We start from the raw sequence: 43803 nt of genomic DNA on the forward strand, positions 1-43803 counted from the left end.
GGCGCAGAGCGGAGATCACGATGAAGATCATTCCAAGCGCGCTTTTTCTGTCCGCCGGCCTGTGCTCTGCCCTGCTCTGCCAGGCTGCTGAAACGGTGACCATCGCCACCGTGAACAACAGCGACATGATCCGCATGCAGCGACTGTCCAAAACTTTCGAACAGCTGCACCCCGACCTGAAGCTCAACTGGGTGGTGCTTGAAGAGAACGTGTTGCGTCAGCGCCTGACCACCGACATAGCCACTCAGGGCGGCCAGTTCGACGTGCTCACCATCGGCACTTACGAAACACCCTTGTGGGGCGCCAAGCATTGGCTGGAGCCAATAAAGGACCTGCCCGCCAGCTATGACCTCGAAGATATTTTCCCTGCGGTTCGCCAAGGGTTATCGGTCAACGACACGCTCTATGCCCTGCCGTTCTATGGCGAAAGCACCGTCACCTATTACCGAACCGACCTGTTCAAGAACGCCGGCCTGAGCATGCCCGAGCACCCGACCTGGACGCAGCTCGGCGAGTTCGCCGGCAAGCTGCACCGGCCGGATAAAGAACAGTATGGAATGTGCCTGCGCGGCAAGGCCGGTTGGGGTGAGAACATGGCGCTGCTGACGACCATGTCCAACGCCTTTGGCGCGCGCTGGTTCAATGAACAGTGGCAGCCGCAACTCACCGGGCCGCAATGGACTGCCGCCGCCAACTTCTACGTCAACACCCTCAAGCAGTACGGCCCACCGGGTGTGTCGAGCAATGGCTTCAATGAGACGCTCGCCCTGTTCAACAGTGGCAAATGCGCAATCTGGGTCGATGCCAGCGTCGCCGGCTCCTTCATCACCGACACAACGCAAAGCAAGGTGGCCAATGATGTTGGTTTCGTCGCCGCGCCAACAGAAGTCACCGACAAAGGCTCGTCCTGGCTCTATGCCTGGTCACTGGCCATCCCGGCGACATCCAAACACAAGGAAGCTGCCAAAGCCTTTGTGACCTGGGCCACCTCCAGGGAATACATCCAACTGGTTGCCGAGACGGATGGCATCAGCAACGTACCGCCGGGCACCCGCATGTCGACCTACAGCGACGCCTATTTGCAGGCGGCGCCCTTCGCCGGTGTCACGCTGAAAATGATGCAGAACGCCGACCCGGCTCACCCGTCAGTCCAGCCCGTGCCCTACGTCGGTATCCAATACGTGACCATTCCCGAATTCCAGGCGATTGGCACGTCGGTCGGCAAGCTGGTATCCGCGGCGCTCACCGGGCAGATGCCGGTGGAACAGGCCCTGGCCTCCGCGCAGCAAAGCACCGAACGCGAGATGAAGCGCGCCGGTTATCCCAAGTAGCAACGGCGTGACGCAATCACTGCGGGGTCTTCGCACGACCATTTTTAATGCCCTCAACGGGCGTCTCTTTAGCTCTAACGATTGGATGGAAACAATGAAACGTCTAGAAGGAAAAAGCGCCCTGATTACCGGTTCCGCCAGAGGAATAGGCAGGACGTTCGCGCAAGCCTATATCCGCGAAGGCGCTACGGTCGCGATTGCCGACATCAACCTAGAACGTGCCCAAGCCACGGCAACCGAGTTGGGACCCAATGCCTATGCAGTCGAGATGGACGTGACCGATCAGCAATCCATCGACGCAGCCATCGCCACGGTGATCGCCACCGCAGGCAAGCTCGACATCCTGATCAACAACGCGGCGCTGTTTGATCTCGCGCCGATCACGGAGATTTCTCGCGACAGCTACGAACGGCTGTTCTCGATCAACGTTTCCGGCACCCTGTTCACGTTGCAGGCCGCGGCCAAACAGATGATCCGCCAGGGCCACGGCGGCAAGATCATCAATATGGCCAGTCAGGCCGGGCGGCGCGGTGAAGCACTGGTCGCGGTGTATTGCGCGACCAAGGCGGCGGTGATCAGCCTCACGCAGTCGGCCGGTCTCAACCTCATTCCCCATCGAATCAACGTGAATGCCATCGCGCCGGGGGTGGTGGACGGTGAGCATTGGGACGGCGTCGACGCGTTGTTCGCCCGCTATGAAAACCGCCCGCTAGGGGAAAAGAAAAGGCTGGCGGGTGAGGAAGTCCCGTACGGGCGCATGGGCACGGCAGATGACCTTGTCGGCATGGCGATTTTCCTGGCATCGGCCGAGAGCGATTACATCGTGGCGCAGACTTATAACGTCGATGGCGGCAACTGGATGAGCTGACTGGCCCTGATGACAGGGCCAGCCGATGCCTCAAAGGCGAAACCGATCCACCGACTGCGAGAGCTGTCCGGCCAGGCTGGACAGCTCATCGGTGGTCGAGGCGGTCTGGTTGATCACCTTGCTGTTGCCTTCGGACATGCCGGCAATCATTTCCACCTGGTGCGCGATTTCGTTACTGGCCAGGCTCTGCTCGCCGATCGTGCGGCTGATGTCATTGACCAGCTCCGTGGTGTTGAGCGTGGCCTGGAGGATTTCGCGGATGGCGCGCTCGACGTCGGCGGTCACCGCCATGCCCTTGTCGACCTGTGCGACGCCTGCCTCCATGCTGCTGACCGCCTCGCGGGTGCTTTGCTGGATGCGCGCGACCATGGTGGCGATTTCCTGGGTGGAGGCGCTGGTACGACCTGCCAGGCTGCGCACCTCATCGGCGACGACGGCGAAACCACGGCCCTGCTCACCGGCGCGGGCGGCCTCGATGGCGGCGTTAAGCGCCAACAGGTTGGTTTGATCGGCAATGCCCTTGATCACCTGAATGATGCTGAAAATCCCCTCGGACTCCTTGTCCAGGGTGCGGATCACCTGGGCCGACTGCTGCGCCGAACGGGCAATCCCGTCCATGTCGCTGACCACTTGATGAATCACCCGACCGCCGTCCTTGGCCAGTTCCTCAGCCTGGTTGGCCATGTTCAGTGCACGCTCTGCATGCCGGGTGATTTCTTCGATGCTCGCAGTCATTTCGCTGGCCGCCGCGGCCATGGTGCTGGCGGCAACGCTTTGCTGCTGGCTGCTGCCCGCGACCTGATGGCAACCGCTGCTCAACTGCTGGCTCATGCCGCTTACGCCGTGGGCGTTGCTGCGAACCACTTCGATCATGCCGCGCAGGTCACGCTGCATGGTCGCCAGGCTGCGAATCAAGGTGCTGGCTTCGTCCTTGCGGGTGGGCTCGACGATAGGCTCGCTCAGGTTGCCATGGGCGATGCTGTCAGCAATCCGGCTGGCGATCTGCAACGGCCCCATGATGCTCAGGATGACCGAACGTCCCAGGGCGAGCAGCAGCAACAAGCTGGCAATGAGTACGGCACCGAGGGTGAAGTTGGCACTGCTGATGGTTTGCCGAGTGCCCGCGCTGGTCTGTTGGGTGTTGGTTTCGATCAGCTCACTGAGGGTGGCCATCTGGCTTTCCAGTTGGCTGAACGCGTTATTGAACGTGCCCAGTTGCTGTTGTGCGGAATCCGGATTATCCAGCGCCAGCCCGACAATGCGCTCGGCGGCACTGATGTACGTATCGAGGCTTGGCTTGATCTTGTCCAGCGCGGCCTTGAGGGTGTCGTTGACCGGCAGCTTGAGGTTGTCACCGAGCATCTCGCGAAAATGCGCGGCATGCTCATTGAGTGAGCTGCGCACCTCGGCCTTGCTGCTGGGGCTCTTGCCCAACCCTACCAGCATCGCCGACAGCACATCGGCGCGCAGTGCATCGTGCATCATGTCGGCTTCGAGGTGATTGCGCAGCGCGGTCATGCTGACCTCGTTGTCACTCACCGCTTCAGCCATCCGAGTGTTACCGACATAGCTGACCAGACTCACGATCAGGGCGGTGAGCAAGCCAGTGCCGATCAACAAGATCAAACGTAATTTTATGGACACTCGATGGTTCCCCTGTCGGCAGGTGCGTGGTCGGCTAATTGCCTACTGTTGGGGTTATCGACTGTTCCAAGCGGTTACTTAGACTTATTTCCACGCAAGCCGATTTTTGCGACCTACGGTATGCGCGGGCTCAATGCCCGCGAATGTAGTGCTCGAGTTGCCGTATCAAATCGGCCTGCTCGACGATGGCTTCCTTGACCAGATCGCCGATCGACAGCAGCCCGATCAGTTCCCCGCCCTCCAGCACCGGCAGATGACGCAAATGACTGTCGGTCATGACCTCCATGCAGCGCTCGATACTCTGCAAACTGTCGGCGGTCACCACCGGCGCGCTCATGATCTCGCGCACCGGCGTGCCGACCGAAGAACGCCCCTGTAAAACCACCTTGCGCGCATAGTCGCGCTCGCTGATGACGCCGACCACCTGCCCTTCTTCGATCACGGGCAGCGCGCCGACGTTCTTCTCGGCCATCATTTTCAGGGCGTCGAGGACCATCTGATCCGGTGCGATGCTGTGCACCTGCTGGTTTTGCACGACCTTCAGTTTCAGCAACTGTGCGGCTGTTTTCATCAACGTTCTCCGATACGGTTCAGGGCGACGGTCAAGCCGCCGCAACTTCCACGACGCCGGCGTTCAGACGCACCGGCCACACCCGCAGGCGCTGTTCGGGGTACTCCAGGCAGCTGCCGTCTTCAAGACGAAAGTGCTGCTTGTAGATCGGCGACGCCACCACCAGATCACCCTTGAGACTGCCGATCAGTCCGCGGCCAATCACGTTCGCGCCGGATTGCGGATCATGGTTGTCGATGGCATAGAGGGTGCGACCTTCGGCCTGCGGCAGGTAGAACAGCGCCACCTGGGCGCCGTCGAGCCAAACGACAACGCCGGAATTGCTGACCAGATCCTGCTGGCTGCACACCGCCTGCCAGGCCTGGGCATTGGCCGCGGTTGCAAGGGCATCGACACGCTGGGTAGTGGACTGGCTCATCAGGCATTCTCCTCGGTGACAGGGATAAGGTTGAGTTCGGCGGCCATGATCGGCCGGCGCTGACCGCGCTCCTGGACAAAATGAATGTCCGGGTCGGGGCGTTGATCGTTGACGAAGGTGCGGAAGCGCTTGAGTTTTTCCGGGTCTTTGAGGGCATTGGCCCATTCGCATTCGTAGCGGTTGACCACCAGTTGCATCTGCGATTCAAGTTCTGCGCCAAGCCCCAGGCTGTCGTTGATGATCACGTCCTTGAGGTAATCCAGGCCGCCCTCCAGGCTTTCGCGCCAGACCGAGGTGCGCTGCAATTTATCGGCGGTGCGGATGTAGAACATCAGGAAGCGGTCGATGTAACGGATCAGGGTTGCATCGTCCAGGTCGGTGGCGAACAGCTCGGCGTGGCGCGGGCGCATGCCGCCGTTGCCGGCTACATAGAGGTTCCAGCCGTTCTCGGTGGCGATCACGCCGACATCCTTGCTCTGCGCCTCGGCACATTCACGGGTGCAGCCAGAAACGGCGAACTTGAGCTTGTGCGGCGAGCGCAGGCCTTTGTAGCGATCTTCGAGGGTCAGGGCCATTTTCACGCTGTCCTGCACGCCGTAACGGCACCAGGTGCTGCCCACGCAAGACTTCACGGTACGGGTCGATTTGCCGTAGGCGTGCCCGGTTTCGAAACCGGCCTCGATCAGCTCGGACCAGATGTCCGGCAACTGATGCAACTGCGCGCCGAACAGGTCGATCCGCTGGCCGCCGGTGATCTTGGTGTAGAGGTCGTATTTCTTCGCCACTACGCCGATCGCGATCAGTTTGTCGGCAGTGATCTCACCGCCAGCAATGCGCGGCACTACCGAATAGGTGCCGTTTTTCTGCATGTTGGCCATGAAGGTATCGTTGGTGTCCTGCAACGGCACCAGCGAGGCGTCCATGATCGGCTGGTTCCAGCACGAGGCGAGGATCGAGCCCACTGCCGGTTTGCACACGTCGCAACCGGTGTGACCACGGCCGTGCTTGGCCAGCAGTTCTTCGAAAGTGATCACCCCTTCTACCCGCACCAGCGCATAAAGCTCCTGGCGGGTGTAGGCGAAGTGTTCGCACAGGCTCTTGTCGACGCTGACGCCACGGGCAATCAGTTCATGCTCGAACACTTGCTTGAGCAGCCCCGCGCAACCGCCGCAACCGGTGCCCGCCTTGGTCTGCGACTTGAGCAGGCCCAGGTCGGTGCAGCCGCCATCGATGGCCGAGCAGATCGAGCCCTTGGTGACGTTATGGCACGAGCACACCGTTGCCGACTCGGGCAACGCGCCCGGGCCCAAGGTTGGCGCACCGGCGGACGACGGCAGAATCAGGCTGGCCGGCTCCGACGGCAAGGCAATGCCGTTCTGCATGTATTGCAGCAAGGTGTCGTAATAGCTGTTGTCGCCGACCAACACTGCACCGAGCACACGCTTGCTGTCGGCATCCACCACCAGTCGGCGGTAGCTGGCCGTCGCTTCATCGATGAACTGATAACTGCGTGCACCCGGTGTCTGCGCATGGGCATCGCCGATGGAGCCGACATCGACGCCGAGCAGTTTGAGCTTGGTCGACATGTCGGCGCCCTGGAACGGCTCGGCGGCTTGATTGCACAGCAGCGACGCGACGCCACGGGCCATCTGGTAACCGGGAGCAACCAGGCCGAAGAGGCTGCCATTCCAGGCGGCGCACTCGCCGATGGCGTAGATGTTCGGGTCGCTGGTCAGGCACTGATCGTCAATCACCACGCCGCCGCGAGGACCAATGTCCAGCGCGCATTGGCGGGCCAATGCATCTTGCGCGCGGATGCCGGCGGAGAACACGATCAGGTCGGCTTCAAGAAATTCGTCGTTGGCAAAATTCATCCGATAACGGTACTGCTCACCGGCGCTGATCGACTGCGTGCCACGGGACAAGTGCACACCCACACCGAGCCGCTCGATTTGCGCCTTCAGCGCCAGGCCGCCCTGCTCGTCCAGTTGCACCGGCATCAGGCGCGGGGCGAATTCCACCACATGGGCTTCCAGGCCCAGGCTTTTCAGGGCATTGGCTGCTTCCAGGCCGAGCAGGCCACCGCCGACCACCACGCCACGCCGGGCATTGGCCGCAGCAGCACGAATCGCGTCGAGGTCTTCAAGGGTGCGATACACCAGGCGCGAGTCGCCTTCTGCGCCTTCGATAGGCGGCACGAAGGGATAAGACCCGGTGGCCAGAACCAATTTGTCGTAAGCGACGCAACCTTGCGCGGTAATCACCTGGCGCCGAGCACGGTCGATTTCCAGCACCGGCACACCCAGATGCAGGGTGACGCCCGGTGTCTGGTATAGGGAGGCTTCGCCCAGGGCCAGCGATTCGGCATCGCGACCGCCGAAATACTCGGACAGATGCACACGGTCATAGGCACGCATCGGTTCTTCACTGAAGACATGCAGCCGGTAGTGTTCGAGGGCGCCGCGCTCGATGAGCTGCTCGACACAATGATGTCCGACCATGCCATTGCCGATCACGATCAGCGTTTGCAGTTTGTTCAATGCGGCAACATTGGAATTCATAGTAAGCACCCAGCCAAAGCCAATCACGGATAAAAAAGCAAAAAAAAACGCCTGAAACCTCTCGGTTTCAGGCGTCTTTGCCTGTTCTCGCGGTGTTCGACCTGGCGCCTTCGCCTGATCCACCGATGTTGCCCACGACCTGCCCGGTCGGTCGATCTTCGTTGATCGAGTGGGCTGCCCCTCTTTTTCAGATGAGGCTGAAGGGGGAGAATGCAGCCTTTGTGCCAGTCCGCAGCGCATAACTTGCTCAGCTCTGGAAAACCGACTGCTGAACGATGGGGGAATGTGATGAAGACCGCGAACCAGGCGGGTTTCATCAGGCGTGAGTCAACGTTGCAGGCCCCCGCGAGTGGGTGGGCGGACGTTGGAGCTGAAGAAAGGAATAGCTCGGGGATCCGCTTCGCACTGGTGCACGTTGTCAGGCATGGCTCTTTAAAAGTGCATGCGAGCGGTCAAACGTTCTATCTGGGGCCGCTTCGCGCTGGAGCGCCAGCCCGGCCCAGCGGGAGCAAGCTCCCTCGCCACAGGTTTCTCGGCGCCATTCGAGGCCGCGACCTTTTGGCGCATGCCGGCAGGCCATCGATTAAGCGCCGCAGGGCAACAGTTTGTTAACATCCGTGCGCTTTTTTTCGTCTGATTGATCAGCCACTGTAGATTCCCCCGTCGCTACACAGGATGCTTTTGTTCATGAGTACGTTGTATACCCGTCGCACGGTCCTGCGCGGCATGAGCCTGCTGAGCCTCGGCCTGCTCGCTGGCTGCGATGACAGCAGCAAGCTGTCGTTCAAGTACGGCAAGGACCTCAGTGACAAGATCATGGGGCGTACCTTCAAACTCAAGGACGCCCAGGGCGAGTACCGGATGCTGGGCAGCTATCGGGGCCTGATGCCGATGATCTTCTTCGGCTTCACCCAATGTCCGGCGGTCTGCCCGACGACGCTGGCCCGTGCAGCACAGGCGAAAAAACTGATGGGCCGCGATGGCGAACGCCTGCAAGTGATCTTCATCACCCTGGACCCCGAGCGCGATACGCCGCAAATGCTCGACGCCTACGTCAAGGCCTTCGATCCGAGTTTCGAGGCGCTGTACGGTACGCTGGAAGAAACCGCCGCCACCGCCAAGGAGTTCGGCGTGTTCTATGAAAAGATCCCGAGCGGTTCGACCTATACCCTCTCCCACACCGCGACCAGCTTCGTTTTCGATTCCCGAGGCAATTTGCGCCTGGGGCTGTCCGCGTCCCTTACCGCTAAAGAGTGTGCAGAAGACCTGCTCACCGTCATGGAGGTCTGCTGATGACTTCGATTTGCGCACCACGTATTAAACAGCTGGGTATCAAACAACTGGTCCTGGGTCTTTCCCTGATTGGCATGGCCTGGCAGGTGTCCGCTCAAACCCTGGTGAACGACGCCTGGGTTCGCGCGACGGTGGCCGGTCAGCATTCGACCGGCGCCTTCATGACCGTGCAGGCCGACAGCGATAGCAAACTGCTCAGCGTGCAGTCGCCGGTAGCGAATACTGTGCAAATTCACCAATCCAGCATGAAAGACGATGTGATGAGCATGAGCCAGGTCGAGTCCGTCGCGCTGCCGGCCGGCAAACCGGTAAGCTTCGATCCCCATGGCTATCACATCATGTTGATGGATTTGACGGCCCAGGTTAAGGAAGGCGACAAAGTGCCCCTGACCCTGACCGTGGAAAACGCCAAGGGCGAAAAAGAGACGATCACCGTTGACGCCGAGACTCAGGCGCTCGGCATGCACGATCACAGCAAGATGCATTGAGAGGCTCAATCCTGGCCTGTCTGATCGCTGGTGTTCCGGTGGCGTATGCCTGCCCTCTCCTGATAGCCTGAACACCCTTGCCTGCATGTCTCTGATGGGTCATCGGCGCGCGAAGACGCCGCGATGATCACTTCACCCCCATTCAATCAAGACAACGGTGACTCTCTTGATCAGCAGCACCCCCACATTTGCCCGTGATATCGACGGCAAAGCCATTTCTGCCAAGGTCCTCGACGAGGTCCGGGAAGAAGTTCAGGCCCTCGCTGGCCAGCAGATCTACCCCGCCCTGGCGGTCGTGTTGGTCGGCGACGACCCGGCCAGCCATGTGTATGTGCACAATAAACTGCTGCGCGCCAAGGAAGTCGGTATCCGCTCCCTTGAATACCGCTTGCCGGAAACCGCCAGCCAGGCCCAGGTGCTGGAACTGATTGCACAACTCAATGCCGATCCCACGGTGAACGGCATCCTGGTGCAACTGCCCTTGCCCGCCTCTATCGATGAGCAAGCAGTGATTCATGCCATCGATCCGATCAAGGACGTGGATGGCTTTCATCGGGAAAACGTCGGCGGGCTGGTGCAAGGCATCGAGGTCCTGACCCCGTGCACGCCCAGCGGCTGCATGCGCCTGCTGCACGAAACCTGCGGTGATGACTTGAGCGGCTTGCACGCGGTGGTCATCGGCCGGTCGAACATTGTCGGCAAACCGATGGCGACCTTGCTGTTGCAGGCTAACTGCTCGGTCAGCGTGGTGCATTCGCGCAGCGTCGATGCCCCGGCGTTGTGCCGGTTGGCGGATATCGTGGTCGCGGCGGTGGGCCGGCCAGCGTTGATCGACGCCAGTTGGCTCAAGCCCGGAGCGGTGGTGATCGATGTTGGCATCAACCGCATCACCAGCGAGTTCGGCAACCGTCTGGTGGGCGATGTCGACTACGCCAGCGCCCGCACCGTCGCCCGCGCGATCACGCCGGTACCCGGTGGCGTCGGGCCGATGACCATTGCTTATCTGCTGAAGAACACCTTGATCGCCAGCCGGTTGCAACGCGCGGCACAGGCTCGCGGGCAGCAGCCCGAAGACGACCTGGCGTTGAACTGAGCACGACGCACACGGCCCACTTGAAAGTGGGCCGTGTCGGTAATGCGAAACCTGTGGGAGCGGGCCTCTGTGGCGAGGGGGCTTGCCCCCGTTCGGCTGCGAAGCAGACGCAAAGCTTTTGGGGCCGCTTCGCGACCCAACGGGGGCAAGCCCCCTCGCCACAGAAGCCCGCTCCTACATGGATTGTGAGCATTTGGACCGTGTCGATCAGGTCCGTTATTTCCCCGCGTGCAACACCTGCGTTTGCGGCATCGCCGAAGAGTGGTGGTTGAGAATCTTCCACTGACCACCCACCTGTTCATAAACAAAGGTGTAGCGCGCCTGCACCTGACGGGTCTTGCCATCGGCTTCGGTCAACGTAAAGGTGTAGACGCCGCTGTCCATGGCCACGTTGGCGCCCAATGGGCGGATCTCACGGAAGTTGATCTGGCCTACCGGCTTGAGCGCCATGAAGTGATCGAAGTAGTCCTTGATCTGTGCCGGCGTGGTGCGCACCTGATTGGAAACCGTCGGTTGCAGCACCGCGTTCGGCGCATACAGGTCGACCACGCTCTGAACATTGCCACTCTTCAATGCGCTGTTCCAATGGTCAAACAGGGCGGCAATTTCACGATCCTTCACGTTGGTCGGTTGCTGCGCCACGCTGCTGTAAACGTAAGGCACCGCTTCCAACGCCTGAGCCAACGGGGCGGTCAGGGCGAACAACAGGGCGATGGTTGAGGTCTTGAGTTTCATTGCGCTATTCCAATGATGGTCGATGGACACACTGTGCCGCCCTGAACGCGGCCCGCCATCGGCCAACCGGAGCCATTTGCCTATGCCATTCGGCAGATAGCGCCCTGCCCCGTTAACAAGGTTTAATGACGCCCCTGCCCGAACGGGCGTGCCCGTGCCGGAATCTGCCCATGCAAAACCCTGATCATGACCCCGGTAGCGCCCTGGCCATTCGCACTCAATATCGGCAGTCGCAAAGTCGCGCCGCGCGGTTGCGGCTGCTGGTGGATACCGGCCAGGAGCTGACCCAACTGGCTCCCGAGGCCATGCGTCAACGGGTGTTGCAACGGGCCTGCGCCTTCCTGGCGATGGACCATGCGCTACTGCTGGAATGGGACATGGATGCGCAGGTCCGGACCACCGCCAGTCACGGCAGCCGTGATCGTTTGCACAGCCTCGAGCACCTCGCCGACACCGCAATGTGCGCACCGCAATGGCAGGAACAGCCGAGCGCGGATCTGCCCAATGTGTTGCGGGTGCCTTTACGCGGTGGCGATGGTGCCGCCTTCGGTGCGTTGGTGCTGGCCAACAGCGTCAGCATCAGCGCACCGGACACCGAAGACCTCGAATCCCTGCAACTGCTCGCCACCCTGCTCGCCGCGCACCTGGAAAACCAGCGCTTGCTCGACGCATTGGTGACCCGCGAGCGCACCATGTCCGATCTGGTCCACCGACTGTTCCGGGCACAGGAAGACGAGCGCAAACGCATGGCCTACGACCTGCACGACGGCCTGGCACAAACCCTTGCCGGGTTGCATCAGCGCCTGCAAGGTTTTGCCGGTCGCTGCCCGCCATTGCCCGACGAACTCGGTGCAGACCTACAGACGATTCTTGCACTGGCCCAGCATTGCGTCGGTGAAGGCCGGCAATTGATTCGTGGCCTGCGCCCGACGGTGCTCGACGACTTTGGCTTGCTGAAGGCGGTCGACAAAGAGGCGGATCGCCTGCGCGAAGCGGGGATCAAAGTGAACTGGAATGTGCGTTGCGAAGCACGTTTACCCAGCCAGGTGGAAATCGCCCTGTTCAGGATCGCCCAGGAAGGCATCAACAACATTCTCAAACATGCGCAGGCCAGCCACGTCGTGCTGGCGCTGGAACTGCACGACGGACACGCCTCGCTGCGAGTGGACGATAACGGCCAGGGCTTTGCCATGGAACAACCCCTCGACACCTGCGGCGCCCGGCACCTGGGGCTTGCCGCGATGCAGGAACGCGCGAGCCTGCTGGGCGGCGAATTCACCTGCATCAGCCACGCGCACGGCGGAACGCAACTGCGCGCCACCGTCCCCTCTGGCCTGAATGGAACCCCTCAATGACTGACGCTATACGACTGGTGGTCGCGGACGATCATGAAGTCACGCGCACCGGCTTCGTCTCGTTGCTCGCCGGCCTGACGCAATTCGAAGTGGTCGGCCAAGCGTGCAACGGCCAGGAAGCACTGGATTTATGTGAACGTCTTTTGCCCGACATCGTCATCCTCGACATCCGCATGCCGGTGCTCAACGGGCTGGGCGCGGCACGCCTGCTTCAAGAGCGCCTGCCGAGCCTGAAAGTGATGATGTTCACCATGGACGACAGCCCCGATCACCTTGAAGCCGCCATGAACGCCGGCGCCGTGGGCTATCTGCTCAAGGACGCCAGCCGCCACGAAGTGATCGACGCCTTGCAACGTGTCGCCGCCGGCGAGCAAGCCCTCAACAGTTCAGTCAGCGCGCAGTTGCTGCGTCGTCTGACCGAGCGCAACGCCAGCGGCGCCGCCCCCGTCACCTTGACCCCACGGGAACGCCAGGTGCTGGGGTTGGTGGCCAGCGGCATGAGCAACCGTGAAATCGGCGAAAAACTCGGCATCACCACCGGCACGGCCAAAGCCCACGTGGAGCGGGTCATCGGCAAACTCGGCGCCGCTGACCGCACCCAAGCCGCTGTGCGTGGCATTGCGCTGGGCCTGGTGACCCAATCATGAACGCTTCAAACGCCCGCCGCTGGGCCGATCTGCCGTTACGCGGCAAAGCCCTCGTGGTGATTTCCCTGCCGCTGGTGATTCTGTTGCTCTCGCTGGTGCTGATCTACACCACCGAACGGCAGACCGCGCGCGCAGAAGAAGACGTGCGCCGCGTGCTGCTGGTGCAAGGCGATATTCAGGCGGTGCACACCCTGCTCGCCGAGGCCGCCGCCAGCGTGCGCGGCTATCTGCTGACCCATCGCGAGGATTTCCTGCCGGGTTACCGACAGGCCAAGCCCTTGATCGAATCGGCCCTGCAGCGGCTCGACCGCAACGTTCGCGATCAGCGGGTGCGCAAACACCTGGAGGCTATCACGCCGCTGATCGACACCAAGGTCGAAGGTCTGGTTGAACTGCTCGATGATCGCAACGCGACCCCAGAGTCGATCACCACGATCCTGATCAACAACAAACATGTCCTCGACGAATTACGCGAACGCATCAGCGCCATGCGCACGCTTGAGGACACCCTGCTGGCCGAGCGCACCGCAGCGGCGGCCTCCACTCGACAGCGCCTGTTGTTCTCCACCTTGCTGGCCGCCGTTTGCGGGCTGTTCGGTGCCATTGTCGCGGTGCTGTTTCTGTCCAAAGGCATCGTCGCCCGGGTGCAGCAAGTTCAGGGCAACGCCCAACGGCTGGCACTCGGTCAGCCGTTATTGCCGCAACCGCCGGAGAACGATGAGATAGGTCAATTGGGCACGCGCCTGGTCGAGGCCGGGCTGTTATTGGCCGAACGTGAACGGGCCTTGCGCGACAACGAAGAACGCTTGCGGCTGATCATCGACGGGGTGAAGGACTACGGTATTTTCGCCCTCGACACACGAGGCTTCGTCACCAGTTGGAATGCCGGCGCCGAACGGATCAAGGGCTACACCGAACAGGAGATCGTCGGCCAGCATTTCTCGGTGTTTTATCTCCCGCAAGAATGTCCGCAGCATCCCGACATGGCGCTGCGCGAGGCCACACGCAATGGTCACTACATGGAAGAGGCCTGGCGTTGCCGCAAGGATGGCAGCCGTTTCTGGGCCAGTGTGGTGATTACCGCGCAGTACGACAGCAGTGGCGCCCTGCGCGGGTTCTCCAAGATCACCCGCGACATCACCGATCGCCGTGCCGCAGAGATCGCGCTAAGTACCGCACGGGAAGAAGCGGAGCGCGCCAGCCGCGCCAAAAGCGAGTTTCTGTCGCGCATGAGCCACGAACTGCGTACTCCGCTCAACTCGATTCTCGGCTTCGCGCAACTGCTGGATATGGACTCGCCCAAAGGGCAGCGGGCGCAGATCGGTCACATCCTGCGGGCCGGGCAACACCTGCTGACCCTGATCAACGAAGTGCTGGACATCGCCAAGATCGAAGCTGGGCGGCTGCCACTCAACGTTGAAGCCGTGCCTTTGGCGGTGGTGCTGCAAGAAGCCCTGACGCTGGTGTCGCCCATGGCCTGCGACGCCGGCATTCAACTGGTCGAACTGCCGATGCTGGCCGCCGACAGCGGGATCGTCGCCGATCGGCAACGCCTGGTTCAAGTGCTGCTGAACCTGTTGTCCAACGCGATCAAATACAACCGGCCCCAGGGTCAGGTGCACATTGAGGTCAGGGTTCATCAACAACGAATTGCGGTATCGGTCTGCGATACCGGCAAGGGCATTGCAGCTGATCGGCAGGACCAACTGTTCAAGCCGTTCGAGCGCCTGGAGACCGACCCGAACGTGGAAGGCACGGGCCTCGGCCTGGCGTTGAGCAAGAGTCTGCTGGAAATGATGAACGGCAGCCTGACCGTCAAAAGCCAACCCGGCAACGGCTCCAGTTTCACCCTGGAGCTACCCTTCGAGCGATTGCCGTCAACCACTGAGCCACCTGCGGCACTGATCAGCCCGCCAACGGCAACGCCCGCCCTCGCCGCCCCCGATTACCAGGGCAAAGTGCTGTGCATTGAAGACAATTTGTCGAGTCTGGCCCTGATCGAAACCCTGCTGCAACGACGGCCGCACATCCAGTTGCTCTCAAGCATGCAGGGACAAATGGGCCTGGACCTGGCCCGGCAACATGCACCGCAGCTGATTTTGCTGGACGTGGCGCTGCCGGATCTTGATGGTTTCAACGTTCTGCAGCGCTTGCGTCTGTCCTCCAGCACCCGCGCCACGCCCGTGCTGATGATCACCGCCGATGCCAGCGACCTCACGCACCAGGCCTTGCTGGAAGCAGGAGCGACCGCGGTGCTGACCAAGCCGATTCACATTCCTTCATTCCTTGCCCATCTTGACCAGCACCTACCGGAGCCCGTGTGAACACCGACCTGCGTATTCTGATCATCGACGACCAACGACCCAACCTCGATTTGATGGAGCAGTTGCTGGTCCGCGAAGGGCTGACCAATGTACTGAGCAGCACCCAGCCGCTGCGAACCCTGGACCTGTTCAACAGCTTCGAGCCGGACCTGGTCATTCTCGACCTGCACATGCCGGAGTTCGACGGCTTTGCCGTACTCGAACAGCTCAACCGGCGCATTCCAGCCGGCGAATACCTGCCGATCCTCGTGCTCACCGCCGACGCCACCCGCGATACCCGGCTGCGCGCGCTGGCCCTGGGCGCCAAAGACTTCATCAGCAAGCCATTGGACGCCCTGGAAACCATGCTGCGAGTGTGGAACCTGCTAGAGACCCGCGCACTGTATAAAGCCCTGCGCACGCTGGTCCCTGCGGATCAAATCGAGTTGCTGCGTCAGTTAAGGCCGCAGCCAGTTAGCTGATTGCAGGGGCGGAATCACTGACGATTTGCCGCTGAAAGCCAAGTTGCGTGGCTGGCTCGGCGTCCTCACGGCTGGCGGCTGCAGAAAGCCCAGCAAGGCCCGCTGCGTGTCATGCCAGGCCGTGGGGTGTTCCATGTCGAGGAAATGCCCGGTGTTCTCGATGGTCTGAAACTGCGCCTTGCGGGTATGCGCCGCAAACAGACGGGCGTCTTCCACCGAGGTGTACTCGTCCCATTCACCGTTGATAAACAGCAGCGGGACTTCGATGGAATCAGCACAGGACACGTAGCAGTGGGTGTCCTGGGTCAGCACCTCATTGACGTGAAAATGCATCTGCCGGTATTCGTGTTCGTCCAGGCTGCTGACATGACGCTCATTGAATCGCTTGAACAGCGACGGCAGGTGCTTGCCGATCGTGCTGTTGATCAAACGCCCGACGTTGCGACGATCACACAGGTGGAGAAAGTGCCGGCCGCTCTCCAGATACTCACGCATCGGCGTGTTGATCCGCGCGGCGAATGAACTGATCACCGCCTTTTCGATCCGGCGGGGCCGCTGGGCCAGCGCTACCAAGGTCGCCGCACCGCCCCAGGAAAAGGACAGCACATGCTGGGCGCGAAAGTGCTCGATCAACTCCAGCAGTATTTCTGCCTCGTCTTCCTTGCGGATCGGTTGGTCATGCAGGTTGTGTTGTTTCGATTGACCGGCGTAGGGCTGATCGTAGAGGACCACATTGAAGCGTGGCCGCAGGTAACGCACCGTTTGCGCAAAGGATGCGGTCGTTGCCAGCGAGCCATTGACCAGAATGATCGTCTTGTCAGCAGCGGCGTTGAGATAGTGCTCGGTATAAACCTTGTACTTCTTACCAATCTCGACGATGGCAGTTTTCGGCATCATTTCATTCTATTCCTTGAACAAATTGGACCAGGCACACAGCGTGGTCGACTGTCCGGCTTCCTCCGGGCAAGCCTGACAGCACAAACCAGCGACAACGGTACAAGGGCGCTGAGATGAACGCCATGACCAATGAGTCACAACCCGACCAGCGGCTTCCAGTTAAGCAGGAATTTTCCCGTGTGCAAGCTCACAAGCTTGAAAGTAGCTGCCCAGACGCTTCGCCGGTATCAGCCTATGCTTGTTGATTGCCCCACCCTTTTCATCTGCCCAACAAGGAGTTGAAAAATGTCGCTAACGCTTTACTACCATCCGCTGTCGTCGTACTGCCACAAAGTGCTCATCGCGCTCTACGAAAACGGCATCGAGTTCGACAGAAGAATCATCGATCTCACGGACGCCGCCGACCGCGCAGAGCTTCAGGCATTGTGGCCCATCGGAAAATTCCCGGTACTTCGCGATCATGCTCGTCAACGTAATCTGCCGGAGTCCAGCGTCATCATCGAGTACCTGGATCGCCTGTATCCAGGTGAACAGCGCCTGGTTCCAGACGATTGGGAGACCGCGTTGGAGGTGCGCTTATGGGACCGGTTTTTCGACAATTATCTACAAACGCCGGTCCAACAGATTGTCAGTGATCGGATACACGCGACCAACGGTGATTTGACCAGGGAACGGGCCACGCTTGCGACGGCGTACAGCATGCTCGAGCGCCGGATGGCTTCCAGAATCTGGGTGGCCAGCCCGGACTTCAGCCTGGCCGATTGCGCCGCCGCCCCGGCGCTGTTCTATGCCTGCACACTGGTGCCGTTCCCCGACGACTACCAGCACTTGAGCGCCTATTTCGACCGGTTGATACAGCGACCGTCATTCCTGCGGGTGATCGACGAAGCCAGGCCCTGGTTTTCGTTCTATCCGTTTGCGGATCGCCTTGCACAACGGTTTCGGGAGGCGCCGGATAATGATCTGTAATTGAATGGACTCGCCCAAGCCGAGGCGTCTGTGCGCCACGGTGGCATTCTTATAGAAGCCAACGACAGCGAGGGCGAGACCATTCAATTACACGAAGTCAGAACCGCGGCTTGACCGTCTTCCACTCCGGCTTATAACGCTGCATCTGCTTCACGTCATCGCGCTGGCGAATGCCGCAAGTCAGGTATTGATCGTGCAGCCTGGCCAATTGATCGTGATCCAGCTCAAGGCCCAGACCAGGCGCACGGGTGATTTTCACGCAGCCATCGACGATCGGCAGCTTGCCACCCTTGATCACTTCTTCGTCCGGTTCCTGCCAGGGGTAATGCGTGTCGCAGGCATAATCGAGGTTGGGCACCGAAGCGGCGACATGCGCCATGGCCATCAGGCTGATGCCCAGGTGCGAATTGGAGTGCATGGACACGCCAAGGCCGAAGGTGTCGCACATTTTCGCCAGCGCCTGGGTGTCGCGCAGGCCGCCCCAGTAATGATGGTCGGCGAGCACGATCTGCACGCTGTTCAGCGCCACGCTGCGGCGGAACTCATCAAAATCTGTGACCACCATATTGGTCGCCAGCGGCAGACCGGTGCGTTTGTGCAGCTCGGCCATGCCGTCGAGACCTGGCGTCGGGTCTTCGTAATATTGCAGGTCGTCGCCCAGCAATTCCGCCATGCGGATCGAGGTTTCCAGCGACCAGTTGCCGTTCGGGTCGATGCGCAGCGGGTAACCGGGAAAGGCCTTTTTCAGCGCCTTGATGCACGACACTTCGTGCTCCGGCGGCAATGTACCGGCCTTGAGTTTGATGCTCTTGAAACCGTAGGCCTCGATCATGCGCCGGGCCTGGGCGACGATCTGTTCTTCGTTCAGCGCTTCGCCCCAGTTATCCGGTTTGTACGGTGAGTCGATGTGTTGCGCGTACTTGAAGAACAGATAGGCGCTGAACGGAATTTCATCGCGAATCGCCCCACCCAGCAGGTCCACCAACGGCACGTTCAAGGCGTGCGCCTGCAGATCGAGAAACGCCACTTCGAACGCCGAATAGGCGTTGCTCACCGCTTTGCTGGCATGGGAACCGGGGGCCAGTTCCGCGCCGGCGATGCTCTGGGTTTTGTTCGCCGCGACAGTGGCCTGCACGATGGCGCGCAACTGGTTGAGGTTGAACGGGTCGAGGCCGATCAACTGATCTTGCAGTTGCTGCTGGATCGCCAGTGCCGGTGCGTCGCCGTAGCTTTCGCCCAGGCCGATGTAGCCATTGTCGCTCTCGATCTCGATGATCGAGCGCAGCGCGAAGGGTTCGTGAATACCGCTGGCATTGAGCAACGGCGGGTCACGGAAGGCGATGGGGGTGACGGTGACTCGTTTGATTTTCAAGAGGCGGCTCCCTTTGGCTTGGCATTCAAGGCTTGATGACTGACAGAATTTTTTGCTGCTGCATTTTTCGCGGCCACGGCTTCGACCGTTTTACCGGTGAGCGAACGGTGCGTATCACCACGGGGTGCCGTGCGGGCAAAAAAGATCACCACGGCCGCCACCAGCGAGGTCGCCGCCAGGCCGTACAAACCGCCTTCGATGGAACCGGTGGTCTGCTCCAGGAAACCGAACGCGGTCGGTGCGACGAAACCACCGAGGTTGCCAATGGAGTTGATCAGGGCGATTACCGCCGCCGCGATACGCGCATCCAGATAGCCTTGGGGAATCGGCCAGAACAGCGCCGAAGCCGCCTTGAAACCGATGGCCGCGAAACAGATGGCGACAAAGGCGAAGATCGGCCCGCCGGTGGTGGACATGAACATGCCGAACGCGGCAATCACCAGCGTCACGGCCACCCAGGCTTGCTGGTATTTCCATTTGCTGGCCATGGCGGCGAAGCCGTACATCGCCAGGATGGAAATGATCCACGGAATCGAGTTGAACAGGCCGACCTGGAAGTCGCCCAGGTTGCCCATCTTCTTGATCATGCTCGGCAGCCAGAACGTGGCGCCATAAATGGTCAGGGCGATGGAGAAGTAGATGAAGCAAAACAGCGCGATTTGCTTGTCGGCGAGCAACTTGAACATCGACGGTTTGACCGTCTGCACGGCTTCGCGGGCCTGTTGTTCCAGGGTAATGGCGCTGACCAGTGCGTCCTTTTCTTCGGCGTTCAGCCAGTTCGCCTGACGCGGATGGGATTGCAGCCAGAACCAGACGAACCCACAGAGCACGATGGAAGCGAAGCCTTCAATCAGGAACATCCACTGCCAGCCATGCAGGCTCAGGCCGCTGACGTGCAACAGCGCGCCGGACACCGGGCCGGAAATAACCGAAGCAATGGCCGAGCCGCTGAGGAAGATCGCCATGGCTTTGCCCCGTTCGGACGACGGCAGCCATTGAGTGAAGTAATAAATGATGCCGGGGAAAAACCCCGCCTCGGCGGCGCCGAGAATGAAGCGCAGTACATAGAAACTGGTTTCGCCGCGCACAAAGGCCATGGCCATCGCCGCCGCGCCCCAGGTGAACATGATGCGCGTCAGCCAGGCACGGGCGCCGTAGCGTTGCAGCAGCATATTGGAAGGCACTTCGAAGATGGCGTAACCGATGAAGAACAGCCCGGCACCCAAGCCATAGGCCGCCGCGCCGATGCCCAGGTCGGTTTCCAGGTGGCTGCGCACGAAGCCGATGTTGACCCGGTCGATGTAGTTGACGATGAACATCACCACGAACAGCGGCAGCACATGGCGCTTGACCTTGGCCGCTGCTCGGGCAAGGACGGTGGGGTCCGGCGGACTCAGATGGTTATTCAAGGGGCGACTCCCGTTCATTGTTTTTTTAGGGGGAGAGCCGATCATGGACGCGCCTATTGATCCCGTCTAATCTAACTTGGCATTCGATTGATACCTGGATTAGATCAATGTTCGAACTGACGCAACTGCGCTGCTTCACCACCGTGGCCACCGAGCTCAACTTCCGCCGGGCCGCCGAACGGTTGAACATGACCCAGCCGCCCCTCAGTCGGCAGATTCAACTGCTGGAGCATCACCTGGGCGTCGAGTTGTTCACCCGCAGCACCCGCAGCGTCGCCCTGACCGCCGCTGGTCGCGCGTTCTTCATCGAAGCCCAGAACCTGCTGGAGCGCGCCCAGCAAGCGGCCATCACCGCCCGGCGCTTCGCCGAAGGCGATATCGGCTCGGTCAACATCAGCTTTGTCGGCAGCGCGGTGTACGAATTCCTGCCCAAGGTCATCGCGGAAGCACGACTCAAACAGCCTCAGGTCAAAATCGATCTGTCGGAAATGAACACCTACCAGCAGCACGAAGCCCTTCGCGCGCGCCGTATCGACCTGGGCATTGTCCGCGCGCCGTTGCTGGAACCGGGCTATGCCACTGAATGCCTGGTGCGCGAACCCTTTGTGCTGGCCGTGCCCAGCAACCATCGGCTGGCCAGCGCACAAGCCGTGTCCGTCAAAGACCTGGATGCACAACCGTTCCTCATGTACTCCCATGCCGCCTATCCGCCGTTCAACGAACTGCTGACCGGCATGCTCCGCTCGGCCCGCGTTGCTCCGGAATACGTTCAGTGGCTCGGCTCATCGCTGACGATCCTGGCGCTGGTCAACGCCGGCATGGGTCTGGCCTTGGTGCCGCGTTGCGCCACCAGCGTGGTGTTCAAGAACGTGGTGTTCCGCGATATCGATCTGGGGGAAGGTGTGCAAAGCGAGCTGCATTTGATCTGGCGCGAGAACAATGACAACCCGGCGTTTGCGATGTTGCTGGAGGGGATTCGCAAGGCTGTGCGGGAGGGATGGGGGTCGTAGGAACTGCTCCTGCGACCGGCCGATTACCGTTGCGCCAACTCATGCCGGATGCATTGCTCGTAATACGTTTGCTTGATGCCGGCAGGCTTGAGACGCGAAGGGCTGTTATAGGTTTGCTCAGTGATGCCCATGGCCGTCATGCGCATCCACGGTCGGGGAAACTTGCGCGATTGCAGCTTCTTGCGTGCTCCGTAAAGCGTAAGCCCGGAAAGTTTCGAGGCTTGCGCGCCCTCGGCTATTTCCGAGCCCCAGCTGCATACATAGCGAGAGTTCTTGCTCAGTTCCTTTGCCTGGGCTCCAAACGAAATAGCCACCAGGACAAACGTTGCAGTCATCCATACCAAAGTCCGCATATCGCCAATGCCTAACCTGCTGAAAAGAAAGCAAGTTTGACAACGAACCGAAGATCGGGGGGCCAGCAGTTTGCCTCATTTCATCATTGATTCTCTCTGCCGGGCCCGATGTAAAAGATCGATGACCTCTTCATCCGACGTCTGAGTGAAGTCCGTGTACCAATAGCCGATCGATACCAGCCAATCGGGGGTGAGCGGGCAAATCAGCTCGTCCACTTCATCACGCAGCGCCTCTGCCGTCTCCATGGGGGCCACCGGTACGGCAACGACGATGCGCGATGGTGCTTGCAGGCGCACGGCCTGTATCGCGGCCATCATCGTGGCCCCTGTCGCCAGGCCGTCGTCGATCAGAATCACCACTTGATCCTTGAGTGCCAAAGGCTCGCGGGATGCCCGGAATAGCTGCTCGCGACGCAACATTTCCTGCGTTTCCTTCGCCACCACAGCGTCGAGCGTACGCTGGTCGATGCCGTTAGCCCGCAGCGCATCGTCATTGACGATTTGAATGCCACCGCTGGCGATAGCGCCCATGGCGAATTCCTGGTGGGACGGCACGCCCAGCTTGCGGACCAGCATCAGGTCCAGGCGAACCTCCAGGGCCGTGGCCACTTCATAGGCGACCGGCACGCCGCCACGGGGCAAGGCCAGGACGATGACATCGGCTCTTTTCGCGTATTTAAGCAACGGTTCCACCAGGCTTCGGCCGGCATCAACCCGGTCATGCAAGATGGTTTGCAATGAAGGACTGTGATTCATCTGAAAACCTCCCTGGGGCGGGAACCCCAAAACGGGTAAATCGACTTCGCCAAGGATGCTCGCACTACACCGCCAGAATGCTGCAAGGCACCTGATACAGAATATGTTCGGTCGTGCTGCCGAGCAGTTTCTCCAGGCTGCCGTACTGTGTTCTGCCCATCACGATCACATCGATCTGGTGTTCGTGGGCGAACTCACTCAGCGCCGACACCGGATGCCCCGTGATGAAATGCCGACATTCAGCGGGCACGCCGAACCGGGCGGCCAACTTGAGGAATGAGGTTTCCAGGTCCTTGCGCAATTCCCGGGTAAGCTCCGATAGCGTCAGGCCACCCCCCAGATCCGCCAGAAAAGCGGCCGGAATGTCACACGCGTACAGCAGATGCAACTCGGCATTGCATTGCAGCGCAAGGGCAGACGCCTGCAGGATGATCCGGTCATTGAGTTCGCTGTTCGAAGGCTCGGTATCGCCAACATCAACCGCGGCCACCACCTTCTGCGGCAAGGCATGGCTTTGGGCACCCACCAGATAGACCGGCACCGGACAATGGCGCAACAAACGCCAGTCCAGCGGCGTAAAGAACGCGCGCTTGAGCACGGGTTCATGCTGGACTTGCTTGATCAACAGATCGGGTTGCATTTCCGTGACGTGATCAAGGATGTCCTGGCGCATGTTGTCGGCCCAGGCGACCTCGGTTGTCACCTCGATCCCCCTGCCCTGCATTTTTTCCGCCTGTTCCTTGAGCCAGTCGCGGTGTTCCTGCAGGTAGCTCGCCCGAGCCACTTTCCGGTCGCCCTCTTCAAGTAACGACAGAATGTCCAACGAGGGGATCAGCGCAGCAATATGCAAACTCGCCCCACTGGCCTTGGCCACGGCAGCGGCATGGTTGAGCGCAGGAGACTGGCGCAGGAGCGGGTTGATGATCAGTAATAACCGTTGATACTGGCTCATGATCTGACTCCAGACAGCGATAGCGTTTTCGCCAGGTCAAAAAAACCGGCTTCAGCCCAGACTCCCCCCTTAAAGTCTCTTGGGCCTTGATATATATCAATCCCCTGTGGGCGTCATTGAAGGTGCCCACTTGGGAAAGAATAGTTCACAACGGTGTTGTGGAAATGCCCACCGGATGGTCGATGGCCCGGGTTTGTTTGTGACTCAAGAATCGGTCTCCCAGTCCCAAGAACAAACAACTCCAACATGGCCTCGACAGCATGCACCCGCAAAGACTGAACCTGCACAATGAGTTGCACGCGCGCCCTTCGCTGTATTTCGACGAGCCCGCCCACGTGTTTCATCTGGCGTTTCTGGCTAATGACGGGCAATGCGACACCCTGCTGAGTCGCTGCTGCCCCGGCCCCGTCGACCCGGATGCGGCCCAGGGCATCACCAGGCTTGAGGGGCATGCCTTGAAGTGGGAGCGACACGCGGAGTTCCTGACGCTGACACTGGTGGTGCCTTCTTCCAGTCAGGAGCCAGACTGGAGCCAGCCCCCCAAGACCTTGATGGACCGCGTCGAACCCTTCATGCAGCACGTGATCAACGCCGTGCAGATTGTGGTGCGCAACGATGCGTCGTTTTCCGGCGATCTGTCGGCTTATGGATTCAAAGACCCTTGCGGCTCATGCATCGGCGGTGGCGATGCGACGGTCTGGAGCGATTTTCGCCTGAGCGAGGACGGCACTAACCGTTTCCTGTTCGTCAACAAGCGCCTGAATGCCTATCGCCAAGGCCGGATGATCCGCCGCCTGCTGGAAATCGAAACCTACCGCATGATGGCGTCGCTTTCCCTTACCACCGCGAAAACCTTGAGCGCTCAGCTCAACGTCTTCGACAAGACATTGGTCAACCTTTCGGAACGTAACGCCGGCCCTGATACCGGTAATGCGAAAGCGTTGTTGACTGATATCGCCAGTCTGTCGGCGCAAGTGGTCAGCAGCACCGCGAAAACCCGACACCGCTTCAGCGCCACCCAAGCGTATGCCCAGCTGGTTTTCGAGCGTTTGGGCGAACTCAGGGAAACTCACGTGGGCGATTGCCAGCGACTGGGTATCTTCATCGAAAGACGCTTCAAACCTACCGTCAGGTACTGTGACGTCACCGAACAACGCCTGGAGCAACTGGCCAAAAGCGTGGCCAACCTCGGGGATCTGCTGCAGGCGCGGGTGCAGGTTGAAATGGAAGAACAGAACTCGGAAATCCTGAGCAGCCTGAACGCTCGCGCCGATACCCAAATCAAAATCCAGCGTGCGGTCGAAGGCTTGTCGATTATCGCCATCACCTATTATTTGCTGAGCCTGTTCAAGCTGTTCTACTCGGGCCTGCACACCCTGGGCGCGGACATTTCCGCGCGGGACGCCATGCTGGCCATGACCCCGCTCGCGCTGTGCATCCTGCTGTTTATTTTGATCAGGATCAGAAAGGCCAAAGAACACTGATCAATCGGTTGGCGGCGTTCAAGGCTTGCGCAACAGGTAGGTATCCATGATCCACCCGTTGGCCAACCGCGCCGCCTTGCGCACCCGCTCAATTTCATCGGCCACGTCTTTGAGCTTGCCGCTGATCAGGATTTCATCCGGCGTCCCCAGATAGGCCCCCCAGTAAATGGCTGTCTCCTGATCAGCCACGTTATGGTAGGCATCTTGCGCATCCAGCATTACCACCAGGCTGTCGGCATCGCTTACCTGGCCGGCCGCCAGCCGTCGGCCGGTGGTGATTTCAACTGAGCGACCGATGCTGTTCAGCGGCACCTTATGTTGCGCCGCCAGCGCCTGCACGCTGGTGATGCCGGGGATCACCTCGAACTCGAACACACAACGACCTGACGCCAGAATCGCCTGCAAGATCCGAATGGTGCTGTCGTACAACGCCGGATCGCCCCACACCAGAAAACCGGCGCACTGGTCGTCGGTCATTTCCTCATCGATCAACCGCTCGAACGTCTGCTGCTTGGCACGGTTCAGGTCTTCGACGCTGGCGTTGTAGTCCACATCGCCGCGCTCACGCTCAGGGCTATTGGCTTCAACGAAGCGGTAGTCGCGATCGGTGATGTAGCGCTCGCAGATCTCGCGACGCAGGTCGATCAGTTTGTCTTTACTCTGGCCCTTGTCCATGAGGAAAAACACGTCGACCCGATTCAGCGCTTTCACCGCCTGCATCGTGATGTAGTCGGGGTTGCCGGCGCCGACACCGATGATCAAAAGTTTTTTCATCACAGCGCTCCTTCAGGGTCCATGCCCGTCAAGCGTAGCCGCCAGCGACCGTTGAACCGCAATTCGATGGCCGACAACGGTTCGACGTCGATCTGGTTGAACGCCGCGCCCTGCAACACCTGCATCAGCGCGGCGCGAATGACAAACGGATGGGTGATGGCAACGACATGCTCCGGTGTCGCCTCAAGGGTCTTCAGCCACGCGGTTACCCGCTCACCGAGCTGCGCCACCGATTCTCCCCCGTGGGGCGCCGACGTCGGGTCGCTGAGCCAGGTCTGAAGCGTCTCGGGTTCGGATGTTTGCAAGTCGTCGATCGACGTGCCCTTCCAGCGTCCGAAATCGCAATCCCCCAATGCCGTGACAATCTCCACGTTGTCGCCAAACAGCTCAGCGGTTTGGCGGGTCCGCAGTTCAGGGCCGCAGAGTAAACGGGGGGCTCGCTTGAACTGACGACAGCGCGAGCCCTTCGCCGATTGCCAATCCATTTCCACGGGTTCATTCGCAGGAAAACGCGCCAGTTTCTGTGCGACGGTTCGAGCGTGACAAATCAGGGTCAAGCGGGTTGCCTGCACGGAGGTTCTCTCTGTCGATGGGATAAAAGATGGCACGATGCCGCGAACGATCGGCTCATTGTGCCGCAAGAGGCGCACTCTGGGCGCCTTCCTTAGTAGCAGCCTCGCGGGCTCGGCAGCTGCTACGGCTTGGGCTCACAACGGCCATTTTATTCCTGAGCAGGGTTGATATCTCACACCTCTATGGGCGATGTCCTACAAAGCCTGTCGACATCCACTCAGCCCCGCACGCACGGGGGTTTCGCCCCATTTTAGTGCTTTTAAAATCCGCACAAAAATTAACTAGACATGTAGCGCACGTTACATAAATACTAATTTAGCGATTTATGAAATGAAACCGACATACCCATCCAGCAGGAGCCCGGATGCCCCCTCTCAGAGACCTGATCACCGAGCCCGGCCTGGACTTCACGCCGTCGGAACGCAAAGTCATACGTGCCTTGCTGGACCAGTACCCGCGTAACGGACTGGGCCCGATGTCACGCTTGGCCGAACATGCCGGTGTCAGCGATCCGACCATCGTGCGGCTGGTAAAAAAACTTGGTTTCAGCGGTTACGCCGATTTTCAGGAAGCCTTGCTCAGTGACATGGATCACCGCCTGCGCTCCCCCAGCACCCTGTTGCAGCCCCGCGCCCAACTCAAAAAAGATGACCCCTGGAGCCATTATCTGGCAGACAGCCATCGGGCACTGGTAGAAACCCAGGCGCTGACCCAGCCCGAAGATGTGCGGATTCTGGTGGAGTGGCTGCTCGACACCCGCCACCAGGTCCACTGCTTTGGCGGTCGCTTCAGCAGTTTCCTCGCCAACTATTTGCTCAATCACCTGCGCCTGTTGCGACCCGGCTGTTTCGCCCTGGAAGACAACGCCCAGTTACCGGACCGGTTGTTTGACGTGCAGCGTCAGGACGTATTGCTGGTGTTCGACTATCGCCGCTATCAGTCCCAGGCCCTGCGGGTCGCCAATGCCGCGAAGAGCCGACATGCGCGCGTCGTGCTGTTCACCGACATCTATGCATCACCGCTGCGGGAAATAGCCGACCTGATCATCAGCGCACCGGTGGAATCGGCGTCGGCCTTCGACTCGATAGTGCCGGCGCTGGCCCAGGTTGAAGCACTGATTGCCTGCCTGACCCTGCGCAGCCCCGATCTGGCCGATCGCCTGGAAGGCATCGATGCCCTGCGAGCCGACTTCGACACTCACCTGCTGGAGGATAAATAAGGATGTTCATGCTCCCCCACCATTCGCCCCGGGACTTGCCGTTTGCCGCCGACCACACCGCGCTGTTGCTGGTGGACATGCAACGTGCCTGGCTCGAACCGCAGTTCGACCCACACCTCAACGAGCCGGATGCCGACTACTTCCTGACCCGCGCCCGCACGCAGGTGGTGCCCAATCAACGCAGGCTGCTCAATGCCTTTCGCAGCGCCCGGCAAAACGTGTTGCACACACTCATTGAAAGCCTCACCGCCGATGGCCGCGATCGTTCTCTGGATCACAAACTCTCGGACATGCACCTGCCCAAGGGCAGCCCGCAAGCGCAAATCATCGAAGAGCTGACGCCGACCGAAAACGAAATCGTGCTGCCCAAGACCTCTTCCGGGGTGTTCAACTCCACCAGCATCGACTACGTGCTGCGCAACCTTGAAACCCGCCACCTGATCATCGCCGGCATCGTCACCGACCAATGCGTCGACATGGCCGTGCGCGACGCCGCCGACCGTGGCTACCTGGTAACGCTGGTCGAAGATGCCTGCGCCACCTACACCGAACAACGGCATCACGCCTGCCTGAACGCCATCAAGGGCTACTGCTGGATCACCGACACCCAGACCGTGCTTGGCCGGTTGCAGGAGATGCAGCCATGAGCGAACGCCTGTCGCCACTGCCCATGACCACCATTGTCACCACCGACCTCATCGGCGTGACACGCGGCCGTTCTTTCCCCACCGACGAACTCGATGCCTATCAAGCGGCCGGTTGCGGCTGGGTACCGGCCAATAGCGCCCTGACCCCGCAAGACATCATCGCCTCCAGCAACCCTTGGGGCGCTTATGGGGATTTACGGCTGATTCCCGACTTGAGCAGCCGCGTGACCGTCAACAACGGCCCGGATGCCGACGCCCCGGCGCTCGACTTCATTCACGGCGACATTCGCGAAACCGATGGCCGTCCGTGGGGCGCCTGCCCTCGTACGCTGTTGCGCAACGAAGTGGAGCGCTATCGCGACGAGTTGGGTTTACAGATCAACGCCGCGTTCGAACATGAATTCAACCTCGACAGCGGCGCGGCGGAGCACCTGGCGTTCTCTCTGGAAGCCCAGCGCCAGGGCGCCGGGTTCGGCGGCTGGCTGCTCAGTGCACTGCGGGCCGGCGGCGTCGAGCCGGAAATGTTCCTGCCGGAATACGGCAAGCACCAGTACGAAATCACCTGCCGCCCGGCCCTTGGTGTCGCTGCCGCCGACCGCGCGGTGAACGTGCGCGAGATCACCCGTGAGATCGCCCGGCAAATGGGCCTCAACCTGAGTTTTGCCCCCAAGACGGCCGAGCATGCCGTGTGCAACGGCGTGCATTTGCACGTGAGCCTGCAAGACATGGCCGGCCAACCGGTGATGTATGACGCCGACACCGCCAACGGCCTGTCGCCCCTCGGCCAGCATTGGGCTGCCGGCGTTCTGCATTACTTGCCAGCGCTCTGTGCGTTCACCGCGCCAACGCCGATTTCCTATGAACGCTTGCAGCCCCATCACTGGAGCGCTTCCTACGCCTGCCTCGGCCAACGCAACCGCGAGGCGGCGCTGCGGATTTGCCCGACCGTCAGCCTGGGCGGCAAATCCGTGGCGATGCAGTACAACCTGGAATTTCGCGCCATGGACGCCACCGCCTCACCGCACCTGGCCATGGCTGCATTGCTGATCGCCGGGCGCCTGGGTATCGAGCAGCGCCTGGCGTTGAACGCGATCACTGATGAAATCCCTGACTCCCTCAACGAAGAGCAACGCCAGGCCCGCGGCATCGTCGCCCTGCCCGCGTCGCTGTCCCGGGCACTGGATTGCCTGCGCAACAGCGAGGCGCTGATCGAAGCCCTGCCGAGCGCGTTACTGGACACCTACTTCGCCCTGAAAACCGAGGAACTGACGCTGACGGAACAGCTCTCGCCCGCCGACCTCTGTGAGCACTATGCGCGCCTGTACTGAATCCGCCGAACTGGGCCTCTACACCCGGCCTGCTTATACCCTGAGCAGGGAAGCTTCCGAGCACCCGCTGATTCTGGTGTGTGAACACGCCAGTCGTTTTATCCCGGACCGGTTAAACGACCTGGGCCTGAGCGACGAGGCCGCCCGCGAACACATCGCCTGGGATATCGGCGCCCTGGCGCTGGCCGAGGGTTTGGCCGAAGCGCTGGGCGCAACCCTGTTGGCGGCCAACTATTCGCGGCTGTTGATCGACCTCAACCGCCCGCGCCACGCGCCAGACAGCATTCCGTTGCAGAGCGAGATTTATCAGGTGCCGGGCAATCGCGATCTGGATGAGGCCACCCGTGAATACCGCCGACACTGCCTGTTCAAGCCGTTTCATGCACGCCTGCAAACCTTGATTGACGCCCGCGTGGAGCAAAATAAACCGGTTCGAGTGGTGGGGATTCACAGTTTCACGCCGATATATTACGGCCAGCCACGACCGCTGGAAGTCGGTGTGTTGTACGGGAAGGCCTGGGAGTACGCCCAGCGAGTAATCGACGGGCTGAGCCGGCACCCATTGAAAATCGCCGGTAATCAGCCGTACAAAGTCGATCCGCTGGGTGACATGACCGTACCGGTTCACGGCGACGCCCGCGGGCTGGACTCGGTGCTGATCGAGGTGCGCAACGACCTGCTGCGCACCCCCGAGGACGTCAGTCGCTGGACCGACTATCTGGCGCCGCTGCTATAGCAACAGCTTCAAACTTGCAGCGTGCAGCTGCTTTCATATCAAGGAGAACGGCTTCATGGACATTGAAGAATTCGGCTACAAGCAAGAGTTGAAACGCAGCCTGTCACTGACCGACCTGGTGGTGTACGGGATGATCTTCATGATCCCCATCGCACCGTTCGGCGTGTATGGTTACGTCAACGCCGAAGCACCCGGCATGGTGCCGCTGGCCTACATCATCGGCATGGTGGCGATGCTGTTCACCGCCCTCAGTTACGGCAGCATGGCCCGGGCCTATCCGGTGGCGGGCTCCGTGTATTCCTACGCACAACGCGGCCTCAACCAACATGTCGGGTTTATCGCCGGCTGGCTGATGCTGCTCGATTACCTGCTGATTCCGCCGTTGCTCTACGTGTACGCAGCGATGGCGCTGAATCATTTGTACCCCGACATCCCGAAAGTCGGCTTCATCCTGGCCTTTCTGGTCAGCGCCACCTTCGTCAACCTGCGGGGCATCACCTTCACCGCACGCATGAACATCATCTTCCTGCTGGCGCAACTGGTGGTGCTGGGGATCTTCCTGTTCTACGCCTGGAATGCCTTGCACAGTGGCGGCGGTAACGGTCAGCTGACCCTGGCGCCGTTGTACAACCCCGCAACGTTCAACTTCGCCCTGCTGATGCAAGCGGTGTCGATTGCGGTGCTGTCGTTCCTCGGTTTCGATGCCATTTCCACCCTCGCCGAAGAGATCAAGGGCGATCCGGGCCGCAGCGTCGGCAAGGCTGCGCTGATCACGCTGCTGGTGATGGGCGTGATCTTCGTCGTGCAGACCTGGATCGCCACCGACCTGGCCGCCGGCCTGGGCTTCAAGTCCGCCGACACCGCGTTCTATGAAATCGCCGAAATCGCCGCCGGCAGCTGGCTGGCCACCCTGACCGCCGTGGCCACCGCGCTGGCCTGGGGTGTGGCCGTCGCCATTACCTCCCAAGCGGCGGTTTCGCGACTGCTGTTCGGCATGGCCCGGGACGGCAAACTGCCGAAAGTGCTGGCCAAGGTGCATCCGAAACACAACACGCCGTACTTGAGCATTTATCTGGTGGCGGTGCTGTCGCTGGTGATCTGCTACCTGTTCATCAACTCGGTGGACACCCTCACCTCCCTGGTGAACTTCGGCGCCCTGAGCGGCTTCATGCTGCTGCACCTGACCGTGATCAACTACTACTGGCGTCGGCAGAAGTCCGGCCAGGTGATCCGTCACCTGATCTGCCCGGTCATCGGCTTCATCATCGTCGCGGCCATCATGTACAACATGGGCGTCGATGCACAGAAACTCGGCCTGATCTGGATTGCCCTGGGCCTGGTCTATCTGTTCTTCCTCAACAAACTGGGTACCAGCACGGCACTGCCCGACCCAAGCAATGGCTGACAAGAAAAAGAGCAGCGTCTGACACGATTTCAGGCGTCCGCCGATTTAACGCGTGGAAACCGACAGTGATAGTCAGGTTCGGTGCAAGCCGCCGAACCTTTTGATACAGGAGTATGTCCATGCTGGTCTTACGTCCAGTCGAGTTAACCGACCTGCCCCAGTTGCAGCAGCTGGCGCGCGACAGTCTGGTGGGGGTCACGTCCTTGCCGGACGACACCGAACGCCTGAGGGAGAAAATTCTCGATTCCTGTGCTTCGTTCGAAAAAGACGTCCAGGGCCAAGGTCCGGAGAACTATTTCTTCGTGCTGGAAAACCTGACGACTCGCCGTCTGGTCGGCTGCTCGGAAGTGCTCGCCACCGCCGGGTTCGGCGAGCCGTTCTACAGTTTGCGCAACCGCCATTTCACCAGCGCCTCACGGGAGCTGAACATCGAGCATGGGGTGCCGGCGTTGTCGTTGTGCCAAGACCTCAGCGGTCATTCCTTGTTGCGCGGTTTCCATATCGACTCGGCGCTGGAGCACACGCCATTTTCCGAGTTGCTGTCCCGGGCGCGGCTGCTGTTCATCGCCGCCCACCCGGCACGTTTTGCCGAAGCGGTGATCACCGAGATCGTCGGTTACAGCGACGAACAGGGGCAATCGCCGTTCTGGGATGCGCTGGGCAAGCATTTCTTCGATTTGCCTTATGTCGAGGCCGAGCGGCTTTGCGGCCTGCAGAGCCGGACATTCCTCGCCGAATTGATGCCGCAATACCCGATCTACGTGCCGATGCTGTCGCAGGCTGCACAAGACTGCATCGGCCGGATCCACCCCGATGGCCAGGAGGCCTTCGACATTCTGGAGCGCGAAGGCTTCGAGACCAACAGCTACATCGACCTGTTCGACGGCGGTCCGACGCTGTACGCCCGCACCTCAAGCATTCGTTCCATCGCCCAGAGCCAGGCCGGTACGGTGCAAACGGGCTCGCCCATCGACGCCCGTGGCAGTTACCTGGTGAGCAACGATTCGTTGAAGGGCTACCGCGCCATCGTCGCCGAACTGGACTACTGCGCCGGGCAACCTATCGCCTTGAGCGCCGAGATGTGCGCGGCCTTGAACGTGACCGACGCCAGTGCGATCCGGCTGATCGCCCTGTGAGCGGCAACCGGCCCCGAGCCCAACGACAGCGCCCGAGCAGGCGCGAAGAAGGAGCTGCATCATGATTTTGCGCCCGGTTCAAATGACCGACCTGCCCGCTTTACTGGATTTGGTACAACGGGCCGGCCCCGGGTTCACTACCCTGCCGGCCAACGAAGAGCGCCTGACCCACCGGGTGCGCTGGGCCCAGCGGACTTTCGCCGGACAGGTCGAGCGCGCGGATGCCGACTACCTGTTTGTGCTCGAAGACGATGATCAGCAAGTGGTCGGCGTCAGTGCCTTGGTCGGGGCCGTCGGTCTGCGGGAGCCCTGGTACAACTACCGGGTCGGGCTCACGGTCAGTTCATCGCCGGACCTGGGCATTCAGCGCCAGATCCCCACGTTGTTCCTCAACAACGAAATGACCGGGCAATCGGAAATCTGCTCACTGTTTCTGCGACACGATCAACGCTATGGCAGTAACGGTCGATTGCTGTCGCTGGGGCGTCTGCTGTTCGTTGCCGAATTCCCCCAACTGTTCGGCGACAAGCTCATCGCCGAACTGCGCGGCAGTGCCGACGAACATGGCTGCTCACCGTTCTGGGACAGCCTGGGCCGGCACTTCTTCAAGATGGATTTCAGCCATGCCGACCACTTGTCGGGGCTGGGCAGCAAAGCGTTCATCGCCGAACTGATGCCGCGCCAGCCGCTCTACACCTGCCTGCTCACCGAACAGGCCCAGGCGGTGATCGGCAAGCCTCACCCCAACACCGAACCGGCGCTGAAGATCCTCACCGCCGAGGGGTTTGCCCATAAGGGTTACATCGACATCTTCGACGCAGGCCCGGTGATCGAAGCTCCGGTGTCGAGAATCCGCGCGGTGCGCGACAGCCAATCATTGATGCTGGCCATCGGCACGCCCGACGACCAGGCCCCGGTATGGCTGATCCACAACCGTCGCCTGGAAAGCTGCCGCATCACCACCGCCCGGGCACGGCTGGTGGGCAATAGCCTGATGGTCGACCGCCTCACCGCCAAACGCCTGCAATTGCAGCCCGGCAGCTCGGTACGCGCCGTGCCGCTGCGCAAGCAACAGCAGCAAGCGGTAGCGGCGTGAGCTGTAGCCGCTGGCGAAGCCTGCGTAGCAGTCGTAACACCTGCCCATTCGGTCTTTCAGACTGATCGCTGATTTGCGCATGACTTCTGATCTGATGGCGAGCGCTTCGCACTCGAACGCAGCCTTCGGCAGCTGCTACAAAGGATCGCGTGAAGACCAGCATTGGTGTCAATCCAGATGATGTGCCCTTGCCAAAAAAATTCGTCATCATCCTTTACCCGCCCGCGTGATAGCCTTTTGTTCCTTCGGCGTTGACACTTTTGCTCAAGCCCTTCCATTCCTTTATATGGTGGAACTCGTATGTCCAGGCTTTCCCATCAAGATTTGCGCCGTAATTTCCGCCAACTGCTCGCATCCAACACCTGCTACCACACGGCCTCGGTCTTCGATCCGATGTCGGCACGCATCGCCGCCGACCTGGGTTTTGAGGTGGGCATCCTGGGTGGTTCGGTTGCGTCGTTGCAGGTATTGGGCGCTCCCGATTTTGCGTTGATCACCCTCAGTGAGTTCGCCGAACAGGCCACCCGCATCGGCCGAGTGGCGCAGTTGCCGGTCATTGCCGACGCCGACCACGGCTACGGCAACGCGCTCAATGTCATGCGCACCATCGTCGAACTCGAACGCGCCGGCGTGGCCGCCCTGACCATCGAAGACACCCTGCTACCGGCACAATTCGGCCGCAAGTCCACCGACCTGATCACGGTCGCCGAAGGTGTCGGCAAGATCCGCGCGGCGCTGGAAGCCCGGGTCGACTCGGAAATGGCGATCATCGCCCGCACCAACGCCGGGATCCTGCCGGTCCAGGAAATCATCAGCCGCACCCAGCATTACCAACAGGCCGGGGCCGACGGGATTTGCATGGTGGGCGTGCAGGACTTCGATCATCTGGAACAGATCGCCGAACACCTGAGCGTACCGCTGATGCTGGTCACCTACGGCAACCCGTTGCTGCGCGACGACAAACGCCTGGCCGAATTGGGCGTGCGCGTCACCATCGACGGCCATGGCGCCTACTTCGCAGCGATCAAGGCCACTTATGACAGCCTGCGCGAACAACGCCAGATTTTCACCCAGGCCTCCGACCTGAACGCCACCGAACTGACGCATACCTATACGCAGCCTGAGGATTACATTCGTTGGGCGGAAGAGTTCATGCGCGTTAAAGAATGACGGCACAAGCGCCCTCACCACAGCGCTCGTGCGTCTGTGGCGAGGTTGAGGTCAAGCCATGTGCGCTTCTTTCGATACGCCCCCCGGCGCCACCTCAAACCGATCCGCCAGAAACGGTGTGATATCCAGCGGCAACGGCTCGTTATTCACCAGTTTGTCCAGCAACACGCCGGTAATCGCCGAGGTCAGGATGCCGGTGCGGAAATGTCCGCAGGCATTGAGGTAACCCTGCACGCCTTTCATCGGCCCGAGAATCGGCAGTTCGTCCGGCGAACCAGGACGTAACCCGGCCCAGCAACGTTTCAGGCTGATGTCGGCGAGCGCCGGAATGCAGCGCACCGCGCCTTGCACCAGACCGCGGATTTCCGGGTAGGTGGTAGTCACGTCAAATCCTTTGTCTTCGGTGGTGCTGCCGATCAGGATTTCGCCATTGTCTTTCTGCGCCACGTAACAGTCGCTGGTGGTCAGGCAACCGCGCAGGATCTTCGGCATACGCTCGGTCAGCAGGATCTGGCCCTTCACCGGTTTCACCGGAATGCGAATGCCGGTGGCCTGCTCGCTGAGATCGGCGGCCCAGGCACCAGCAGCGTTGATCAGCGTATCGCAACGGAACACGCCGGCCTCGGAGGTCTGCACGCCAGTGACCTGCGAGCCGTGGTGCAGCACCCCGGTGACGTTGGTGTTGAAATACAGGTCCACACCGTTTTGCCGCGCGCCTTCGGTGTAGGCATCGGCCAGGCGGAAAGGGCTGACCTGATGGTCGCAGAGAAACTCCAGCGCCCCCCTCGCCTCATGGCTGACACTTGGCTCGACTTCGCGCAGTGCCGCTTGATCGAGCCAGCGCACCTGATCCGCCAGGTGCGGAATGCACGCCACGATGTGCTCGGCGTAGAGCCGGTCTTCATCGTCGTAGATCACGAATTTCAAGCCGGTCTTCTCGAACTTGAAATCCATCCCGTGATTGTCCTGCAACTCCCGGTGCAAATCCGGGTACATCGCGTTGGACTGCAAGGCGAAATCGAAGAACGACTGCGGCAGGATATGCGGCGTGCTGGAGTCCACCGCCACCGCCGCGCCCTGGGCTTCGCGCTTGCGATTGGCCGACATCATGCGGAAGAAAATCACCCCGCAGCCCAGGCCCACCGACTCACCGATCGCCCACAAGCCACCGGCGGAAGCGCGGGTCGCATTACCGGGACGCTTGGCATCGATCAGCGCGATTTTCAGGTGTTTGCGCTTGGATAACTGATAGGCGCAGGACGCCCCGATCACACCGCCGCCGGCGATGATCACGTCGTAGAACTTACTCATGGCTTGCAGCCTCCGTGCCTACAGACTGGAATGCTGAAAAAGGAATCGGGTCGACGGGAAAGCGCGGTCGCAACCAGCCCACATCTTGCCGCCCGGTGGCTTCGCGCAAACGGTCGGTGCAATAACCGACGCACATCCGCCCCTGACAGTCGCCCATGCTCACGCGGGTGCGCATTTTCAGGCTGGCCAGGTCTTGCACACCCTGCTCCAGCGCCCGATCGATATCGGCGCGGGTCGCGTGCTCACAGCGGCAAATCACCGTGTCGGCGACCGGCAATGCGGTCTGCCCGGCACCGCGTGCGGTGTAACGGTCGACGGCGGCGCGAAAGCGCACGATCGACTTGAGTTTCGACAGGTAGCGGTCACGCCTGACCCGCGCCAGCTCTGCGTCCAGCACGTCACGTTGCAGCAGGATCGACACTGCAGCGATTCGTCCAGCGAGCATGGCCGCCTCGCCACCGCGAATTCCGCCCATGTCACCGGCCAGATGCACATGGGGTTCGCTGCTTTGCTGCCAGACATTGGCGCTGGCCCGCAGGTAGCCGTCATCGCTGTAGCCGTGGTCCAGGCCCATTTGCTGGCTGAGTTGGGTGCGTGGAATGAAGCCATAGCCGACCGCCAGGGTCTGCGCGGCAATCCGTTCGGCGCGGCTCAGGTCTGGCTCCCAGGTGCTGGAGTACGGCGCAACGGTCACTGATTTCAACTCTTCCTCGCCTTGAGCCTCGACCACGCCCCAGCCATAGTGCATGGGAATGCCGTGCAGTTTCAGGTACGCGAGCATGCTCAAACCGTCGAGGAACAACTGCGGTTTATTCAATAGTGCGAGGCTTTCCCGGGCGATCTTGCCGAACGCACACGCCTCGTAGACCCCAGCGACGCTCACCCCCGAAGCGTGTAGCTGGCAGGCCACCAGCGGCAACAGCGGACCGGTACCAGTAATCACCACCGGCCCTTGGGGTTGAACGACGCCGCTCTTGATTTGCAGTTGCAAACCACCCAGCAGAATCACCCCAGGCAAGGTCCAGCCGGGGAACGGTACGCTGCGCTCATGGCAACCGGCAGCCAACAGCAGCTGCGGGTATTGGACCTCCTGCAAATGCTCATTGACGTCCAGCACCACCAACGCCCGGGTACCTTCGGCGCCGACCACGCGGTGGTTCAAGCGCACGTCGATCAGGCCCGACTGCTCGTGGAATTCTCCATGCAGTTTGGCCAGCACTTCCGAATAGCGTGGCCCCAGGTAATCCAGTTGCACGTTATCGCGCAAGGGGCCGCGATAGACCACCCCGCCAAGACGCGAAGCCTCTTCGAGCAAGGTACAACGCACACCATGGCGCGCCAGTTCGATGGCCGCGGCCATGCCCGCCGGCCCGCCGCCGACGATCACCGGTTGCAGGCTCATAAAACCTCCTGCCCGGCGATACGGTTGACCCGGGTTTCGATGCTCATGCCCTCACGCACGATTGTCTGGCAGGCGCGCCGTTTGTGCCGGCCATCGATTTTCACCAGGCAGCATTGGCACACGCCCATGCCGCAATAGGCACCGCTGATTTGATCGTGATCGTTTCGGGCCACCTGGCGAATGCCCAGTGATTGAATGACCGTCAGGACGGTTTCGCCGATGGCGGCGCTGACGGTCTGGCCATTGATGCGCACAGTCATATCCGCCCGCACCAGCGGCTGGATATCGAAGGTTCGGTTTATGCGTTGCATTGCGATTGTTCATCCGTGAAAGGTTCAGGTGAGATTCTTCAGCTCCATGCTGCACTACACCTTGCGGGCCACCTGACTAATAACAACGAGAAGGTCTGCACTGGTACTTCGACAGCGCATCAGCTGCGCGTCAAAGCACTGTAGTTGATACCGCGGGATGGGGCTGGATCTTTGATGCTAGGAGATATCGCTGAAGGAAATATTGATCCAGGCCAGTGAAAGCACCTGCGTCCTATCCCACATCGTCGCTAAGCATTGCGCTAAGCGTTTTTTGGCTGCAAACGAATTACTTGCGCTTGTAACTCTTGTTGCCGCTGGGCGTGAGGCAATACACCCCACCTCTTGGCCCGGTGCAAAACGTACCGGTGCCACAGGCGCAGCCGTCGGTTTCCTGCAACAGCGTCTGCGGCCGCGCCTGGCTTTTAGTGCCAAACATCGCCGAACAGCTTTTCTTCGAACCGCTGATGGAACCGTCATTGCACAGGAACAGATCACCGTCGCAACGATCGATACCGCCCTTCTTCCCCGAACACGGCGTATTGGCAGCCCAGGCGGATGCACCGAACAGGCACAACAACAGCACAAATATTGGCATCCAGCCACGAACCATTAAAGTGCGCACAGTGCAGCTTCCCTTTAGAGTCATGGCTGGATGATATCAATGTTGCGACCAGCCTCACGAGACCACATGAAAGTTAATTTAATCAGCCGCATGTAATTCTTGGCAAAATGCCTCAACTTCGTATTGAACCGATTATCAGGCAAGCCCTATGACCCGCATCTTGACCATCGAAGACGACGCCGTGACCGCCCGGGAAATCGTCGCCGAACTGAGCAGCCACGGCCTTGAGGTGGATTGGGTCGACAATGGCCGCGAAGGCCTGGAGCGCGCCGTCAGTGGCGACTACGACCTGATCACCCTCGATCGCATGCTGCCGGAGCTCGATGGCCTGGCGATTGTCACCACCTTGCGCACCATGGGCGTGGCCACGCCGATCCTGATGATCAGCGCCCTCTCCGACGTCGATGAACGCGTGCGTGGCTTGCGCGCCGGCGGCGACGATTACCTGACCAAACCGTTCGCCACCGATGAAATGGCCGCCCGGGTCGAAGTCTTGCTGCGCCGGCAGAACACCGTGACCGCCCAAGCCACCACGTTGCGCGTGGCCGATCTTGAGCTGAACCTGATCAGCCACGAGGCCAGCCGCGACAGCCAGTTGCTGACGCTGTTGCCCACCGAGTACAAGTTGCTGGAATTTCTGATGCGCAACACCGGGCAGATTCTGTCGCGGATGATGATTTTCGAAGAAGTCTGGGGTTATCACTTCGACCCCGGCACCAACCTGATCGACGTGCACATCGGCCGTCTGCGCAAGAAAATCGACCCGCCAGGCAAAGTCCCACTGATTCGGACCGTGCGAGGCTCGGGTTATGTCATTGCTGAACCCATCTAAAGGCTGGCGTTCCTCCAGCAGCCGCTTGCTGGCCCTTTACAGTTCGCTGTTCGTGGCCTGGAGCGCGATTCTCATGGGGGTCATGTATTACGAGGTGTCCAGCTACCTCGATACCCTCGCCAAACACTCGCTGATGCAACGTCAGCATCTGTTTTCACGCTTCCAGGGCGAGCAACTGGTGGATGCCCTCGCCGCCAGCATGACCTTCGACATTCGCGGCATCGATGCCTATGGCCTGTTCGATGGCCAGCAGCGTTATCTCAGCGGTGCCTTGCGCCAGATCCCCGAAGGCCTGCCGCTGGACGGTAAGATTCATATGCTCGGTGACTGCGTCGAATCCGACGACCCGACCCTGCCCGCCGACAGCTGCGACGCCGTCGCGACCCGAACCCTGGACGGCCGCTGGCTGGTGCTGGTGCGGGACAACGGTTCGTTGTTTGCCGTGACCCGGATCATCCTGCACGCGCTGTTGTGGGGCGTATCGCTGACGATTCTGCCGGGCATCGCCGGCTGGCATTTATTGAGACGGCGCCCGCTGCGGCGGATCCGGGCGATCCAGGCCAGCGCCGAAGCCATCGTCGCCGGCGACCTGACCCGGCGCCTGCCGCTGTCCGATCGCCGTGACGAACTGGACATGCTCGCCGCCATCGTCAACGCCATGCTCGAACGCATCGAGCGCTTGATGCACGAGGTCAAGGGCGTGTGCGACAACATCGCCCATGACCTGCGCACGCCGCTCACACGCCTGCGGGCGCAGCTGTACCGGATTCAGCAGCAGGCCGATGAAGGATCGACGCTGGCGGTGCAACTGGATTCGGTGCTCGGCGAGGCGGATACCTTGATGGCGCGTTTTCGTGGTTTGCTGCGGATTTCCGAGCTGGAAGATCGCCAGCGCCGTTCGGGTTTCGTGCAACTGGACCCGGTGCCGTTGCTGCGAGAGTTGCATGACTTTTATCTGCCGCTGGCGGAAGAAGGCGAACTGACCTTTGAACTGCAAATGCCCGAATCCTTGCCCGGGCTCAACGGCGACCGTGCTCTGCTGTTTGAAGCCGTGGCGAATTTGCTGAGCAACTCGATCAAATTCACCCCGCCGGGTGGCCAGGTGATTTTGCGTGGGGTGAATGACGCGGGGCACACACGCATTGAAGTGCTCGACTCCGGCCCCGGGATTGCGCCGGCCGAGCGCGAGGCGGTGTTTCAGCGTTTCTATCGCGCCGAAGGCGGCAACCCGCAAAGCGGATTCGGGCTGGGGTTGTCGATCGTCGCGGCGATCATCAGCCTGCACGGATTTACGCTGGAAGTGGGCGACAGCGAACTGGGTGGCGCGCAGTTGATGATCGACTGCCAGCAGAGCCTGATTCCCCAGGCTTGACCCAATCTCCATAACAAAGAAGATCAATGTGGGAGCAGCCCTGTGGCGAGGGAGCTAGCTCCCGTTGGGCTGCAAAGCGGCCCCAGAATCTCTGATATCCCAAAGATCTTGTGAGTGCTGCGCACTCAAACGGGGGCAAGCCCCCTCGCCACAGGGCCACTTCCCACAGCGGATTTATGCTGTTATCGGGCCTGGGCTCGATTCAATACCCCGGAACCTCGCGCACAAACTCTGACAGGTCGGTGATCGGCGGTATGGCCGGAATGTCGAAGTACATCTGGATCACCCAGCCCCGGTGATAGCTGGCGTGGTTGACCACATGCAATAGCATGGCGCCAGCACTCATGACCCCGCTTTCCCCCGACATGGAGGTGAATTCGATGGGTTTATCCAGCGACTCCTCGGTCTGGGCCGAGCTCCAGCCACAGAACCATTGATCAATCTCCTGTTGCGCCATTCGCAACTCGGCGAGCTCGGTATGGAGCAGGCCATGGGAGGTTTTGAAGTCGTGCCCCCGGCCCTCCAGATGAGCTTGCCAGATGCAATCCATCACATAGGTGTGGTTCAAGGCGCCGATCATGTTATTGAACACCGATACCCGTTTGCGATTGAGTTCCTCAGGTGGCAGCGCCATGAGGCTGTCGAAGAGTCGCTGATCGGCCCAGCGCTTGTAATCGGCGAGCATGCGGGCAGTGCGTACGTTGATCATCAGAGATCTCCCATAGCGATGGGCGCATTGCCAAGAATAGCCCTCACGGCGGGCAGTATCGTAAACGCTGATTATCGGTCATGCCGCAACCTAAAGAATCTCGTCGCGAATTAAACGCTGCACCACCCGTTCGGCCAATGTCAGGCAACTGGTCAACCCCGGCGATTCTATGCCGAACAAGTTGACCAAGCCCGGTACGCCGTGGACGTCCGGGCCGCTGATGATGAAGTCGGCGGCCGGCTCGGTCGGCCCGCTGATTTTCGGGCGAATACCACTGTAGGCTGGTTGCAGACTGCCATCGGGCAACGCCGGCCAGTAGCGCCGGATCGCCTGATAGAAGCCTTCGCCACGATGGGGGTCGACGCGATAATCGATCTGCTCGACCCATTCGACATCCGGCCCGAAACGGGCCTGACCGCCCAGGTCCAAGGTCATGTGCACGCCCAGCCCGGCGCTTTCCGGTGCTGGATAAACCAGATGCCGGAACGGCGCCTGGCCACTGAAACTGAAGTAGCTGCCCTTGCACAACCAGGCCTTGGGCACGTGCCGCGCCGGCAAACCTTCGATCCGGCTCGCCACCTCTGGCGCAGACAGTCCGGCGCAGTTGATCAGTTCACGACAACTCAAGGTCATCGGCTGAGCCCCACCCATGTGCAGCTCGAAACCCTGCTCGGTACAACGGGCCGATGTAAACGGCGTATGAAAGGCCATCGAGGTGCCCCAGGCTTCGGCATCGGCCTGAAGCGCCAGCATCAAGGCGTGGGAATCGACAATCCCGGTGGACGGTGACCAAAGCGCTGCAATACAAAACAACGCCGGCTCAAGCGCCCGTGCCTGACCGGCATCCAGTAATTGCAGGTCATCGACACCGTTGCGCCGGCCTTGCTCCAGCAACGCCTGCAAGGCATGGCGCTGACGGTCATCGGTGGCCACGATCAGCTTGCCGAGGCGCCGGTAATCGACACCGCGCTCATCGCAGAAGGTATACAGGCGTTGCTTGCCCTCCACGCACAATTGCGCCTTGAGACTGCCGCTCGGGTAATAGATCCCGGCGTGGATCACTTCCGAATTGCGCGAGCTGATGCCCACGCCAATCCCCTCGCCCGCCTCGACCAAGATCACTTCTCGTCCGGTCCGGGCCAAGGCTCTGGCCACCGCCAGCCCGACCACGCCAGCCCCGACTACCACGCATTCGATATCGACGCTCACCTGCCCTCCACTCATTCAAGCCAACCCTGGATGCGATAATCGATCAGGCTGGAGGATATCGCCAGCATGACCTCATACGGTCTGCTACGTGGCGTTCACACTATATGTTTAATTTCCCATTTAACGATCATTCAAAATGACAATTAACTGTCATTGACCTGAACACTTTCCAACTTCCCCCCTTCAACACAACCTTAACCGGCTATCGGCGATTGACTTTGCCAACCTGCCTGAGTAAATTGCGCCGGCCGATAACAACGGCTTTTTTTCAACTCACAAAAGAATTCAATGGACACAGTATCTAGTCGCTGTCGGATGACTGCTCACACGCAGGATCTGGCACATAACCCAGACAATGACGGGCCTCGACTTTTCGGTCGGGTGAGCTGCGCTAGAGCTTGAGGCTCCACCGTAACTTGCCTCACCGGAATCATTCCGGCCCAGAGGCATGTTATGAACTTCAAAACCACTGTAATGCCGGGCGTGCGCGCCTTTGCATCGACGATGCGGGTCAAGCCCTGCCGTGAGCGTCTGCCGACGACTCGGCTCTGCGCCCCGTTCTCCGCCCCTTCTACCCACGCCAAGGTGCGCCCTCGTGCCAACTGGCGTGTCTGCCCGACGACCGGCCGGCTTCAGCAACGCTGGAGCTTCGACGACAGTCAGGACCCACAAAGTCGGCGCATCGCGCGCCTCTTCCAGCAGGCGAGCCTGATGCTCGGCCTGTCTATCGGGGCATGCATTTTCAGTTGATCTGAAGGCACTTTAAAGTCCTTCCAGAACGGTTTCCTTAAACGGGAATCCGACAACTTCTTATTGCCCGTAAAAAACCAAATTATTGAAATTAGTTGCGGACCTGTAGGAGCTGGGGGGGGCCCCACAGAATTTTTTGTTTTTTTTTTTAAAAAAAAAAAAAAAAAAAACAAGAGGCGGCCCAAGGACACATAGAGGTGGTTTTTTTTT

General features: G+C 60.5%; 42 protein-coding genes and 1 pseudogene. 23 read left to right on the top strand and 20 right to left on the bottom strand.

The genetic code is table 11. The features are described from left to right. Positions 1–20 precede the first annotated feature (20 nt). A complete protein-coding gene (locus ACCC96_RS18945; RefSeq protein ID WP_413696603.1) occupies positions 21–1331 on the top strand; it encodes an ABC transporter substrate-binding protein in 1311 nt (436 codons plus the stop codon). Between the two features lie 94 nt (positions 1332–1425). Beyond that, positions 1426–2199: an L-iditol 2-dehydrogenase gene (locus tag ACCC96_RS18950; RefSeq protein WP_413696604.1), complete on the top strand. Its 774-nt coding sequence runs from the start codon at positions 1426–1428 to the stop codon at positions 2197–2199. A 30-nt stretch (positions 2200–2229) separates the two neighbouring features. Here the strand turns inward: ACCC96_RS18950 and ACCC96_RS18955 are convergent, their stop codons facing one another. The 5 genes and pseudogenes from ACCC96_RS18955 to nirB form a co-directional block, all read right to left on the bottom strand. Next, complete coding sequence (locus ACCC96_RS18955) at positions 2230–3093, bottom strand: methyl-accepting chemotaxis protein (protein WP_413696632.1); 864 nt, start codon at positions 3091–3093, stop codon at positions 2230–2232. Beyond that, positions 3088–3843: pseudogene (locus ACCC96_RS18960) on the bottom strand (MCP four helix bundle domain-containing protein); the annotation flags it as partial. The gene ACCC96_RS18955 and the pseudogene ACCC96_RS18960, both read right to left, overlap by 6 nt. Before the next feature lie 130 nt (positions 3844–3973). Continuing rightward, positions 3974–4414: a CBS domain-containing protein gene (locus tag ACCC96_RS18965; protein ID WP_007935595.1), complete on the bottom strand. Its 441-nt coding sequence runs from the start codon at positions 4412–4414 to the stop codon at positions 3974–3976. A gap of 31 nt (positions 4415–4445) precedes the next feature. Next, complete coding sequence (gene nirD, locus ACCC96_RS18970) at positions 4446–4832, bottom strand: nitrite reductase small subunit NirD (protein WP_019578753.1); 387 nt, start codon at positions 4830–4832, stop codon at positions 4446–4448. Beyond that, complete coding sequence (gene nirB / locus ACCC96_RS18975; RefSeq protein WP_413696605.1) at positions 4832–7393, bottom strand: nitrite reductase large subunit NirB; 2562 nt, start codon at positions 7391–7393, stop codon at positions 4832–4834. The genes nirD and nirB overlap by 1 nt, the downstream gene beginning before the upstream one ends. Before the next feature lie 687 nt (positions 7394–8080). Here nirB and ACCC96_RS18980 point away from each other — a divergent pair. The 3 genes from ACCC96_RS18980 (at position 8081) to ACCC96_RS18990 (ending at position 10267) form a co-directional block, all read left to right on the top strand. Next, positions 8081–8686: an SCO family protein gene (locus ACCC96_RS18980; protein WP_019651622.1), complete on the top strand. Its 606-nt coding sequence runs from the start codon at positions 8081–8083 to the stop codon at positions 8684–8686. Further along, complete coding sequence (locus ACCC96_RS18985) at positions 8686–9174, top strand: copper chaperone PCu(A)C (RefSeq protein WP_413696606.1); 489 nt, start codon at positions 8686–8688, stop codon at positions 9172–9174. Before ACCC96_RS18980 ends, ACCC96_RS18985 begins: the two co-directional genes overlap by 1 nt. 166 nt (positions 9175–9340) lie before the next feature. Then, complete coding sequence (locus ACCC96_RS18990) at positions 9341–10267, top strand: bifunctional 5,10-methylenetetrahydrofolate dehydrogenase/5,10-methenyltetrahydrofolate cyclohydrolase (protein ID WP_413696607.1); 927 nt, start codon at positions 9341–9343, stop codon at positions 10265–10267. A 216-nt stretch (positions 10268–10483) separates the two neighbouring features. Here the strand turns inward: ACCC96_RS18990 and ACCC96_RS18995 are convergent, their stop codons facing one another. After that, the gene (locus ACCC96_RS18995) at positions 10484–11002 is read right to left on the bottom strand and encodes an SgcJ/EcaC family oxidoreductase (RefSeq protein WP_019651625.1); all 519 of its coding nucleotides are present in this window, start codon (positions 11000–11002) and stop codon (positions 10484–10486) included. Positions 11003–11172: 170 nt separating this feature from the next. Between ACCC96_RS18995 and ACCC96_RS19000 the strand changes: the two genes are divergently transcribed. The 4 genes from ACCC96_RS19000 to ACCC96_RS19015 are packed head-to-tail and all read left to right on the top strand — an operon-like array spanning position 11173 to position 15789. After that, on the top strand, positions 11173–12357 hold the full coding sequence (locus tag ACCC96_RS19000) for a sensor histidine kinase (protein WP_413696608.1): 1185 nt from the start codon (positions 11173–11175) through the stop codon (positions 12355–12357). Next, positions 12354–13004 (top strand): response regulator, encoded by a 651-nt coding sequence (locus ACCC96_RS19005; RefSeq protein ID WP_258673926.1) that lies wholly within the window; start codon positions 12354–12356, stop codon positions 13002–13004. Before ACCC96_RS19000 ends, ACCC96_RS19005 begins: the two co-directional genes overlap by 4 nt. Beyond that, complete coding sequence (locus ACCC96_RS19010) at positions 13001–15328, top strand: ATP-binding protein (protein ID WP_413696609.1); 2328 nt, start codon at positions 13001–13003, stop codon at positions 15326–15328. Before ACCC96_RS19005 ends, ACCC96_RS19010 begins: the two co-directional genes overlap by 4 nt. After that, on the top strand, positions 15325–15789 hold the full coding sequence (locus ACCC96_RS19015; RefSeq protein ID WP_018928998.1) for a response regulator: 465 nt from the start codon (positions 15325–15327) through the stop codon (positions 15787–15789). The genes ACCC96_RS19010 and ACCC96_RS19015 overlap by 4 nt, the downstream gene beginning before the upstream one ends. On the opposite strand, the gene ACCC96_RS19020 is transcribed toward ACCC96_RS19015, so the two are convergent. Further along, entirely contained in the window at positions 15766–16686 is a 921-nt protein-coding gene (locus ACCC96_RS19020) for an alpha/beta fold hydrolase (protein ID WP_413696610.1), read from the bottom strand. The two genes, ACCC96_RS19015 and ACCC96_RS19020, sit on opposite strands and share 24 nt — an antisense overlap. Positions 16687–16971: 285 nt before the next feature. Between ACCC96_RS19020 and ACCC96_RS19025 the strand changes: the two genes are divergently transcribed. Beyond that, positions 16972–17655, top strand: coding sequence for a glutathione S-transferase family protein (locus ACCC96_RS19025; RefSeq protein ID WP_413696611.1), 684 nt, complete (start codon positions 16972–16974; stop codon positions 17653–17655). 97 nt (positions 17656–17752) lie between these two features. Here the strand turns inward: ACCC96_RS19025 and ACCC96_RS19030 are convergent, their stop codons facing one another. Together ACCC96_RS19030 and ACCC96_RS19035 are read right to left on the bottom strand one after the other, a co-directional pair. Continuing rightward, the gene (locus tag ACCC96_RS19030; protein WP_413696612.1) at positions 17753–19027 is read right to left on the bottom strand and encodes a glucarate dehydratase family protein; all 1275 of its coding nucleotides are present in this window, start codon (positions 19025–19027) and stop codon (positions 17753–17755) included. Next, complete coding sequence (locus ACCC96_RS19035) at positions 19024–20436, bottom strand: MFS transporter (protein WP_413696613.1); 1413 nt, start codon at positions 20434–20436, stop codon at positions 19024–19026. The genes ACCC96_RS19030 and ACCC96_RS19035 overlap by 4 nt, the downstream gene beginning before the upstream one ends. 107 nt (positions 20437–20543) lie before the next feature. Between ACCC96_RS19035 and ACCC96_RS19040 the strand changes: the two genes are divergently transcribed. Further along, positions 20544–21446, top strand: coding sequence for a LysR substrate-binding domain-containing protein (locus ACCC96_RS19040; protein ID WP_413696614.1), 903 nt, complete (start codon positions 20544–20546; stop codon positions 21444–21446). A 23-nt stretch (positions 21447–21469) separates the two neighbouring features. Here ACCC96_RS19040 and ACCC96_RS19045 read toward each other — a convergent pair whose 3' ends face one another. The 3 genes from ACCC96_RS19045 to ACCC96_RS19055 all read right to left on the bottom strand — a co-directional run bounded on the left by ACCC96_RS19045 (position 21470) and on the right by ACCC96_RS19055 (position 23507). Then, positions 21470–21799, bottom strand: a complete 330-nt coding sequence (locus ACCC96_RS19045; protein WP_018928995.1) for a hypothetical protein — start codon at positions 21797–21799, stop codon at positions 21470–21472. Positions 21800–21874: 75 nt separating this feature from the next. After that, positions 21875–22555 carry a phosphoribosyltransferase gene (locus ACCC96_RS19050; RefSeq protein WP_413696615.1) on the bottom strand — a complete coding sequence of 227 codons (681 nt, stop codon included), beginning with the start codon at positions 22553–22555 and terminating at the stop codon, positions 21875–21877. A gap of 64 nt (positions 22556–22619) precedes the next feature. Further along, positions 22620–23507 carry a universal stress protein gene (locus ACCC96_RS19055; protein ID WP_413696616.1) on the bottom strand — a complete coding sequence of 296 codons (888 nt, stop codon included), beginning with the start codon at positions 23505–23507 and terminating at the stop codon, positions 22620–22622. A 260-nt stretch (positions 23508–23767) separates the two neighbouring features. Here ACCC96_RS19055 and ACCC96_RS19060 point away from each other — a divergent pair, with 260 nt between their 5' ends. Next, complete coding sequence (locus tag ACCC96_RS19060; protein ID WP_413696617.1) at positions 23768–24991, top strand: DUF3422 domain-containing protein; 1224 nt, start codon at positions 23768–23770, stop codon at positions 24989–24991. An 18-nt stretch (positions 24992–25009) separates the two neighbouring features. Here ACCC96_RS19060 and cobF read toward each other — a convergent pair whose 3' ends face one another. Both cobF and ACCC96_RS19070 read right to left on the bottom strand, forming a co-directional pair. Next, positions 25010–25765, bottom strand: coding sequence for a precorrin-6A synthase (deacetylating) (gene cobF / locus ACCC96_RS19065; RefSeq protein WP_413696618.1), 756 nt, complete (start codon positions 25763–25765; stop codon positions 25010–25012). Further along, positions 25765–26337, bottom strand: coding sequence for a histidine phosphatase family protein (locus tag ACCC96_RS19070; protein ID WP_413696619.1), 573 nt, complete (start codon positions 26335–26337; stop codon positions 25765–25767). Before ACCC96_RS19070 ends, cobF begins: the two co-directional genes overlap by 1 nt. 365 nt (positions 26338–26702) lie before the next feature. Here ACCC96_RS19070 and ACCC96_RS19075 point away from each other — a divergent pair, with 365 nt between their 5' ends. From ACCC96_RS19075 to ACCC96_RS19110, 8 genes are all read left to right on the top strand, one after another. Further along, on the top strand, positions 26703–27557 hold the full coding sequence (locus tag ACCC96_RS19075) for a MurR/RpiR family transcriptional regulator (protein ID WP_018928989.1): 855 nt from the start codon (positions 26703–26705) through the stop codon (positions 27555–27557). A gap of 2 nt (positions 27558–27559) precedes the next feature. After that, positions 27560–28204: an isochorismatase family cysteine hydrolase gene (locus ACCC96_RS19080; protein WP_413696620.1), complete on the top strand. Its 645-nt coding sequence runs from the start codon at positions 27560–27562 to the stop codon at positions 28202–28204. Then, complete coding sequence (locus ACCC96_RS19085) at positions 28201–29532, top strand: glutamine synthetase (protein WP_413696621.1); 1332 nt, start codon at positions 28201–28203, stop codon at positions 29530–29532. Before ACCC96_RS19080 ends, ACCC96_RS19085 begins: the two co-directional genes overlap by 4 nt. Then, positions 29516–30268 (top strand): N-formylglutamate amidohydrolase, encoded by a 753-nt coding sequence (locus ACCC96_RS19090; protein WP_413696622.1) that lies wholly within the window; start codon positions 29516–29518, stop codon positions 30266–30268. The genes ACCC96_RS19085 and ACCC96_RS19090 overlap by 17 nt, the downstream gene beginning before the upstream one ends. A 55-nt stretch (positions 30269–30323) precedes the next feature. Further along, positions 30324–31673, top strand: coding sequence for an APC family permease (locus tag ACCC96_RS19095; protein WP_019651642.1), 1350 nt, complete (start codon positions 30324–30326; stop codon positions 31671–31673). A gap of 119 nt (positions 31674–31792) precedes the next feature. Beyond that, the gene (locus ACCC96_RS19100) at positions 31793–32809 is read left to right on the top strand and encodes an arginine N-succinyltransferase (RefSeq protein ID WP_413696623.1); all 1017 of its coding nucleotides are present in this window, start codon (positions 31793–31795) and stop codon (positions 32807–32809) included. 61 nt (positions 32810–32870) lie between these two features. Then, positions 32871–33905 carry an arginine N-succinyltransferase gene (gene astA, locus ACCC96_RS19105; protein ID WP_413696624.1) on the top strand — a complete coding sequence of 345 codons (1035 nt, stop codon included), beginning with the start codon at positions 32871–32873 and terminating at the stop codon, positions 33903–33905. Between the two features lie 300 nt (positions 33906–34205). Beyond that, entirely contained in the window at positions 34206–35075 is an 870-nt protein-coding gene (locus tag ACCC96_RS19110; RefSeq protein WP_019578729.1) for an isocitrate lyase/PEP mutase family protein, read from the top strand. 51 nt (positions 35076–35126) lie between these two features. Here ACCC96_RS19110 and hcnC read toward each other — a convergent pair whose 3' ends face one another. The 4 genes from hcnC to ACCC96_RS19130 form a co-directional block, all read right to left on the bottom strand. Next, positions 35127–36386: a cyanide-forming glycine dehydrogenase subunit HcnC gene (hcnC, locus tag ACCC96_RS19115; protein ID WP_413696625.1), complete on the bottom strand. Its 1260-nt coding sequence runs from the start codon at positions 36384–36386 to the stop codon at positions 35127–35129. Beyond that, entirely contained in the window at positions 36379–37788 is a 1410-nt protein-coding gene (gene hcnB / locus ACCC96_RS19120) for a cyanide-forming glycine dehydrogenase subunit HcnB (RefSeq protein WP_413696626.1), read from the bottom strand. Before hcnB ends, hcnC begins: the two co-directional genes overlap by 8 nt. After that, positions 37785–38099: a (2Fe-2S)-binding protein gene (locus tag ACCC96_RS19125; protein ID WP_019578726.1), complete on the bottom strand. Its 315-nt coding sequence runs from the start codon at positions 38097–38099 to the stop codon at positions 37785–37787. The genes hcnB and ACCC96_RS19125 overlap by 4 nt, the downstream gene beginning before the upstream one ends. Positions 38100–38385: 286 nt before the next feature. After that, a complete protein-coding gene (locus ACCC96_RS19130) occupies positions 38386–38709 on the bottom strand; it encodes a hypothetical protein (RefSeq protein ID WP_258674179.1) in 324 nt (107 codons plus the stop codon). Positions 38710–38869: 160 nt separating this feature from the next. Here ACCC96_RS19130 and ACCC96_RS19135 point away from each other — a divergent pair, with 160 nt between their 5' ends. Beyond that, positions 38870–39553 (top strand): response regulator transcription factor, encoded by a 684-nt coding sequence (locus ACCC96_RS19135; RefSeq protein ID WP_413696627.1) that lies wholly within the window; start codon positions 38870–38872, stop codon positions 39551–39553. Further along, a complete protein-coding gene (locus ACCC96_RS19140; RefSeq protein ID WP_413696628.1) occupies positions 39531–40925 on the top strand; it encodes a sensor histidine kinase in 1395 nt (464 codons plus the stop codon). The genes ACCC96_RS19135 and ACCC96_RS19140 overlap by 23 nt, the downstream gene beginning before the upstream one ends. Positions 40926–41127: 202 nt before the next feature. Here ACCC96_RS19140 and ACCC96_RS19145 read toward each other — a convergent pair whose 3' ends face one another. Then, complete coding sequence (locus tag ACCC96_RS19145) at positions 41128–41634, bottom strand: DinB family protein (RefSeq protein ID WP_413696629.1); 507 nt, start codon at positions 41632–41634, stop codon at positions 41128–41130. A gap of 90 nt (positions 41635–41724) precedes the next feature. Then, positions 41725–42843: an NAD(P)/FAD-dependent oxidoreductase gene (locus ACCC96_RS19150; RefSeq protein WP_413696630.1), complete on the bottom strand. Its 1119-nt coding sequence runs from the start codon at positions 42841–42843 to the stop codon at positions 41725–41727. Positions 42844–43296: 453 nt separating this feature from the next. Here ACCC96_RS19150 and ACCC96_RS19155 point away from each other — a divergent pair, with 453 nt between their 5' ends. Next, positions 43297–43593 (top strand): hypothetical protein, encoded by a 297-nt coding sequence (locus tag ACCC96_RS19155; RefSeq protein ID WP_413696631.1) that lies wholly within the window; start codon positions 43297–43299, stop codon positions 43591–43593. Positions 43594–43803: the final 210 nt, after the last annotated feature.

The sequence above is a fragment of the Pseudomonas sp. Pseusp11 genome, assembly GCF_047304405.1.
Classification (GTDB): domain Bacteria; phylum Pseudomonadota; class Gammaproteobacteria; order Pseudomonadales; family Pseudomonadaceae; genus Aquipseudomonas.

Coding starts and splice junctions, on each gene's coding strand:
- ACCC96_RS19110 (WP_019578729.1), top strand. CDS start 34,206: ATGTCCAGGCTTTCCCATCAAGATTTGCGCCGTAATTTCCGCCAACTG.
- ACCC96_RS19045 (WP_018928995.1), bottom strand. CDS start 21,799: ATGCGGACTTTGGTATGGATGACTGCAACGTTTGTCCTGGTGGCTATT.
- ACCC96_RS19130 (WP_258674179.1), bottom strand. CDS start 38,709: ATGGTTCGTGGCTGGATGCCAATATTTGTGCTGTTGTTGTGCCTGTTC.
- ACCC96_RS19060 (WP_413696617.1), top strand. CDS start 23,768: ATGCACCCGCAAAGACTGAACCTGCACAATGAGTTGCACGCGCGCCCT.
- ACCC96_RS19075 (WP_018928989.1), top strand. CDS start 26,703: ATGCCCCCTCTCAGAGACCTGATCACCGAGCCCGGCCTGGACTTCACG.
- ACCC96_RS18945 (WP_413696603.1), top strand. CDS start 21: ATGAAGATCATTCCAAGCGCGCTTTTTCTGTCCGCCGGCCTGTGCTCT.
- ACCC96_RS19100 (WP_413696623.1), top strand. CDS start 31,793: ATGCTGGTCTTACGTCCAGTCGAGTTAACCGACCTGCCCCAGTTGCAG.
- ACCC96_RS19025 (WP_413696611.1), top strand. CDS start 16,972: ATGTCGCTAACGCTTTACTACCATCCGCTGTCGTCGTACTGCCACAAA.
- nirB (WP_413696605.1), bottom strand. CDS start 7,393: ATGAATTCCAATGTTGCCGCATTGAACAAACTGCAAACGCTGATCGTG.
- ACCC96_RS19085 (WP_413696621.1), top strand. CDS start 28,201: ATGAGCGAACGCCTGTCGCCACTGCCCATGACCACCATTGTCACCACC.
- ACCC96_RS19155 (WP_413696631.1), top strand. CDS start 43,297: ATGAACTTCAAAACCACTGTAATGCCGGGCGTGCGCGCCTTTGCATCG.
- ACCC96_RS18995 (WP_019651625.1), bottom strand. CDS start 11,002: ATGAAACTCAAGACCTCAACCATCGCCCTGTTGTTCGCCCTGACCGCC.
- ACCC96_RS19135 (WP_413696627.1), top strand. CDS start 38,870: ATGACCCGCATCTTGACCATCGAAGACGACGCCGTGACCGCCCGGGAA.
- ACCC96_RS19000 (WP_413696608.1), top strand. CDS start 11,173: ATGCAAAACCCTGATCATGACCCCGGTAGCGCCCTGGCCATTCGCACT.
- cobF (WP_413696618.1), bottom strand. CDS start 25,765: ATGAAAAAACTTTTGATCATCGGTGTCGGCGCCGGCAACCCCGACTAC.
- ACCC96_RS19125 (WP_019578726.1), bottom strand. CDS start 38,099: ATGCAACGCATAAACCGAACCTTCGATATCCAGCCGCTGGTGCGGGCG.
- ACCC96_RS19050 (WP_413696615.1), bottom strand. CDS start 22,555: ATGAATCACAGTCCTTCATTGCAAACCATCTTGCATGACCGGGTTGAT.
- ACCC96_RS18965 (WP_007935595.1), bottom strand. CDS start 4,414: ATGAAAACAGCCGCACAGTTGCTGAAACTGAAGGTCGTGCAAAACCAG.
- ACCC96_RS19140 (WP_413696628.1), top strand. CDS start 39,531: ATGTCATTGCTGAACCCATCTAAAGGCTGGCGTTCCTCCAGCAGCCGC.
- ACCC96_RS19145 (WP_413696629.1), bottom strand. CDS start 41,634: ATGATCAACGTACGCACTGCCCGCATGCTCGCCGATTACAAGCGCTGG.
- nirD (WP_019578753.1), bottom strand. CDS start 4,832: ATGAGCCAGTCCACTACCCAGCGTGTCGATGCCCTTGCAACCGCGGCC.
- ACCC96_RS19090 (WP_413696622.1), top strand. CDS start 29,516: ATGCGCGCCTGTACTGAATCCGCCGAACTGGGCCTCTACACCCGGCCT.
- hcnC (WP_413696625.1), bottom strand. CDS start 36,386: ATGAGTAAGTTCTACGACGTGATCATCGCCGGCGGCGGTGTGATCGGG.
- ACCC96_RS19095 (WP_019651642.1), top strand. CDS start 30,324: ATGGACATTGAAGAATTCGGCTACAAGCAAGAGTTGAAACGCAGCCTG.
- ACCC96_RS19040 (WP_413696614.1), top strand. CDS start 20,544: ATGTTCGAACTGACGCAACTGCGCTGCTTCACCACCGTGGCCACCGAG.
- ACCC96_RS19080 (WP_413696620.1), top strand. CDS start 27,560: ATGTTCATGCTCCCCCACCATTCGCCCCGGGACTTGCCGTTTGCCGCC.
- ACCC96_RS18955 (WP_413696632.1), bottom strand. CDS start 3,093: ATGCAGCGTGACCTGCGCGGCATGATCGAAGTGGTTCGCAGCAACGCC.
- ACCC96_RS19055 (WP_413696616.1), bottom strand. CDS start 23,507: ATGAGCCAGTATCAACGGTTATTACTGATCATCAACCCGCTCCTGCGC.
- ACCC96_RS18985 (WP_413696606.1), top strand. CDS start 8,686: ATGACTTCGATTTGCGCACCACGTATTAAACAGCTGGGTATCAAACAA.
- hcnB (WP_413696626.1), bottom strand. CDS start 37,788: ATGAGCCTGCAACCGGTGATCGTCGGCGGCGGGCCGGCGGGCATGGCC.
- astA (WP_413696624.1), top strand. CDS start 32,871: ATGATTTTGCGCCCGGTTCAAATGACCGACCTGCCCGCTTTACTGGAT.
- ACCC96_RS18950 (WP_413696604.1), top strand. CDS start 1,426: ATGAAACGTCTAGAAGGAAAAAGCGCCCTGATTACCGGTTCCGCCAGA.
- ACCC96_RS19020 (WP_413696610.1), bottom strand. CDS start 16,686: ATGATGCCGAAAACTGCCATCGTCGAGATTGGTAAGAAGTACAAGGTT.
- ACCC96_RS18980 (WP_019651622.1), top strand. CDS start 8,081: ATGAGTACGTTGTATACCCGTCGCACGGTCCTGCGCGGCATGAGCCTG.
- ACCC96_RS19010 (WP_413696609.1), top strand. CDS start 13,001: ATGAACGCTTCAAACGCCCGCCGCTGGGCCGATCTGCCGTTACGCGGC.
- ACCC96_RS19005 (WP_258673926.1), top strand. CDS start 12,354: ATGACTGACGCTATACGACTGGTGGTCGCGGACGATCATGAAGTCACG.